Origin of the sequence: Aurantimonas sp. Leaf443, from assembly GCF_001425575.1 — a bacterium.
In the GTDB taxonomy this organism is placed as follows: domain Bacteria; phylum Pseudomonadota; class Alphaproteobacteria; order Rhizobiales; family Rhizobiaceae; genus Leaf443.
The window spans coordinates 57,084-113,186 of sequence record NZ_LMRD01000011.1 but is presented as its reverse complement, the minus strand read 5'-3'; the positions used below and the strand labels follow the sequence as shown (position 1 = coordinate 113,186).

At 69.0% G+C, this 56,103-nt stretch carries 52 protein-coding genes (1 of these 52 cut by a window edge); 16 read left to right on the top strand and 36 right to left on the bottom strand.

Translation table 11 applies throughout. The features are described 5' to 3' along the window. The 6 genes from ASG48_RS16205 to ASG48_RS16180 form a co-directional block, all read right to left on the bottom strand. Positions 1–718, bottom strand: the 5' portion of a protein-coding gene (locus ASG48_RS16205) for an extracellular solute-binding protein (RefSeq protein WP_055852216.1). 515 nt of this gene lie to the left of the window's left edge; 718 of the gene's 1,233 nt are visible here — the first part of the coding sequence; its start codon is at positions 716–718; the stop codon falls past the left edge of the window. A 67-nt stretch (positions 719–785) separates the two neighbouring features. Next, positions 786–1,553 (bottom strand): SDR family NAD(P)-dependent oxidoreductase, encoded by a 768-nt coding sequence (locus tag ASG48_RS16200; RefSeq protein WP_055852214.1) that lies wholly within the window; start codon positions 1,551–1,553, stop codon positions 786–788. A gap of 17 nt (positions 1,554–1,570) precedes the next feature. Then, positions 1,571–2,314 carry an SDR family NAD(P)-dependent oxidoreductase gene (locus tag ASG48_RS16195; RefSeq protein ID WP_055852211.1) on the bottom strand — a complete coding sequence of 248 codons (744 nt, stop codon included), beginning with the start codon at positions 2,312–2,314 and terminating at the stop codon, positions 1,571–1,573. After that, a complete protein-coding gene (locus ASG48_RS16190) occupies positions 2,314–3,156 on the bottom strand; it encodes an ABC transporter permease (RefSeq protein WP_055852208.1) in 843 nt (280 codons plus the stop codon). The genes ASG48_RS16195 and ASG48_RS16190 overlap by 1 nt, the downstream gene beginning before the upstream one ends. Before the next feature lie 10 nt (positions 3,157–3,166). After that, positions 3,167–4,093, bottom strand: a complete 927-nt coding sequence (locus ASG48_RS16185; RefSeq protein ID WP_082529539.1) for an ABC transporter permease — start codon at positions 4,091–4,093, stop codon at positions 3,167–3,169. 11 nt (positions 4,094–4,104) lie between these two features. Further along, on the bottom strand, positions 4,105–5,184 hold the full coding sequence (locus tag ASG48_RS16180) for an ABC transporter ATP-binding protein (RefSeq protein ID WP_055852205.1): 1,080 nt from the start codon (positions 5,182–5,184) through the stop codon (positions 4,105–4,107). Between the two features lie 456 nt (positions 5,185–5,640). Between ASG48_RS16180 and ASG48_RS16175 the strand changes: the two genes are divergently transcribed. Further along, entirely contained in the window at positions 5,641–6,660 is a 1,020-nt protein-coding gene (locus tag ASG48_RS16175) for a GntR family transcriptional regulator (protein WP_055852204.1), read from the top strand. A 38-nt stretch (positions 6,661–6,698) separates the two neighbouring features. Further along, positions 6,699–7,679: an asparaginase gene (locus ASG48_RS16170; protein WP_055852202.1), complete on the top strand. Its 981-nt coding sequence runs from the start codon at positions 6,699–6,701 to the stop codon at positions 7,677–7,679. 19 nt (positions 7,680–7,698) lie between these two features. On the opposite strand, the gene ASG48_RS16165 is transcribed toward ASG48_RS16170, so the two are convergent. Continuing rightward, positions 7,699–9,033: a four-carbon acid sugar kinase family protein gene (locus ASG48_RS16165; protein WP_055852201.1), complete on the bottom strand. Its 1,335-nt coding sequence runs from the start codon at positions 9,031–9,033 to the stop codon at positions 7,699–7,701. A gap of 11 nt (positions 9,034–9,044) precedes the next feature. Next, positions 9,045–10,319 (bottom strand): 3-oxo-isoapionate-4-phosphate decarboxylase OiaX, encoded by a 1,275-nt coding sequence (gene oiaX, locus ASG48_RS16160; protein ID WP_156381648.1) that lies wholly within the window; start codon positions 10,317–10,319, stop codon positions 9,045–9,047. Positions 10,320–10,449: 130 nt separating this feature from the next. On the opposite strand from oiaX, the gene ASG48_RS16155 reads away from it, so the two are divergent. Then, complete coding sequence (locus tag ASG48_RS16155) at positions 10,450–11,163, top strand: transcriptional regulator NanR (protein ID WP_055852196.1); 714 nt, start codon at positions 10,450–10,452, stop codon at positions 11,161–11,163. 38 nt (positions 11,164–11,201) lie between these two features. On the opposite strand, the gene ASG48_RS16150 is transcribed toward ASG48_RS16155, so the two are convergent. The 25 genes from ASG48_RS16150 to ASG48_RS16030 all read right to left on the bottom strand — a co-directional run bounded on the left by ASG48_RS16150 (position 11,202) and on the right by ASG48_RS16030 (position 37,841). Next, positions 11,202–13,127, bottom strand: coding sequence for a hypothetical protein (locus ASG48_RS16150; RefSeq protein WP_055852193.1), 1,926 nt, complete (start codon positions 13,125–13,127; stop codon positions 11,202–11,204). Positions 13,128–13,131: 4 nt separating this feature from the next. After that, a complete protein-coding gene (locus ASG48_RS16145; RefSeq protein ID WP_055852190.1) occupies positions 13,132–14,175 on the bottom strand; it encodes a Gfo/Idh/MocA family oxidoreductase in 1,044 nt (347 codons plus the stop codon). A gap of 104 nt (positions 14,176–14,279) precedes the next feature. Further along, positions 14,280–15,107, bottom strand: coding sequence for a phosphogluconate dehydrogenase C-terminal domain-containing protein (locus ASG48_RS16140; RefSeq protein ID WP_055852187.1), 828 nt, complete (start codon positions 15,105–15,107; stop codon positions 14,280–14,282). A gap of 63 nt (positions 15,108–15,170) precedes the next feature. After that, on the bottom strand, positions 15,171–16,238 hold the full coding sequence (locus ASG48_RS16135; RefSeq protein ID WP_055852184.1) for an ABC transporter permease: 1,068 nt from the start codon (positions 16,236–16,238) through the stop codon (positions 15,171–15,173). After that, positions 16,235–17,818, bottom strand: coding sequence for a sugar ABC transporter ATP-binding protein (locus ASG48_RS16130; protein WP_082529538.1), 1,584 nt, complete (start codon positions 17,816–17,818; stop codon positions 16,235–16,237). The genes ASG48_RS16135 and ASG48_RS16130 overlap by 4 nt, the downstream gene beginning before the upstream one ends. Beyond that, positions 17,815–18,465, bottom strand: a complete 651-nt coding sequence (locus ASG48_RS16125) for a DUF2291 domain-containing protein (protein ID WP_055852181.1) — start codon at positions 18,463–18,465, stop codon at positions 17,815–17,817. Before ASG48_RS16125 ends, ASG48_RS16130 begins: the two co-directional genes overlap by 4 nt. Positions 18,466–18,663: 198 nt before the next feature. Then, positions 18,664–19,587: a D-ribose ABC transporter substrate-binding protein gene (locus tag ASG48_RS16120; protein WP_055852351.1), complete on the bottom strand. Its 924-nt coding sequence runs from the start codon at positions 19,585–19,587 to the stop codon at positions 18,664–18,666. Positions 19,588–19,825: 238 nt separating this feature from the next. Next, on the bottom strand, positions 19,826–20,584 hold the full coding sequence (locus ASG48_RS16115) for an ATP-binding cassette domain-containing protein (RefSeq protein ID WP_055852179.1): 759 nt from the start codon (positions 20,582–20,584) through the stop codon (positions 19,826–19,828). Further along, positions 20,581–21,522, bottom strand: a complete 942-nt coding sequence (locus tag ASG48_RS16110) for an iron chelate uptake ABC transporter family permease subunit (RefSeq protein WP_055852349.1) — start codon at positions 21,520–21,522, stop codon at positions 20,581–20,583. Before ASG48_RS16110 ends, ASG48_RS16115 begins: the two co-directional genes overlap by 4 nt. 64 nt (positions 21,523–21,586) lie before the next feature. Then, positions 21,587–22,558: an iron chelate uptake ABC transporter family permease subunit gene (locus tag ASG48_RS16105; protein ID WP_055852177.1), complete on the bottom strand. Its 972-nt coding sequence runs from the start codon at positions 22,556–22,558 to the stop codon at positions 21,587–21,589. Between the two features lie 74 nt (positions 22,559–22,632). Next, positions 22,633–23,598, bottom strand: coding sequence for a siderophore ABC transporter substrate-binding protein (locus ASG48_RS16100; protein WP_082529537.1), 966 nt, complete (start codon positions 23,596–23,598; stop codon positions 22,633–22,635). A gap of 119 nt (positions 23,599–23,717) precedes the next feature. Further along, a complete protein-coding gene (locus ASG48_RS18865) occupies positions 23,718–23,843 on the bottom strand; it encodes a hypothetical protein (protein WP_244486926.1) in 126 nt (41 codons plus the stop codon). Beyond that, entirely contained in the window at positions 23,840–24,538 is a 699-nt protein-coding gene (locus tag ASG48_RS16095) for a TonB-dependent receptor (RefSeq protein ID WP_280138021.1), read from the bottom strand. Before ASG48_RS16095 ends, ASG48_RS18865 begins: the two co-directional genes overlap by 4 nt. A gap of 49 nt (positions 24,539–24,587) precedes the next feature. Next, on the bottom strand, positions 24,588–24,887 hold the full coding sequence (locus ASG48_RS16090; protein WP_055852172.1) for a DUF2218 domain-containing protein: 300 nt from the start codon (positions 24,885–24,887) through the stop codon (positions 24,588–24,590). Then, positions 24,884–25,483: a PadR family transcriptional regulator gene (locus ASG48_RS16085; RefSeq protein ID WP_055852170.1), complete on the bottom strand. Its 600-nt coding sequence runs from the start codon at positions 25,481–25,483 to the stop codon at positions 24,884–24,886. The genes ASG48_RS16090 and ASG48_RS16085 overlap by 4 nt, the downstream gene beginning before the upstream one ends. A gap of 156 nt (positions 25,484–25,639) precedes the next feature. Continuing rightward, entirely contained in the window at positions 25,640–27,133 is a 1,494-nt protein-coding gene (gene glpK, locus ASG48_RS16080; protein ID WP_055852165.1) for a glycerol kinase GlpK, read from the bottom strand. A gap of 89 nt (positions 27,134–27,222) precedes the next feature. Next, a complete protein-coding gene (locus tag ASG48_RS16075) occupies positions 27,223–29,001 on the bottom strand; it encodes an ABC transporter substrate-binding protein (RefSeq protein WP_055852163.1) in 1,779 nt (592 codons plus the stop codon). Between the two features lie 118 nt (positions 29,002–29,119). Further along, positions 29,120–29,404, bottom strand: coding sequence for a DUF2160 family membrane protein (locus tag ASG48_RS16070; protein ID WP_055852160.1), 285 nt, complete (start codon positions 29,402–29,404; stop codon positions 29,120–29,122). Positions 29,405–29,407: 3 nt separating this feature from the next. Beyond that, the gene (locus ASG48_RS16065) at positions 29,408–30,313 is read right to left on the bottom strand and encodes a carbohydrate ABC transporter permease (RefSeq protein ID WP_055852157.1); all 906 of its coding nucleotides are present in this window, start codon (positions 30,311–30,313) and stop codon (positions 29,408–29,410) included. Further along, positions 30,310–31,197, bottom strand: coding sequence for a sugar ABC transporter permease (locus tag ASG48_RS16060; RefSeq protein ID WP_055852154.1), 888 nt, complete (start codon positions 31,195–31,197; stop codon positions 30,310–30,312). Before ASG48_RS16060 ends, ASG48_RS16065 begins: the two co-directional genes overlap by 4 nt. Beyond that, the gene (locus tag ASG48_RS16055; protein ID WP_055852151.1) at positions 31,194–32,273 is read right to left on the bottom strand and encodes an ABC transporter ATP-binding protein; all 1,080 of its coding nucleotides are present in this window, start codon (positions 32,271–32,273) and stop codon (positions 31,194–31,196) included. The genes ASG48_RS16060 and ASG48_RS16055 overlap by 4 nt, the downstream gene beginning before the upstream one ends. A 9-nt stretch (positions 32,274–32,282) precedes the next feature. Then, on the bottom strand, positions 32,283–33,362 hold the full coding sequence (locus ASG48_RS16050) for an ABC transporter ATP-binding protein (RefSeq protein WP_055852148.1): 1,080 nt from the start codon (positions 33,360–33,362) through the stop codon (positions 32,283–32,285). Positions 33,363–33,433: 71 nt separating this feature from the next. After that, the gene (glpD, locus tag ASG48_RS16045; RefSeq protein ID WP_055852146.1) at positions 33,434–34,945 is read right to left on the bottom strand and encodes a glycerol-3-phosphate dehydrogenase; all 1,512 of its coding nucleotides are present in this window, start codon (positions 34,943–34,945) and stop codon (positions 33,434–33,436) included. Positions 34,946–35,022: 77 nt separating this feature from the next. Continuing rightward, complete coding sequence (locus tag ASG48_RS16040; protein ID WP_055852143.1) at positions 35,023–35,826, bottom strand: DeoR/GlpR family DNA-binding transcription regulator; 804 nt, start codon at positions 35,824–35,826, stop codon at positions 35,023–35,025. A gap of 878 nt (positions 35,827–36,704) precedes the next feature. Next, positions 36,705–37,841 carry a GNAT family N-acetyltransferase gene (locus tag ASG48_RS16030; RefSeq protein ID WP_244486925.1) on the bottom strand — a complete coding sequence of 379 codons (1,137 nt, stop codon included), beginning with the start codon at positions 37,839–37,841 and terminating at the stop codon, positions 36,705–36,707. On the opposite strand from ASG48_RS16030, the gene argE reads away from it, so the two are divergent. The 5 genes from argE (at position 37,828) to ASG48_RS16005 (ending at position 42,892) form a co-directional block, all read left to right on the top strand. Then, positions 37,828–38,949, top strand: a complete 1,122-nt coding sequence (gene argE, locus ASG48_RS16025) for an acetylornithine deacetylase (protein ID WP_055852136.1) — start codon at positions 37,828–37,830, stop codon at positions 38,947–38,949. The genes ASG48_RS16030 and argE overlap by 14 nt on opposite strands. Then, the gene (locus tag ASG48_RS16020) at positions 38,946–39,881 is read left to right on the top strand and encodes a glyoxylate/hydroxypyruvate reductase A (protein WP_055852133.1); all 936 of its coding nucleotides are present in this window, start codon (positions 38,946–38,948) and stop codon (positions 39,879–39,881) included. Before argE ends, ASG48_RS16020 begins: the two co-directional genes overlap by 4 nt. Positions 39,882–39,902: 21 nt before the next feature. Further along, positions 39,903–40,259 (top strand): cupin domain-containing protein, encoded by a 357-nt coding sequence (locus tag ASG48_RS16015; RefSeq protein WP_055852132.1) that lies wholly within the window; start codon positions 39,903–39,905, stop codon positions 40,257–40,259. Between the two features lie 111 nt (positions 40,260–40,370). Next, on the top strand, positions 40,371–41,837 hold the full coding sequence (locus ASG48_RS16010; protein ID WP_055852129.1) for an aldehyde dehydrogenase family protein: 1,467 nt from the start codon (positions 40,371–40,373) through the stop codon (positions 41,835–41,837). Positions 41,838–41,848: 11 nt separating this feature from the next. After that, a complete protein-coding gene (locus ASG48_RS16005; protein ID WP_055852345.1) occupies positions 41,849–42,892 on the top strand; it encodes a tartrate dehydrogenase in 1,044 nt (347 codons plus the stop codon). Positions 42,893–42,951: 59 nt separating this feature from the next. On the opposite strand, the gene ASG48_RS16000 is transcribed toward ASG48_RS16005, so the two are convergent. Beyond that, complete coding sequence (locus ASG48_RS16000; protein WP_055852128.1) at positions 42,952–44,229, bottom strand: FAD-binding oxidoreductase; 1,278 nt, start codon at positions 44,227–44,229, stop codon at positions 42,952–42,954. An 80-nt stretch (positions 44,230–44,309) separates the two neighbouring features. After that, a complete protein-coding gene (locus ASG48_RS15995; protein WP_055852125.1) occupies positions 44,310–44,978 on the bottom strand; it encodes a haloacid dehalogenase type II in 669 nt (222 codons plus the stop codon). Positions 44,979–45,308: 330 nt separating this feature from the next. Here ASG48_RS15995 and ASG48_RS15990 point away from each other — a divergent pair, with 330 nt between their 5' ends. From ASG48_RS15990 to ASG48_RS15960, 7 genes are all read left to right on the top strand, one after another. Then, complete coding sequence (locus tag ASG48_RS15990; protein ID WP_055852122.1) at positions 45,309–46,148, top strand: GNAT family N-acetyltransferase; 840 nt, start codon at positions 45,309–45,311, stop codon at positions 46,146–46,148. Between the two features lie 13 nt (positions 46,149–46,161). After that, the gene (locus ASG48_RS15985; RefSeq protein ID WP_055852119.1) at positions 46,162–47,538 is read left to right on the top strand and encodes an aspartate aminotransferase family protein; all 1,377 of its coding nucleotides are present in this window, start codon (positions 46,162–46,164) and stop codon (positions 47,536–47,538) included. Between the two features lie 209 nt (positions 47,539–47,747). Continuing rightward, positions 47,748–48,452 carry an HAD-IA family hydrolase gene (locus ASG48_RS15980; protein WP_055852117.1) on the top strand — a complete coding sequence of 235 codons (705 nt, stop codon included), beginning with the start codon at positions 47,748–47,750 and terminating at the stop codon, positions 48,450–48,452. Between the two features lie 55 nt (positions 48,453–48,507). Next, on the top strand, positions 48,508–50,118 hold the full coding sequence (locus tag ASG48_RS15975) for an ABC transporter substrate-binding protein (RefSeq protein ID WP_055852115.1): 1,611 nt from the start codon (positions 48,508–48,510) through the stop codon (positions 50,116–50,118). Between the two features lie 88 nt (positions 50,119–50,206). Next, positions 50,207–51,163 carry an ABC transporter permease gene (locus tag ASG48_RS15970; protein ID WP_055852114.1) on the top strand — a complete coding sequence of 319 codons (957 nt, stop codon included), beginning with the start codon at positions 50,207–50,209 and terminating at the stop codon, positions 51,161–51,163. Then, the gene (locus tag ASG48_RS15965) at positions 51,160–52,023 is read left to right on the top strand and encodes an ABC transporter permease (protein WP_055852112.1); all 864 of its coding nucleotides are present in this window, start codon (positions 51,160–51,162) and stop codon (positions 52,021–52,023) included. Before ASG48_RS15970 ends, ASG48_RS15965 begins: the two co-directional genes overlap by 4 nt. Further along, the gene (locus tag ASG48_RS15960) at positions 52,020–53,681 is read left to right on the top strand and encodes an ABC transporter ATP-binding protein (RefSeq protein WP_055852108.1); all 1,662 of its coding nucleotides are present in this window, start codon (positions 52,020–52,022) and stop codon (positions 53,679–53,681) included. Before ASG48_RS15965 ends, ASG48_RS15960 begins: the two co-directional genes overlap by 4 nt. A 4-nt stretch (positions 53,682–53,685) precedes the next feature. Here the strand turns inward: ASG48_RS15960 and ASG48_RS15955 are convergent, their stop codons facing one another. Next, positions 53,686–54,162 (bottom strand): Lrp/AsnC family transcriptional regulator, encoded by a 477-nt coding sequence (locus ASG48_RS15955; protein ID WP_055852105.1) that lies wholly within the window; start codon positions 54,160–54,162, stop codon positions 53,686–53,688. A 203-nt stretch (positions 54,163–54,365) separates the two neighbouring features. Here ASG48_RS15955 and ASG48_RS15950 point away from each other — a divergent pair, with 203 nt between their 5' ends. Then, positions 54,366–55,691 (top strand): FAD-binding oxidoreductase, encoded by a 1,326-nt coding sequence (locus ASG48_RS15950; RefSeq protein ID WP_055852102.1) that lies wholly within the window; start codon positions 54,366–54,368, stop codon positions 55,689–55,691. Positions 55,692–56,103: the final 412 nt, after the last annotated feature.

Here is a 56,103-nt window from a genome sequence, read left to right as displayed (position 1 = left end):
TCAGGAAGTTTCCGGCCTCCTCGATCTCCTCGGCGGTCGGGTTGCCGGGGTTCTTGGCCTCCAGGAGACCGAGCGAGTTCATGGCGAGGACGGCCTGGCCGATGGCGATGAGCGGGTCGGTGTTGAGGCCGGACTTGCCCTTCCACTTCGGGTCGAACAGGGCCGTCCAGCTGTTGGCCTCCTCGTCGGAGACGACGTCCGGATTGTAGCCGATGGAATCGTAGTTGTAGACGGCCGGCACCATCCAGAGGCTGGTCTGGCTCTCGTCGGTCCAGATCTGGCCGACGATCTGCGCCGAGCGGTCCCATTTCGGGTCGGGCTTGGTGAAGGTGTCGCGGATGGCGGCCCAGTTCGGCACGTCGGAGACGGCGATCGGGGCGGCGTGGTCGGTCATGGTGATGGCCGGCAGGCGTTCGCCGATCACCTCCCAGCAGTCGTAGTCCGAGGAGCCGGAGAGGATCTTGGTCTGCGCGTCCGGGAAGGTCGCGGCCGTGCCCGAGGTGGAGCCGACGCCCGACGCCGTCTTGAAGTCGGCGAGGATGCGTTCCTGCACCGTGGTCGAGAGACCCGTGGTGCGAAGACTCTGCTTGGAGAGGTCGGCCGCCTGCGCGAAGGCGCGGGTGGAGGAGAGGAACGGCGTGCCGCCGCCCAGCGCCAGGGCCATGGCGCCGGCGGTGCCCTTCAGCAGGGTGCGCCTGTCGAGGTCTTTGCGGATCATTGTCGCGAGCTCCGTTGAGAGAGGGTTGCACTGCTGCCCGCCGGAAACCGGCGCGGGATCGAAGGGATCAGTAGCGGCCGACGAGAAGGCCGCCGTCGACGGCGATGGTCTGGCCCGTGAGGTAGCGGGCCGCATCCGAGGCGAGGAAGGCGATGACGTCGGCGATGTCGGCGGGCTCGCCGAGGCGCCCCATCGGGATGAACTCGGCCGCCTTCTCGGCGCCCGCCGGCCCGAGCGAGTTCTTCTCCGAGAGAAGCTGCGCGGTGCGGATGTAGCCGGGCGCCACGCCGTTCACGCGGATGCCGTCGCGGGCGAGCTCCACGGCAAGGCCGCGCACCAGCCCGACGACGCCGGCCTTGGCGGCGGAATAGTGCACGTGCTCGTCCCAGCCATAGGCGACGCCCATGATCGAGGAGAGGCAGACGATCGCCCCCGAGCGGCGGGCGCGCATGCCCGCGAGCGCCGGGCGCACGACGCGCAGCATGCCCTTGAGATCGACGTCGAACGTGTGGTCCCAGCGCTCGTCGCTCATCTCCACGAGCGGCACCTTGTGGGCGATGCCGGCATTGGCGACGATGACGTCGAGCCGCCCGTGCCGGGCCTCGACATCGGCCACCAGCGCGTCGGCCTCCGCCGTGGAGGTGACGTCGAGGGGAAGGAACTCGGCCGAGCCGCCGGCGGCGGAAATGGCCTTCACGGTCTCCTGTCCCTCGGCCCGCAGCACGTCGGTGACGACGACATGGTCGCCTTCCGCCGCGAAGGCCTCGGCGGTGGCGCGGCCGATGCCGATGCCGGCGCCGGTGACGAGGACGATGCGGGGCTTGTCGGTCGTCATGATCGGGTCCTTCTGTGTCACAGCATCACGTCGCCGGAATTGGGCCCGAGCGTCTGGCCGACGAAGATCCGGGCGTCGGACGAGGCGAGGAAGGCGACGGTGCCCGCCACGTCCTCCGGCTCGCCGAAGGCGCCGAGCGGCAGTTCGGCGCGCTTGGCGGCCTGCCAGTCCGGCGAGAGCGCCCGCACGAGCGGCGTGTTGATCGGCCCCGGCGCGACGGCGTTGACGCGCACGCCCCGGTCCGACACCTCGCGCGCCAGCGCCTTGGTGAGCCCGATGATCGCGGCCTTGGCGGCCGAATAGTGCGTGAGCTCGACGCCGCCAATCTGGCCGAGCTGCGAGGCCATGTTGACGACGATGCCGGCGCCCCGCTCCAGCATGGAAGGCAGCACGGCGCGGGTCGTCAGGAAGGTGCCGCGCACATGGACGGCGAACATCCGGTCGAAGTCGGCGACCGCCAGATCCTCGAAACGGGCCTGATGCACGTGGCCGGCATTGTTGACGAGGAGCTCGACGGGCCCGAACGTCTCCACCGCGAGAGCGACGGCGGCCGAGACGCTCGCCTCCTGCGCGACGTCTGCCTGCGCGTGGACGGCCTTGTAGCCGGTATCGCGCAGGCGCTCGGCGGCGAGCGCGGCCTTTTCCGCGTCGAGATCGACCAGCACGACGCTCGCCCCGTCCGCGGCGAGCCGCTCGGCGACGGCAAGGCCGATGCCCGAGGCCGCGCCCGTGACGAGGGCGGTTCCTTGGAAGGCGGCCATCACGCGGCCTCCACCGGCACGCGCTTCGCCCGCTTGACCGACTGCACCATGAGGATGGCGTAGACCGCGAGGAGCGCGAAGGAGAACAGGGTCGTCAACACGCCGAAGGCGAAGACGTTGGGATGGATCTCGACCGAGAAGGTTCCGTAGATCGCCAGCGGCAGGGTGAGCTGCGAGCCGGAGGTGAAGAGCGTGCGGGCGAACTCGTCGTAGGAGAGGGTGAAGGCGAAGAGCATGGCGGAGAGGACGCCGGGGAAGATCACCGGAAAGGTCACCTTCCGGAAGGTCGTCACCGGCGAGACGCCGAGCGACCAGGCGGCCTCCTCGATCGAGCGGTCGAAGCGGTTGAAGATCGCGAGCATGACGAGGAAGGCGAAGGGATAGGTGTAGACGACGTGGAGGACGAAGGCGGTGCCCCACCAGGTGCGGTCGACGCCGATGAGGTTCGAGAACAGCGCCATGCCGAGGCCGACGAGGATGCCGGGCACCATCATGCCGAGGACGATGAGGTAGAAGACCGGGCCCGAACCCGTGAAGCGCTGGCGGAAGGCCTGCGCCGAGGCGACGCCGAGGAGAGTGGAGACGACCATCGTCATGAAGGCGAGAGTCAGGGAGCGCAGGAGGCCGTCCGCGATCGGCAGAGGCGCGATGCGCGTGGCGGGCACGAGGCCGAAGAGCTGGCGATACCAGTAGGTCGACCATTCCACGATCGGGAATTGCGGCCCGCCTTCCGGCCCCGCCTGGAAGGACAGGATGGCGAGGACCACGAAGGGCCCGTAGAGGAAGACGAGGAAGAGCGCGGTGTAGAGCGCCAGCGCGGGCTTCAGGATTCCGGTGTGCATCCTCGCCTCCTCAAAGCTCGTTGCGAAGGTTGACGACGCGCAGGAGCCCCGCGATCACCGCGCCCATCAGGAGCGTGAGGATGCAGCCGGCGACGGCGGCGAAGGCCCATTTGAGGGAGCCGACCTGGCTCACGATGATGTTGCCGAGCATGTTGGTCTTGCGGCCCGAGAGGGCGGCGGCGGTGGCGAACTCGCCCAGCACCATGACCGAGACGAAGATTGCCCCGACGACCACGCCCGGCAGCGACAGCGGCAGGATGATGGTGCGGAAGATGCGCCCGAAGCCGGCGCCGAGGTCGCGCGCCGCCTCGATGACGTTCGGATCGATGCGGCCGAGCATGAAGGTGATCGGGCCGACCATGAAGACGCAGTAGATCTGCGTCATGCCGATGATCACCGAGAGTTCGGAGAAGAGCAGCACGTCGAGCGGCTCGTCGATGATGCCGAGATTCATCAGGATGAGGTTGATCGCCCCTTGCGTGCCGAGCATCGGCCGCCAGGCGAGCACGCGGATGAGGAACGAGGTCCAGAAGGGGATGACGCAGAGGACGAGAAGCACCGTCTGCAGCGTCTTCGACTTCAGCATCAGCCCGATGAAGAGCGAGACCGGGTAGCCGACGACGAGCGTCGAGACGAGGACGATCAGCCAGATGCGCACCGTCGTCCAGAGCGCGTCGAGATAGGTGGCATTGGTGAGGAAGCGCACCCAGCTCGCGATGGTGAGCTTGGGCTCCACCGCGAAGGTCGTCTGCGTCCAGAAGGAGACGTAGACGACCATGATCATCGGCAGGACGAGGAAGAGCAGCATCCAGGCCACGCCGGGCGCCAGCAGGAGCCAGGAGGTGCGGCGGCGCTTGGCCTCGCGCAGGGCGGCGGGCGAGAGCCCGGCCTCGGCGGGGTGGGCGCCGCGGGCGGGGGCGAGCGTGTCTGTCGTCATCTCGGGCTTCCTCACGCGAAGACCAGCGCGTCGGCGCGTTTCCAGGCCAGCGTGTAGCGGGCGTCGGCTTGAAGGCTGCGCGGCTCGCCGCGGCTCAAGTGTTCCTCCACCTCCACGATCCGGCCGTCGTCGAGGGCGAAGAAGGAGAGGACGGACGCTCCGCCATATTCGCTGGCGAGGAAGCGGGCCGGCAGGCTCGCCTCGTCCGCCATGGCGTCCGCTTCCGGCCGTCGCACGTCGATCGCGTCATGGCGCACCGCGTAGACCGGCGCGTCGTGGCCGCGCCGCAGCGTCGCCGCGTCCATGGAGAGGAGGCCCGCCGTGGTGCGGAAGGCGCCGGCCTCGAGCGTGCCGGGCAGGAGGTTGAAGGCGTTCAGATAGCGCGCGACGCCGGGCGAGGCGGGCTCGGCATAGACGGCGTCGGGCGCGGCGAACTGGCCGACCGTGCCCTTGTCGAGAACGACGAGCCGGTCGCCCATGGCGAGCGCCTCGGTCTCCGAGCCGGTCACGTGCAGGAAGGTCACGCCGAGATCGCGGCGGATCTGGCGCAGCTCGTCGCGCATGCGGGCGCGCAGATGGGCGTCGAGCGCGCCGAGCGGCTCGTCGAGCAGGACGAGTTTCGGCCGCGTCACCAGCGTGCGGGCGAGCGCGACGCGCTGGCGCTGGCCGCCGGAGATCTGCGTGACGGAGCGCTGCTCGAGGCCCTTGAGGCCGACCATCTCGATCGCCTCCGCGACGCGGGCGGCGCGCTGCCGCTCGTCGCGCACGGGATCGACCGTGCGATGGGCAAGGCCGAAGGCGACGTTGTCGCGCACGTTGAGATGGGGAAACAGGGCGAAGTTCTGGAACACGAAGCCGATGCCGCGTTCGTGGGCGGGGCGCCCGTCCAGCCGCCGTCCCTCGAAGGCGATCGTGCCCGTCTCGGTCTCCTCGAAGCCGGCGATGAGCCGCAGCAGCGTCGTCTTGCCCGACCCGCTCGCGCCCAGAAGCGAGACATAGGCGTCGGCGGGAATGGCGAGGTCGATGCCCGCCAGCGCCGGCTTGCCGCCGAAGGACTTGGAGACGTTGGAAAGGGTGAGGATGGTCGCCATGAACGTTCCGGACCGTGTGCCGCGCGGCGGCGTGGACCCTGAAGTCGGGTGGTCCGCCGCTGCCAGTCCGAGGACGCTAGCAGCCGTGTTTTTTGTATTCAATAGTCCTTTACGAGCGTGCTGGAGATGCAACCAACGGCGGCGCGAGAGCGAGGATCCTGTTGGCACGAAAGTGAGCAGATGCAGCATTTGCCGCTCGGGCGGCCAGGTCGGCGCCATATCCGGGCCCGAAAGCCCTCGCGAGCTTGCCGGCGGGGCCCGCGCGCTTCGAAAAGGGCTCTTGCGACGACGGTGGTGACGTCGTGAAAGGCGCAACCGTGGCGACGTGGGCGCACAGCGATTGAGCGGCGTTGCAGCATAAGTATGCAATAGACATTTTTTCGCGCGGCGCCGGTTCCGCTGGACAAGGGAAGGGCGGCGCGGGAGATATCGAGGGCTGAAATCACGGGAATCGCCATGGAGGATCGCGCCCTCGCGGCACTGCCGCGCCGCTACGAAGTCGTCGCCGACACGTTGAGGCGCAACATCCTGGACGGACGGCTCCCCCAGGGCACCGTGCTCCTGGAGGGCCCGCTCGCGCAGCTCTTCCGCCTGTCCCGCGCGCCGGTGCAGCGTGCGCTGCAGGCGCTGGAGGCCGAGCGGATGATCGCCCGCTTCGAAGGCCGCGGCTATGTCGTGGGGGCTGACGGCGCGACGGTCGCGCCCCGGCGCGTCGATCTCGGCGAGCTCGATCTCGAGCTGCCGGTGGAGGCAGACGACGGGTTCCGCGACCGCCAGGCCTGGCGGCAGATCTACGCGACCGTCGAGGCCGACATCACCCGCTGCCTCGTCTTCGGCCGCTACCGCATCATCGAGACGGAACTCGCCGAGCATTTCCACGTCTCGCGCACCATCGTGCGCGACGTGCTCGGCCGCCTGCAGGAGCGCCGCCTCGTCGACAAGAGCGCCAGCTCCCACTGGATCGCGGGGCCGATCACCGCGCAGGCGATCAAGGACCAGTTCGAGATCCGCCGCATCCTGGAGCCGCGCGCGCTCGTCTCTGCCGCCGCCGCCCTTCCGGCCGAGCGGCTGGAACGGGCGCTGCAGGAACTGCGCCGCGCCGAGGCCGACAGTTGCGCGCCGGCGATGGGGGCCGAGCCGGCCGACCTGTCCACCTATGTCAGCCACGAGATCGTGCTCGCGACGCCCAATGCCGCGCTGCGCGACCTCGTGGCGCGAAACCTGCGCATGGTGGCGCTTTCCCAGCAGGTCCTGCGCCGCCTCGGCCTGCCGCAGGACCGCGCCGCGCTGACCGAGCAGCGCATGACCGTCGAACTCCTCGTCCACGGTGCGCTGGACGCCGCCGCCAGCATGCTCTTCACCCATCTCAACGCCGCGCAGCACCGCACGATCGGCCAGATGAAGATCGTCGCCGTCATTCCGCCGCCAACGAGCCTCGCACCCTATCTGCGGCGCACCGACGCCGCCGGCGACTGAGGCCGATCTCCTCAACCCGTTTCCGAGAGTCTTACCGCATGACCATGATCAAGCTCATCACCACCGGCGGCACGATCGCCTCGCGGCCGGGCGGCGCGAAGGCGGACGTGGTGGCCGAGATCTCCGGCGCCGAGCTGAAGGCCAGTCTCCACGGCGACCTCTCCGGCATCGAGATCGAGGTCGACGACTTCTGCAAGGTGGGCTCCTTCGCGATGGACCTGCCGCTCTCCTTCGCGCTCGCGGCACGCATCGCCGAGCATCTGGCGGACGAGCGCTGCCACGGCGTCGTGGTCACCCACGGCACGGACACGATGGAGGAGAGCGCCTATCTCGCCGATCTTCTGGTGGCGTCCGAGAAGCCCGTCGTCTTCACCGGCGCGCAGCGCTCGGCCGACGCGCCGGACACGGACGGGCCGCGCAACATCGCCAATGCCGTGCGCCTCGCCGCGGCGCCCGCCGCGCGGGGCCTCGGCGCCATGATCTGCTTCGAGGAGGATTTCCACGCCGCCCGCGACGTGACCAAGACCCACACCTCGCGCACCGACACGTTCCGCTCGGGCGAGCACGGCAAGCTCGGCGAGGTGGACGGGACGACCGTCGCCGTCCACCGCCGCCCGCTCCTGCGCCGCACCTTCGCCGCGCCGCGCATCGAGACGGAGGTCGAGCTGATCAAGCTCGCCATGGGCGCCTCGGACCGGCTGATCCGCCATGCCTTCGAGAGCGGCGCCAAAGCGATCGTCGTCGAGGGCTTCGGGCGCGGCAATCCGACGCCCGTCGTCACCCGCGCGATCGAGGAGATCGTGGCGGCGGGAGTGCCGGTGATCCTGTGCTCGCGCTGCCCGGAGGGCCGGGTGAAGCCCGTCTACGGCAATGGCGGCGGCAAGGATGCCGAGCGCGCGGGCGCGATCTTCGCCGGCGACCTCGCGGGCGTGAAGGCCCGGCTCCTGGCCGCCGTGCTCCTCGGCGACGGCGCCGACATCGCACGGTTGCGCGCCACTTTCGCCGAACTCGGCGGCTGAGGCACGGCGGCGCCTCGCGTCAGGCGATGCCGTCGCGCAGGCGCACGAAATAGTCGTCGTTGCCGACCTGGCCGCCCTTCAGCGCGATCTCCAGACCGTCGAAGGCGGGGTCGTCGCTATGGCTGAGCGAGACGGGCGAGCCCGGCGTCTCGGCCAGCGGGAAGCGCGGCGTCAGCGCGAAGACGCGAAGTTGGCGCAGCGCGTGGCTCGACGTGTCGCCCCCGGCGATCACCGCGCGCGTCAGCCCGCTCTCGCGCACCAGCGCCGCCTGCAACGCGCCGAGCCCGCGCCCGATCGCGTGGCGCGCTCCCTCCTGTCCGGCGATCTCGTCGCCGAGATCGCTCTGCGGGCCGAGCGCGGTATGGACGATCACCGAGCGGCCCGCGGCAAGGCGCGAGAGCGCCTCCCGCGTGACGGCCGCGATGGGCGCCGCGTCGCCATGGACGAAGGCGCGCGGATCGAAGGCGATCGCCTCGAAGCCGCAGGCCTCGGCATGGCGGATCTGGCGCTCCGTCGTCGGCGAACAGCTTCCCGAGACGACGGCGAGGCGCTCGACCGGCGCCAGCGCCTCGAACCGCGCGGGCGGCCCGGTGCGCCCCTCGGCCCGCCAGGCTTCGGCGAGCGCGTATTCGACGCCGGAGGAGCCCACGACGAAGCGGCAGCCGGCCTGCGCCAGACGCCGCAGCTGCCGTCCCGCCGAGCGCTGCGTGGGTTCGTTCAGGACGTCGATGAGGATCGCCGCCGCGCCCGCCTCGCGTGCGGCGTCCACCGCCGCGTCGCCGTCGCCGCTTCCAAGCGCCAAATGATCGACGAGGGCGATGGGGAGATCGGTCTGGGCCGCCAGATGACGGCGCAGGTCGGCCTCGTGCATCGGCGTCACGGGATGGCGGCTCATCACGGGATGGCGGTCGATGCGGAAGACCTCGCCGCGGAAGGCGGCGAAGAGTTCGCCGAAGACGGTGTAGCGCTTCAGCTGCGGGGCGCCCACGACGACGGGCACGGGGTTTCCGCCGAAGGCGGCGCGGCCGAGCTCGATGGCGCGGCCGATGCTGCCGAGGCCGGGCGCGGAATCGAAGGTCGAGCAGACCTTGTAATGGCAATGCTCGGCGCCCTGCGCCGCGAGCCAGGCGAAGGCGGGCGCGAGGTTGCGGTCCATCCAGTCCGGCGTCTCCGAGCGGCTGGTGCCGGCGATGCCAAGCGCCTGCAGGCCGGGAAACCGCGCCCGCTGCGCGGGCGTCGGCCGGTCGAGGAAGAGCACGGTCTCGACGCCGCGAAGCGCCAGCGCCTCCATGACGTCCGTCGAGCCGGTGAGGTCGTCGCCGTAGAAGGCGATCAGAAGCGGTTGGCGGGACATCGTCGTCTCCATCAGGGGGCGGACGGCGCGGGGCCGAACTTGGCGAGCGAGGCGGCCAGTTCGGGATGGTCGCGCGCATGGACGTCGAGCGGCACGCCGGCCTTGGCCGCGTCCCAGGCCTGACCCACCGCCTTCACGCCCGCGGCCGGGCCGCCGGGATGGCTGACGACGCCGCCGCCGCACAGATAGAGAAAGTCGGTCGAGCCCTGCGTGGCCTGCAGCGTCTCGGGCGCCTGCCCGCCCCATTGGCCCGAACAGACCACCGGCAGCGGCCTGTCCGTCGCGCGCGCCAGCGGTTTGCGCAGCGCCTCGTAGGAGCGCACGAAGGAGGCGTCGGGCTCCCAGTATTTCGCGGCGATGCCGTTGATCTGGAACTGGTCGACGCCGAGAAGCCGCCAGAGCGTCTCGTAGACCGCGAAGTCGAGCCCGAGCGCGGGATGGCGCGTGAGGATGTCCCATCCGTTGCGATGGGCATGGAGCACGAGGCCGGAGCGCTTGCGCAGGAAGAGCATGGCGCCCGGGCCGATGGAGTTGATGTTGACGACCGCCGCGTTGCCGCCCGCCGCGAGCACGATGTCGTGGTTGCGCAACATCTCGTCGGGGTCGGTCGCGGTGATGCCGAAGGCCATCATCACTTTCTTGCCCGTGCGCTGCTCGTGGTCGCGGATCACGGGCATGACGGCGTGGACGCGGTCCTTCAGGCTGGAATAGGCCGGGCCCATCAGCTTCTCGTCGTCCTTGACGAAATCGACCCCGGCCTCGGCCAGGTCGCGGATCATCGCGGCCGACTCGTGCGGGTAAAGCCCGAGCGCCGGCTTGACGATGGTGCCGATGATCGGCCGCCCGCGCCCAACGCCGGTCAGGGCGAAGGACCCGTCGATGCCGAATTGCGGGCCGGGATAGCGCTCGGAGAAGGCGGCGGGCAGGGATAGTCCGACGACGCGGATGCCGGTGAAGCCCTTGATCGCGTAGACGCCGTTGATGCAGATCGTCAGAAGTGCCGCCAGATCGACGCCGACGGCCTCCAGGGGGAAGGCGATATCGGCCTCGCCGCGCCGGTACGGGCCGGGTGCGGGCGCCGCCTCGGCGCCGAAGCCGGCCTCCTCGGTCGTGCCGAGGTCGCGCACGGCCAGAACCCTCGCGCCGACGCGGGCCTTCAGCGCCGGCGTCTCGCCGGGAAGTGCGACGAACGTGCCGGTGGACTGGTCGCTGGCGATCGTCTCGGCGAGCGCGGCGACGCTTCCGGCCGTCTCGATGCGATAGGTCACGACGATTGTGTCGCTCATCCTAAATCTCCCTCCCGGCACGGCGTCGGCTCTCCCGCCGCACGATGCCATCTCGTATGATGAGCATGCCGCGCGCCCCGGCCTGCTTCGATCCCGGCTGGGACGCACTGCCCCTGGAGACCCGAACGCCATGTCCGTTTCGTCCGAGCCGATCGTTCGCCGCAAGCTCTCCGCCGAGGTCTTCGCGCGGCTGAAGGCGATGATCACCGAAGGCGAACTGAAGCCCGGCGACGCCATGCCCTCCGAGCGCGAACTGATGGAGCGCTTCGGGGTCGGGCGCCCGGCCATCCGCGAGGCCATGCAGTCGCTGGCCGGGATCGGGCTCCTGGCGATCTCGCACGGCGAGCGGGCGCGCGTCCTGAAGATGACGCCGCGCTCGCTGTTCGGGCAGGTGGATGCGGCGGCGGCCATCATGCTGCAGACCTCGCCGACCGCGCTCGACCATCTGAAGGAGGCACGGATCTTCTTCGAGCGCGGCCTCGTCGTTCAGGCGGCGGAGCGCGCGACGGCCGAGGACGTGGCGGCGCTCGAAGCGCTCATGGCCGCGCAGCGCGCCGCGCTCGGCGACGCCGACACGTTCATCGCCGCCGACATGCGCTTTCACCAGCGCATCGCCGCGATCTCCGGCAACCCGATCCTGGAGGCCGTCGCCGAATCCATGCTGGGCTGGCTGAAGCAGTACCATACGGACCTCCTCATCTGGACCGGCAAGGAGAACCTCACGCTGGTCGAGCACGAGGAGATCGTCGCCGCGATCCGGGCGCGCGATGCGGGCGAGGCGGAAAGCGCGATGGTGCGGCACCTGGAGCGCTCGCGCGCCCTCTACGTCCATCAGGCGGGCTAGCGGCCGGGCGGCGGCATGGCGGCCTTCTCGTCCCGCGGTCACGATGAGGCCACGAGGAACCGCATGACCGCATAGGGCCCGATCAGCCCGGCGCCGGGATCGCCTTGGGGCAGGCGACCCCCGGCGGCGGCGTCGAATCCGGCAAGGTCGAGGCACCAAGCCTCGCGGGGCCGCGCATCCATGCGGAAGGCCTGCGCCTCCGCGGTGAGGTTGGCGAGCCAGACCTCCGTATCGCCATCGGCCCGCATCGCCGCGAACCCGTCGATCCGAGCGCGGCCCGACGAGGCGAGCGTGCGGCGGCGGCATCCGGAGAGGTCGGCGAGCGCCCTGGCGACATGGAAGGCCGGCACCACCGTCTCGCCCCCGGCGAGAAGTCCGCGCGGACCGGCGAAGGAGGCGCCGGTCCAGCTCGAGACCTCGCCGCCCGCCAGCCGCGCGGCGTAGCCGGTCAGCCAGGCGGCCGCGAAGAGACCGCGCTGGCGCGGGTCGTCATGCGCCATCGCGATCCGCCGGCCCTGCGGATTGTCCATGGTCCGCGACCCGTAGGGGTTCTGGCGCATGCCGATCGTCGTCGGCCCGAGATGGTAGGGCGTGTCGCCGACGAAGGCGCGCGTCGAGGCGGTGACGAAGGGCAGGGATTCCAGCGACTGCATCACGCTCGCATCGTCCGCCGCGTGGACGATCGGGCAGGTGGCGTGGGTGACGAAATCGAGATGCGCGACGGGCACGCGCTTGCGGTTCAGCTCGGTGAAGTAGCTGAACATGCCGCCGCCGAGCGCCACACCGGGAAAGACCTCGCGCGCCGCCTCGTAGATCTCCTCCAGCGGCGGACAGTCCGGCCAGGCGCTGCCCGGCGGGGTGGACTGGCGGTCGACGGACGGCCCGACCACGATCGCGGCGGGACGCAGCGCCGAGGCGCCGACGAGCGCTGCGAGCCGCGGCAGCTCGACGGCTGGAGCATCCACGCCGGGAACGACGCATTCGAGCATGGCCGGGACGCCCGGCAGGACATGCGCGAGGGCTGCGAGCGCCGCCAGTTCCCGCGCGCCATGTCCGGCCGTCGGATCGAAATGCAGGAGGAGATGACGCGGCGCCAGATCGGCAAGGCGCTCCGCTGCCGCGAGCGCTTGGCCCACCTCCTCCGGCGCGACTGCGACGCCGATGCGCGGCAGGAAGACATCCGTGACGCCTGCGAGCGAGAGGGAGACGCCCTCCGCGCCCGGCCGGACGGCCGGCGCGGGGACGCCGCCGCGGTCGCCGTCGATCGAGAGCGTCACGGCCTGCCGGTCGGTCTTTCCGGCCGGCAGGCGATAGGGCCAGGGCTCGGCGAGCGGGCGCACATAGGTCTTGTAGGAGGCGTCCGTCCAGGCGCGCTGATCCTCCATCTCGAACCGGTCGCCGGTCATCGTCACGACGGCGCGGAGGCCGGGCGCCAGTTCGTGCGCGATGGCACGCATGTCCTTGAAGGGCTGCCAGGGCTCGATCCGTTCGGGAAAGCGCGCCTGCTCGACCGTGCCGTCCGTTTGGGTGACGGTGACCGGTCGCCCTGCCAGGCCCTCGATCGGGTGGAGGATGCAGAAGCCGCAGCGATTGGTCTCGAAGGCGGCGTCGGGCGTCGCCTCGACGGTGAAGGCGAGGCGCCCGCCCGCATCCGCCTCGATGGCGGCGGCAAGGCGCAGCACCGCGCCCTCGTTCGAGCGGCAGGTGGCGCTGTAGCTCACGCGAATGCCGGAATCCAATTCCTCGACGACGAGATCGGCGATGTCGAGCGCGTAAGTGCCCCAGTCGCGGTCGCGTACGATATAGGCGATCGCGCGCAGGACCTCGACGCCGTGCCAGCGGATGGCGCGAAGGCCCGCGTCCACGAAATCCGCCTCCAACGGGCCGGCGACGAGGCGGCGGGGAACGGGCACGGGCTCGCTCGTGCCGGTCAGCTTCAGGCGGTCGGCCGCGCTTCTCGCCATCGCGTCAGGCGACCTTTGCCGGATCGACCGTCTTGCCGCTCGCCGCGCTCGCATAGGCGGCTTCCACGAGGGCGAAGGTCTTGAGATTGTCGGCGCCGGAGGTCGCCGGTTCGACCCCCGCCCGCAGCGTCGCGACGAAGTGGCGCTCGATGTTGAGGACGCTTTCCTGCACGCCGTGCCAGGGGCGTTCGGCCCAGTCGAGCAGCGTCGGGGAGACGTCGCGCGTCTCCGCGCCCGCCTTGGAGATCAGCGTCAGCTTGTAGCCCGCGTCGAGCTGCACCGAGCCCTCGCTGCCCTCGACATCGATCAGCACCTCGGGGAAGAGTTCGCGTGCGCGCCGACTCGAATAGGAACAGTCGACGATGGAGGTGACCCCGCTCTCGTGGACGAGGAGCATGGTCGCGACGTCCTCGCCCTTGATGGCGGGGTTCACCCGTGCGGTGGAGGCGGTCAGCCGCGCGACCTCTCCGAAGAGGAACCGCGCGGTATCGAGCACGTGGACGCCGAGATCCTCGATGATGAAGCGCTCGCCCTCCGCGAGATACGGCTGCCCGGAAATGACGTCGTAGCCCGAGCGGAAGGAAACGCGGCCCCAGAACGGCCTGCCGATCGCGCCGGAGGTCAGGATGTCCCGCACGGCCATGATGGGCCTCTGCCAGCGGAAGTTCTCGTGGACCATCATCGCCACGCCGGCGGCCTCGCAGGCCGCCACCATGGCGCGGCCGTCCGCGATGGTCGGCGCCATCGGCTTCTGGCAGATCACCGGCACCTTGTGGGCGGCCGCCAGTTCCACCAGCGCGCGATGGGTCGGCGCGGTCGTGGCGATGTCCACGAAGTCGAGCCTTTCGGCCGCGAACATCGCCGCCGCGTCCGTATAGGTGCGCTCGATGCCGAAGGCGGCCGCGACCCTTGCCAGCCGCGCGGCGTCACGGTCGCACAAGGCGACGATGGCGGCTCCGTCCGCCTGCCGCGAGAGATCGCGCCAGGCGTTCAGATGGTTGTTGGCGAAGAAGCCGCAGCCGATGAGGCCGCCTTCGAGGAGTGCCATTCTCGCTCGTCTTTCCTGCGATGGCCGCGGGCGCCGGTGCGTGCCGAGGCGTTGGGCTTGGCGGAGCCGCCGTCCGCCGGCGGATCGGAGCGGGTTTGCCTGCCTCAGGTGATGCGGCGGATCGAGTCCGCCAGTTCCTGCGGCTCGAACACGCGCTTCCAGTCCTGCCGCATCAGCATCGGCTTGCCGAATTCGATGGCCTTGTTGCACGCATCGGAGAAGACGCCCGGCGTCTCCTCGAAGATGACGGAGCCGAGCACGTTCATGTGGCCGAGCAGGAAATCGCGCGCCGCCTCGCGCGGCACGCCCCGGCGCACCACCTCGTCCATCGCCTCGCGCATGACGTCGAGAAGCGAGGCGCAGACCGTCTCCGACAGGCCGGGTTCCAGAAGCGCCATCTGCTCGACCGTGACGCGATGCGAACGCATGACCGGCGCCCAGATGACCTTGGCCACTTCCTCGCCGAGCGCGAAGTGCTCTTCCGGCCCCTGCATCAGCGCCGAGACGATATGCTGCTTGGCCGCGACGCCGCCGAAGAAGTCGCGCTTGGCGGCGGGATCGGTCTCGTCGTTGAAGATCGGCGGATGGCAGGGATGGGTGACGAAATAGGTGATGTCCGCGCGCTTGGGGAGGTGGCCCGCGAAGGGGGCCGCGGCATCCAGGATGACGATGATGGTGCCGGGGGCGAGGTCGTCCACGATGGCCGAGGCGACCTTGCCGATATGGGTGTCGGGCACGGCGAGCACGACGACCTCGGCACCCTTTAACGCCTCGTCCTGGGGCACGCAGTCGAAGCCGAGGCCGGACTTCAGGCGCTCGCGGCCGGCCGGGCTCAGCTCGACATGGCGCATGTCGAAACGAGATCCCTTGAGATTGGAGGAGAGCCGGTAGCCCATCTTGCCGCCGGCGCCGAACAGGGCGATCGCTGTCATGTCTGGTCTTTCTTCTGTCTGGAACGGGCTTCTGTCTGGAACGGGCTTCCGTCTCGAAGGCGGTCAGCGCCCGAGGGCGGCCTGGCGCTGCAGGGCGATGCGCTGCTGCAGGCGCTGCTGGAACTGGTCGACGACGACGGCGGCGATGATGACGAGGCCCTTGATGACGGTCTGCCAGAAGGAGGAGACCCCCATCATCACCAGACCGTCCGAGAGGATGCCGATGACGAAGGCGCCGATGATCGTGCCGCCGATCCTGCCGCGCCCGCCCGACATGGAGGTGCCGCCGAGGACGGCCGCGGCGATGGCGTTCAGCTCGAAGGTCTCGCCGGTGGCCGGATGCGAGGCGACGAGCTGCGAGGCCACGATCAGCCCGACGATCGCCGCGCAGAAGCCGGAGAACATATAGACGAACATCTTCGTGCGGTTGACCCGGATGCCCGAGAGCGCCGCCGCCTTCTCGTTGCCGCCAACGGCGTAGATGTAGCGCCCGAGCGGCGTGCGGGCGGCGAGATAGGCTGCGCCCAGCCCGACGACGATCAGCGTCCAGATCGAGACGGGAATGCTGAGAAAGGACCCGGCGCCGATCAGCGGGAACGTGTCGGTGCCCCATTCGGCCGAGCCGCGAAGGTTCGGAAAGGTCGCGCCGTCCGAGGAGAGGAGCGCCATGCCGCGCGCGACATAGAGCGTGCCGAGGGTCGCGATGAAGGGCGCGACGTTGAGGCGGGTGATGAGAAGCCCGTTCACGACGCCGACGAGCACGCCGACGAGAAGCGTGATCGCCACGATCTCCGCGGTGTTGAAGAACACGGTCTGGCCGAGGACGCCGATCTCCACCCCGTTCAGCACGAGATAGCCGGCGACCATGCCGCACAGGCCGACGATCGAGCCGACCGAGAGGTCGATGCCGCCGGTGATGATGACGAAGGTCATGCCGATGGCGAGGAAGGCGTTGAGCGCCACATGCTCGGCCATGATGATGAGGTTGGCCGTCGACAGGAAGTTCGGCGCGGCGAAGGAGAAGAACAGGACGACCGCGATCAGCGCGATGAAGGTGCGCGCCTTCAGGAGGAGAAGGACGGGCGACACGTCCCGGCGCGCCGTCGGCGCCGTTGCGGGGGCGAGGGTCATGGCCGGTTCTCCGCGGCGGTGGGACGTGTCTCGTGGAGGCCGTGGCCGAGCGCGGAGAGGGCGACGACCGCCTCCTCGCTCGCCTCGCCGCGCGGCAGGTCGCCGGTGACGCGCCCGTTCGACATGACGATGATGCGGTCGGACAATTCCATCACCTCCTCGAGGTCGGAGGTGACGAAGAGGATGCCGAGCCCTTCGGCGGCGAGCGTGCGCATGACGCGGAAGACCTCGGCCTTGGCGCCGATGTCGATGCCCCGGCTCGGCTCGTCCATCAGCAGCACCTTCGGCCCCGTCATCAGCGCCTTGCCGATGACGATCTTCTGCTGGTTGCCGCCCGAGAGCGAGGAGACCGGGCTCTCCAGCCCCGCGACCTTGACGGCGAGCCGGCGGACGAAGTCGGTGACCGAACGGCGCTCCTTGGCCAGGTCGAGATGGAAGCCCGTCGTGAAGCTCTTCAGCGAGGAGAGGCTCATGTTCTGCGCGACCGAGAGGATCTGCACGAGCCCCTCGGCCTTGCGGTCCTCGGGAATCAGCGCGACGCCGCGCTTGATGCGCCCGTGGATGCTGCGGTCGGACAGGTCCTGCCCGTCGAGGCTCACGCGGCCCGTGGCGGCCTCTTCCCGGCCCATGATGCAGGAGAGGAGCTCGGTGCGCCCGGCGCCCATCAGCCCGTAGATGCCGACGATCTCGCCGCGCCGCAGCGAGAGGGACACGTGGTCCACCGCGAAGCCGCCGGCCTTGCGCGGCAGCGTCATCTCCTCGACGCGCAGCACTTCCGCGCCGAATTCGTGGTGGATCGTCTTGGCGAAGTCCTTGGAGGAGGCGCCGATCATGGCGCGCACGATCCAGGGCACGTCCACGTCCGTCATCGCCCGCGCGCCGGTGATGCGCCCGTCGCGCAGGACGGTGATGAAATCGCCGATGCGCACCAGCTCCTCGAGCCGGTGCGAGATGTAGACGATGGCGACCCCTTGGGCTTTCAGCTCGCCGATGACGCGGAAGAGGATCTCGACCTCCGCCGCCGAGAGCGCCGAGGTCGGCTCGTCCATGATGAGAATGCGCGCGTCCTGCGCCAGAGCCTTGGCGATCTCCACGATCTGCTGCTCGCCGATGCGAAGGTCCGCGACCAGCGTGTCCGGCGAATTGGCGTGTTCGAGGCGTTCGAGCAGCGCGGCCGCCACGGCGCGCTGGGCCGGCATGTCGATGTCGATGCCGGCGCGCGTCTTCTCGCGGCCGATGAAGATATTCTCGGCGATGGTCATGTTCGGGAAGAGGTTGAGCTCCTGGAACACGATGCCGATGCCCGCCGCCCGCGCCGCCGCGGTGGAGGGCAGGGCGATCGGCTGGCCGTCGAGGACGATCTCGCCCGTCGTCGGCTGCTCGACGCCGGCGATGATCTTCATCAGCGTCGACTTGCCCGCGCCGTTCTCGCCGACGAGGACGTTGACCGCGCCGCGCCGCACGTCGAAATCGACGCCCTTCAGCGCCTGCGTGCCCGGATAGACCTTGGTCGCGCCGCGCACGGAGAGGACGATGTCGTCGGCGAGGGGGATGGCGTCGGGTCGGGCGGCCTCGCTCACGCGCCGCCTCCCAGCGTCACCGAGACGGGCGTGAGCAGCACCCTGTCGGCGCCCGACTTCAGGGTGAAGGCGCCGACCGCCTCGACGCTCCGGCCGACCAGCGCCTCGCGCGGCAGCGCCTTCAGCGCGGTCTCGTAGGCCTGGCTGTTGAACGCCTTGGCGACGTCCGCGAACTCGATCTGGTTGGCGTAGCTCGTGAAGGTGACGAAGGGCAGGGCGTCGCGCAGCGACGTGCCCTTGATGACGGGGCCGAGCTGGATCGTGACGTCGCCGGTTCCGTCGCCGTCCGTGTCGACCAAAGCCGTCGCGGCGCGCGACTTGGTGTCGGCGGAGACGATGGTGCCGGCGACGCGGGCGAGGAAATTGAAGGGCGCGCCCTCCTTCACCTCGCGGTAGCCGAACCGTTCGCCGGCGGATGCGAAATCCGCCGCCGCGGCGGTGCGGATCTCGCCAAAGGGCACGGCCTTCTCGTTGACATAGGGCACGACCTTCGCCCCGTAGAGCGCGGTGCCGGAGGCGCTGGCCGTCGGCGCGGCCGCGGCCTGACGCCGGGCTGCGAGCTCGGCCGTGTCGACGAATTTGCAGGCGGGCAGGGCGAGAGCCAGAAGCGCGAGCGCCGGGGCAAGACTTCGCGGAAGCTGAGGCATGGCCGTTTCGCTCGATGGGGTTTGGTGCGGGTCGCGCCGGTGCCGCCCGTGCGGCCGGGAGAGGCGCCCGACGCCTGGCGCGGGCGGCGCGCGTCGCCGCTTCCGCCTGCGCCGCGCGAGCGATCGTTCAGGGAGCGGGATCCGCGCCGGCGGCGCGCCGGTCGGGCGGGCGTCCGGCGCGGGTCCCGCCTCCGATCCTCAGTCTTTCAGGGCGAAGGTCTCGAGCTTGTCGGCATTCTCGGCGTTGATGAGGATGCAGTCCATGAGCTGCTTCTCCTCGGCGCCGGTCTTGCCGGTGTCGAGATACATCTTGGCCTGTTCCACCGCGAGCTGCGCCTGCCGGTAGGCGGGCTGCAGGACGGTGGCCTTGATGCCGCCGGCCTTGATCGAGTCGCGCACGTCGTTGGAGCCGTCGAAGCCCACCACGATCACGTCCTTGCGGCCCGCCGCTTCGAGCGCGGCCCAGGCGCCCATGGCCATCGTGTCGTTGCCGGAGATCACGCCCTTGATCTCGGGATTGGCCTGAAGGATCGTCTGCATCTTCTCGAAGGCCTCGGTCTGGCTCCAGTTGGCCGACTGCTTGGCGACGAGCTTCATGTCCGGATACTGGTCGATCACGTCGTGATAGCCGCCCGAGCGGATGCCGGCATTGGTGTCGGCCTCGCGACCGACGAGCTCGGCATAGGGGCCAGCCTCGCCCATCAGCTTGACGAATTCCTCGGCGCCGAGCTGGGCGCCCTGATAGTTGTTGGAGACGATCTGGGAGACGGCGATGCCGGTCTCGTTGATCTCGCGGTCGATTAGGAAGGTCGGGATGCCCGCGTCCTTGGCCTTCTGGACGGCAGCGGTGGTGGCGGCGGCGCCCGCATTGTCGAGCACGATCGCCTTGGCGCCGCGCGCGATGGCCGTGTCGAACATCTGGCTCTGCTTGTTGGCGTCGTCGTCGTGGACGAGGATCAGCGTCTCGAAGCCGAGTTCCTTGGCCTTGGCGGCCGCACCCTCGGCCTCGGCCTTGAAGAAGGGATTGTCGTGGCTCGGCGTCATGATCGCCATGAGGTCGGCGGCCGAAGCCCCGAGCGGCAGGGCGAAGGTCATGAGGGCGGCGGTCGCCGCGGACATCATCAGGGTCTTCAACACGCGGAACTTCTCCCAGTTCGCTCCGGCCGGCAAGGATCGGCGGCCGGCCCGGACGGGGCGGCAGGACGGGTCTCGCGGCGCTGACATGAGCGGGTCGCCTCCCGACGTTGGCCCGCCCGTCCATAGTCGGCGAAACGCATCGCGTCGTCAACTGGTATGATGAGGTAATGTCTGAAACCCTGCTGACGGGATGTCGTGCCCCGTCCGGCGGGAACGCGCGGTTTCAGCGCCGGAAGAGGCAGGTGCGCTGGCCCTCGACCTCGCGCACGATCACCGGCAGGCCGAAGACCTCCCCGATGACCGCCTCGCTGACGATTGCGTCCACCGGGCCCTGATGCGCGATCCGGCCGCCGCGCATGGCCACGATCCGGTCGGCATAGGCGGCGGCGAAGTTGATGTCGTGGAGGACGGCGACGATCGTCTTGCCGAGTTCGTCCGCCGCCCGCCGCAGGAGGCGCATCATCGAGACGGCGTGGCGGATGTCGAGATTGTTCAGCGGCTCGTCGAGGAGGATCGTGCCGGTGTCCTGCGCCAGCACCATGGCGACGAAGGCGCGCTGGCGCTGGCCGCCCGACAACTCGTCCAGATAGCGTTCGGCGAAGGCGCCGAGATCGAGATAGGCGATCGCCTCGTCGATCCTGGCGCGATCCTCCGGCCCGAGCCGACCCTTGGAATGGGGGAAGCGACCGAAGGCGACGAGGTCGCGCACGGTGAGGCGCACGGTGAGCCCGTTCTCCTGCCGCAGGATGGCCAGACGCCGCGCGAGGAGGTCGCTCGGGCTGCGCGTCACGTCGAGGCCGTCGATCGCCGCGCTTCCTGCGTCCATCGGCAACAGCCGGGCGAGCATGGAGAGGAGCGTCGACTTTCCCGCGCCGTTCGGCCCGATGATGGCGGTGATCCCGCCGGCGGGAATCGTCAGCGACACGCCGTCGACGACGAGCGTCTCGCCGTAGCGCTTGGTGAGAGCCTCCGCCTCGATCATGCGATGCCTTTCCGCAGGAGAAGCGCCAGGAAGACGAGGCCGCCGACGAACTCCACGACCATGCCGAGGGCGCCGTCGAAGCCGAGCAGGCGTTCCAGGATCGTCTGCCCGCCGACGATGCAGACAATGGCGACGAGCGAGGCGGCGGGCAGGAGCAAGGCGTGGCTGCGTCCGCCGACGAGGCTCGTCGCGAGCGCCGCGACGAGGAGGCCGAAGAAGGTGACCGGCCCGACCAGCGCGGTGGAGACGCTGACGAGAACGGCGACGAGCGCCAGGACGAGAAAGACCAGTCGCCGATGGTCGACGCCGAGCGCGATGGAGCGCTCTCGACCGAGCGCGAGGACGTCGAGCACCCGCCGCAGGCGCCAGACCGCGAGGCTGGCGGCCAGGACGATGGCCGCCGAGACGGCGAGGAGGCCGGGCGGCACCGCGCCGAAACTCGCATAGAGCCGGTCCTGAAGGACCACGAACTCGTTCGGGTCGATGAGGCGCTGCAGGAGGCCGGCCAGCGAGCGGAAGAGAACGCCGAGGATGATGCCGACGAGGAGCAGGCGATGAAGATCGCGCGCGCCGGCCGAGAGGAGCGTGCCGTAGAGAAGCCCCGCGAAGACGACGAGGGCGGCCACCTCGCCGACGAAGAGGACGCGCGGATCGAGCGTCGCGGCGAAGGCGGCCCCGGCCAGGAACACGAGGACGGTCTGGATCAGGGCGTAGAGCGCGTCGAAGCCCATGATCGACGGCGTCAGGATGCGGTTTCCCGCGATCGTCTGGAAGACGACGGTGGAGACCGCCACCGCATGGGCGACGATCACCATCGCCGCCAGCCGGCCGCCCCGCAGTGTCAGGACGAAGGACCAGTCGCCGCGCGCGCCGAGCGTCAGGAAGAGGAGGCAGGCGGCGAGCGCGACCAGTACGAGGACCGGGATGGCGAGCGGCAGGGCGGGTCTTGAGCGCGCTTCGGCGCCCGCGAGCGCCGGCGAGGCGGTGCCGCGCGAGGACAGGTCAGCCAAAGGCGGGCCTCCGGCCGAAGACGATGGAGAGGAAGACGAGCGCACCGACGACGCCCATGATCGTGCCGACCGGGATTTCGTAGGGCATGCGCACGAGCCGGCCGACAATGTCGCAGGCGAGGACCAGTCCGGCGCCCGCCAAGGCGACATACGGGATCGTACGCCGGCCGTTGTCGCCGGCGACCAGGGAGACGAGGTTCGGAACGACGAGTCCGACGAAGGGAATACTGCCGACCGTGACGATCGTCACCGCCGCCACCAGCGAGACGACGATCAGGCCGAGCATCACGATCCGCTCGTAGGCGATGCCGAGATTGGTCGCCATGTCGCGCCCCATCCCGGCGAGCGTGAACCGGTCCGCCGCCACGATGGCCGCTGCCGTCAGCGCGAGCGCGATCCAGAGAAGCTCGTAGCGGCCGCGCAGGACGACCGAGAAGTCGCCGCTCGTCCAGGCGCCGATCGACTGCACGAGGTCGGTCCGGAAGGCGACGAAGCTCGCCATCGCCCCGATAATGCCCGACAGGATGAGGCCGATCAGCGGAACGAGATAGCCCGACCGCGCTTCGAGCCGCTGGACGATCGCCATGAACAGCGCCGTGCCGGCAAGCGCGAAGGCGCCGGCGACGAGCATCTTCGCGAAGACGGACAGGCCCGGCGCGAGGATCGTGACGCACAGCATTCCGAGGCTCGCCGCTTCCGTCGTTCCGACCGTGGAGGGTTCGACGAAGCGGTTGGAGGAGAGCATCTGCATGATGAGTCCGGCCACCGCGAGGCTGGCCCCGGCAAGGATCGCCGCGAGCGTCCGCGGCAGGCGGCTCGCGAGGAGGAGGCGCCATTCGCCGCCGCTCCCGTCACCCGCCAGGATGCCGGAAAGCGACAGGTCGCCGGCGCCGACAAGGAGGCTGGCGAGCGCGAGGCAGGCGAGCGCAAGGCCCGAAAGCGTCAGGATGGCGCGGTGCGTCATGGAGGGATGAGACTGCCTGGAAACGAGGTCGCGGCGCGGTGGGCGCGGCGCGAGACGGATGGTCGGCCTTCGGATCAGGAGCGCCTGGCGAGGGCCGTCGCGAGTTCGTCGACATTCTTCTGCATCGCCTGGAGCCCCGAGGACGAGAGATACCAGTTGGCCGGGTCGAGATAGACGACCTGGTCCGCCTTCCAGGCTCTGGTGTTCTCGACCAGCTCGTTCTTCAGCATCGCGGCCGCCGAACCGCGCCCGATCGCGGCGTCGCGGTCGATCACGAAGAGCCAGTCGGGATCGGTCTTGGCGATATATTCGAAGGAGACCGCCTCGCCGTGGTTCGCCGTGTCGAGGCCGGTATCGGCCGGCGCGATGCCGAATTCGCTATGGAGCACGCCGAACCGCGAGCCCGGCCCGAAGGCGCTCATGCGGTTGCCCGTGGTGAGCACGATCAGCCCCGTGCCCACCGTGGCGCTCTCGGCCTTCAGCGCGGCGATGGAGGATCTCAGCGCGTCGATGCGCGTCCTCGCTTCCGCCTCCTTGCCGAAGATCGTCGCCAAGGCTTCGACGCGGGCCACGGCGCCGCCCACGAAATCCGTCGCGGGCACGGTCATGTCGATCGTCGGCGCGATGGCGCTCAGCGTCTCGGTCTTCTCCTGCGACCTGCCGCCGGCAATGATGAGATCGGGAATGAGGGCCGCCACGGCCTCGAGGTCCGGCTCGAAGAGCGTTCCGACCTTGGCGTAGCGCTCGCCGGCATATTTCTCGAGAAAGGTCGGGATGGGGCCCTGGGGAACGCCGGCGATCTCGACGCCCAGCGCGTCCAGCGTGTCGATGGAGGGCAGGTCGAAGACGACGACCGTGCGGGGCCGGGCCGGCACGCTGACCTCGCCGCGGGCGGTGGCGACCGTCACGGTGTCCTGGGCGGCGGCGGGAAGGGGCAGCGCCGGAAGGAGGCCGGACAGAAGCCCGGCGACGACGAGGCGTCGCGAGGCGCGGGGCGCGAGGCGCGCGCGGGCACCGACGAGGAGGCGAGAGAACGGCATGGCAGATCCTTGGACGGAACGGAGCGACCGGGGGAAACCCGGCGACCGCCGAATAGTGGATGATTACAGTCAAGATAAGAGTGGTGGAAGGGGCGAGCGCAAATCCGCGGCGCGGCGCTTCAGAACGAGGCGGTCACGCCGGCCGAGAAGCGGCGGCCTTCGACGACGGTGTTGAACTCGTCCGGCAGCACCTCCTCGTCGAAGAGGTTGTAGACCGCCGCGTTGACCTTCAGCGCCTCGTTCACCGCGTAGCTCGCGCCGAGATCGGCGGTGAAATGGGCGTCGTAGCGCCGGGCGACGACCGTATAGGTGTAGCTGGCATTGATGGTGATCGTCGCCGTCGGGTCGAACCCCGCGGTGAGCTCGACGCCGCGCAGTCGCGCCTCGTCGACGTTCGAATAGGTGAAGAGCGTGTCGTTCGGGTCCTGCGACCAGCGGGCGGAACCGCCGTCGGCACTGTAGGCGCGGTCGCGCCGGCCCGCAAACCGTCATAGCTGTCGAAGAGCGTGGCGAGCTCGTCGTTCACGCTGGTCTCGGGCACGAGATCGGTGTTGGCGCGGATGACGCCGCAGGGCCTGCGCCCCGGGCGAAGCCGGTTCGCAGGCCCGTAGAAGCAGCCGCCGCCGCCGGTCGCATCGGTGTAGATCTCCACGATCTGGCGAGTTTCCGGCGCCTTGTAGCCGGTGGAGACGCCGCCCTTCACCGTCCAGCTCTCCGCCGGGCGCCAGACCCCGTAGAGGCGGGGCGAGACGTTTTCCTTGTAGACCTCGTGATAGTTCATCCGCACGCCGCCGGTGAGGGCGAAGGTGTCGGTCATCTGCCACTCGTCCTCCGCGAAGAGCGAGACGTCCTCGATCGTGTGGTCCTGGACGTCGGCGATCACCGTGCCCCATTCGTACCGGCCCTCGTAGGCCGCCTTGTCGTGCTGGCGCTCGTAGATCCGGCGCTGGTCGTCGCCGCCGGGATCGATCGTCGCGCCTTTCCGGCGATCAGGCCGCCTGCCAGTCGATCGCGAGCTCCTCGCGAAAGGCGAAGCGCACGAGATGGCGCGCGACCACGTCCTCGAGTTGCGCCAGCGCCGCCGCGTCCGGCGAGGAGACGGCCAGCTCCAGTGTCCCGCCGCGAGCCGTCAGGCGGCAGTCGCCGAGGCTGAAGGCGAGGCTTCCCTGCGCCTCGTCGAAGGTCGCGGGGATCTTGTGCGCGAAGTGCTTGCAGAGCTGCTGCAGGTACTTGGAGGCATGGGCGGTCGGCACATGCGCCACAGCGCGCAGGGTCTGGGTCTCGGTCATCGGCTGCGCTCCACGGTCTGGGCGGCCGCGTCGAGCGCGGCGGCGATGGTCTCGGCGGTCTGCGGGTCGAGCGGGCCCTGCCGCAGCCGCAGCCGCATGGCGAGTTTGAGGTTCTCCATGGCGCGCAGGATCGGCGCCGGCAGGTCGGGCCGGCCGCCGCGCGGGCCCGGTCCCTCCGCCGCGCCGCGCGCGATGAGCTCGTCGGCGGCGCTGCGGTTGGCGGCGAGGAAGGCGCCGCCCTCCTCGGTCACGCGGTAGAGCTTGCGGTTGCCCGCCTCGGCCTCGACCGAGGCGTAGCCCATGTCCTCCAGCCAGGAGAGCGTCGGATAGATGACGCCCGGGCTCGGCGTGTAGCTGCCGGCGAAGCGCTCCTCGATGACCTTGATGAGCTCGTAGCCATGGCGCGGCGCCTCGGCGAGCATGGCGAGGAGCAGAAGGCGCAGCTCGCCATAGTCGAAGACGCGTCCGCCGTGACGTCCGCCGCCATGTCGCCCGCCGCGATGCGGGCGGGCGTGCGGATGGTCGGGACGGTGCCGAGCGTCCGTTTCGGGAAGGGTGGGGTCGCGGTCGAAGCCGCCGTGATGTCCGTGTTTCATGAAGCCGATATAGAACGCGATATATCGTCAATCAAGATATATCGGGACTCATATCGGGTCGGCTGGGCGCCGGGTTCGATGCCCCGCGGGAGGGGCGTCTCCAAACACGAACGGCGCCCCGCGGCGCCGTTCGAACCTGTCGGACTGCAACGAGACTCAGGCGCCGGCGGTCAGCGTCCGCCGCACGGCCTTGCCCCAGCCGGTCAGCTTGCGGCCGCGCGTCACAGCGTCCATCGAGGGCTCGAAGCGGCGCTCCAGGCGCCAGCGGGCGGCAAAGCCCTCCATGTCGGGCCAGGCGCCGCATTTCTGCCCGGCGACCCAGGCCGCCCCGAGCGCGGTGGTCTCCAGGACGACCGGCCGGTCCACCGGCGCGTTCAGGAGATCGGCGAGGCGCTGCATCGTCCAGTCCGAAGCGACCATGCCGCCGTCGACGCGCAGGATCGTGTCGTCGGCGCCCGACCAGTCCTTGCGCATGGCGTCGAGGAGGTCGGCGGTCTGGAAGCAGACGGCCTCGAGCGCCGCCCGGGCGATCTCGTTCGGCCCGGTGCTGCGGGTCAGCCCGTAGATCGCCCCGCGCGCCTCCGCGTCCCACCAGGGGGCGCCGAGGCCGGTGAAGGCGGGCACGAGATAGACGTCCTGCATCTCGTCCGCGCCCTCGGCCATCGGCCCGGTGCGGTCGGCCCGGTCGACGAGGCCGAGCCCGTCGCGCAGCCATTGCACGGCCGCCCCCGCGATGAAGATCGAGCCTTCCAGGGCGAAGGCGGTGCGCCCGCCGAGCCGATAGGCGATTGTCGTCAGAAGACGGTTGGAGGAGGGCACGCGCGTCGTGCCGGTGTTGAGAACGGCGAAGCAGCCGGTGCCGTAGGTGGATTTCATCATGCCCGGCCTGAAGCAGGCCTGCCCGAGCGTCGCCGCGTGCTGGTCGCCGGCCATGCCGCAGATGCGGATCGCGGCGCCGAACAGGGCGGGATCGCTCGTGCCGAACTCGGCGTCGCAGTCCTTCACTTCCGGCAGGAGCGCGCGGGGGATGTCGAGGAGCGACAGGAGTTCGTCGTCCCAATCGTTCGCCTCGATGTCGAAGATCATGGTGCGCGACGCGTTGGTCGCGTCCGTCGCGTGCACCTTGCCGCCGGTGAGGCGCCAGAGGAGGAAGGAATCGACCGTGCCGAAGGCGAGCTTGCCCGCCTCGGCCGCCTGTCGCGCGCCGGAGACATTGTCGAGGATCCAGGCGATCTTGGTGCCGGAGAAGTAAGGATCGACGATGAGGCCGGTCTTCTGCGTGATCGTCGGCTCGAGGCCGCGCTCCACGAGGCCGCGGCAGACCTCGGCGGTGCGCCGGTCCTGCCAGACGATGGCGTTGTAGATGGGCTTGTCGCTCTCCCGGTCCCAGATCAGCGTCGTCTCGCGCTGGTTGGTGATGCCGATGGCGGCGATGTCGCCCGCCGAGAGCGAGGCGTCTGCCAGCGCCGAGCGGATCGTGGCCACGACGCTCGACCAGATGTCCTCCGGATCGTGCTCGACCCAGCCCGAGCGCGGGAAATGCTGCTCGAATTCCTGCTGCCCGACGCCGACGATGCGGAAGCTCTCGTCGAAGACGATCGCGCGCGAGGAGGTCGTTCCCTGATCGATCGCAAGGACATAGCCGGACATGGAAAGGCGCCTTCTTCGAGACTCTGGTGCGGATATGGGAAAGGCCGGGACGGGCCCGGCCTTTCCTGAGGCGTTGCGGAAGGGCGAGCCTACTTCGCCGGTGCCGAGACCGGGGTGGCCGAACCGGCCGCGCCGGAGGCGCTGGCGTCGGCCCAGCTCTTCACCAGCTCGTCGTAGTTGACGGTGATGGGCTTTTCCTTCTCGTTCTCGACCTTGGGCTGGGGCGCGAGCGTGCCGTTGGCCTTGGCCTGCTCGACCCAGTATTCCATGTCGCGCTCTTCGTTGAGCTTGGGGCCCTTGTCGCCCTGCACGCCCGCGCGCTCGAGACGCTGCATCACCTTTTCCTGCTCGGCGCAGAGCGAGTCCATGGCTTCCTGCGGCGTCTTGTTGCCGGCGGCGGCATCGCCGATCGCCTGCCACCAGAGCTGGGCGAGCTTCGGGTAGTCCGGCACGTTCGTGCCCGTCGGCGACCACTGCTTGCGGGCCGGCGAACGGTAGAACTCGACGAGACCGCCGAGATCCTTGGCGCGCTCGGTGAAGCTCTTGTCGCGGATGGTGGACTCGCGGGTGAAAGTCAGGCCGTAATGGCTCTTCTTCACGTCGACCGTCTTGGAGCCGACGAACTGCGCGTAGAGCCAGGCGGCCTGGGCGCGGTCGACCGGGGTCGACTGCATCAGGGTCCAGGAGCCCACGTCCTGGTAGCCGAGCTTCATGCCGTCCTTCCAGTAGACGCCGTGCGGCGAGGGGGCCATGCGCCATTTCGGCGTGCCGTCCTCGTTCACGACCGGCAGGCCCGGCTTCACGGCATCGGCGGTGAAGGCCGTGTACCAGAAGATCTGCTGCGCGATCTCGCCCTGGGCCGGCACGGGGCCGCTCTCGGAGAAGGTCATGCCCTGGGCGGCCGGCGGCGCGTAGGCCTTCATCCAGTCGAGATATTTCTGGATGGAGTAGACGGCGGCCGGGCCGTTGGTGTCGCCGCCGCGCGCGACGCAGGAGCCGACCGGCTGGGACTGCTCGTTGACGCGGATGCCCCATTCGTCGACCGGCAGGCCGTTCGGCAGGCCCTTGTCGCCGTTGCCGGCCATGGAGAGCCAGGCGTCGGTGAAGCGCCAGCCGAGGGACGGGTCCTTCTTGCCGTAGTCCATGTGGCCGAAGACCTTCTTCCCGTCGATTTCGCGACCGGTGAAGAACTCGGCGATGTCCTCGTAGGCGGACCAGTTCACGGGAACGCCGAGATCATAGCCGTACTTCGCCTTGAAGTCGGCCTTGTTCTTTTCGTCGTTGAACCAGTCGTACCGGAACCAGTAGAGGTTGGCGAACTGCTGGTCGGGCAGCTGGTAGAGCTTCTTGTCCGGCGCCGTGGTGAAGTCGGTGCCGATATAGTCGGCGAGATCGAGCGTGGGCGAGGTCACGGCCTTGCCGTCGCCTTCCATCCAGTCCGTCAGGTTGCGCACCTGGTTGTAGCGCCAGTGCGTGCCGATGAGGTCGCTGTCGTTGACATAGGCGTCGTAGATGTTCTCGCCCGACTGCATCTGCGTCTGGAGCTTCTCGACGACGTCGCCCTCGCCGATCAGGTCGTGGGTGACCTTTATGCCGGTGATGGCGGTGAAGGCGGGCGCCAGCACCTTCGACTCGTATTCATGCGTGGTGATCGTCTCGGAGACGACCTTGATCTCCATGCCGGCATAGGGCTTGGCGGCATCGATATACCACTGCATCTCCTTTTCCTGGTCGGCGCGGGACAGCGTCGAGAGATCCTTGATCTCCGCATCCAGGAACTTGGTCGCCGCCGCCATGTCGGCCATGGCCGGACCGGTGGCGAGCGCGATCGCGAGCGCGGCGCTCGAAATCATCCAATGACGTTTCATGATGTCTCCTCCCAGAGATGTCACAGCCGGTCGCCAAGCACAGCGCGTTCCGCGTCGACCGGCCGAGGTCGCGCACGCCGTATCCCGCCCCGGGGAAGGGGCGAAAGGTCGAGCCGCCTCACACGAGGCGGAAAACGAGACCCGCATAGAAGGCGCAGCCGATCAGCGCGTACCAGAGCGGGAGTTCGGTGAGGCCCAGCCAGCCGAGGCAGATGAAGGCCGAGCCGAGGAGCGAAAGGAACAGGCGGTCGCCGCGCGTCGTCTCGAAGCGCAGGATGCCGTAGCGCGGGTTGCCACCGGGCGAGGCGTATTCCCACGCGCCCATCAGCGCCAGCAGCGCGAAGATGGAGAGGAAGAAGATCGCGGTCGGCCAGGTCCAGGCCATCCAGGACAGGTCGGGCATAGGTCACACTCTCCCCAGGGCGAAGCCCTTGGCGATGTAGTTGCGCACGAACCAGATCACGATCGCGCCGGGAATGATGGTGAGGACGCCGGCGGCGGCCAGGACGCCCCAGTCCATGCCCGAGGCCGAGACGGTGCGCGTCATGATGGCGGAGATGGGCTTGGCGTCCGTCACCGTCAGCGTGCGCGCGATCAGGAGCTCGACCCAGGAGAACATGAAGCAGAAGAAGGCCGCCACCCCGATGCCGCTCGCGATCAGCGGCATGAAGATCTTGAAGAAGAACTTCGGGAAGGAATAGCCGTCGATATAGGCCGTCTCGTCGATCTCCTTGGGCACGCCCGACATGAAGCCCTCGAGGATCCACACCGCCAGCGGCACGTTGAAGAGGCAATGCGCGAGCGCCACCGCGATATGCGTGTCGATGAGGCCGAAGGCGGAATAGAGCTGGAAGAAGGGCAGGGCGAAGACGGCCGGCGGCGCCATGCGGTTGGTCAGGAGCCAGAAGAACAGATGCTTGTCGCCGAGGAAGCGATAGCGCGAGAAGGCGTAGGCGGCCGGCAGGGCGACGGCGACCGAGATCACCATGTTCATGACGACATAGATGATCGAGTTGATATAGCCGTTGTACCAGGACGGATCGGTGAAGATCACGGCATAGTTGCGCAAGGTCGGCTCGGTCGGCCACAGCGTGAAGGCGTTGGTGATCTCGACATTGGTCTTGAAGCTCATGTTGACGAGCCAGTAGATCGGCAACAGGAGGAACAGGATGTAGACGATCGGGATCAGCGCCTTGGGGCGGAACGAGCCCGACCGGCGACGGGAGCGCGCCTTCAGCGCGACTTCCGAATGGGCGGCGCCCGGAATGCCGTCGGCGGCGACGCGCGAGGTGGCGATCGTGGGCGCGCTCATTCCACCGGCTCCTTCATGGCGCGGTCGCGGCCGGCGTTTTCCATCACGGTGTAGAAGATCCAGGAAAGGAGGAGGATGATCAGGAAGTAGACGAGGCTCATCGCCGCCGCCGGACCGAGGTCGAACTGTCCGACCGCCATCTTCACGAGGTCGATCGAAAGGAAGGTGGTGGAGTTGCCGGGGCCGCCGCCGGTGACGACGAAGGGCTCGGTGTAGATCATGAAACTGTCCATGAAGCGCAGGAGCACGGCGATCAGCAGGACACGGCCCATCTTCGGCAGCTGGATGTAGCGGAACACGGCCCAGCGCGAGGCGCCGTCGATCTTGGCGGCCTGGTAATAGGCGTCGGGGATCGAGACGAGGCCGGCATAGCAGAGCAGCACGACGAGGCTGGTCCAGTGCCAGACGTCCATGACGATGAGCGTCGCCCAGGCGTCGAACGTGTTCTGCACGTAGTTGTATTCGATGCCGAGCGCCGCGATCGTGTGGCCGAGAAGGCCGATGTCTGTGCGCCCGAAGACCTGCCAGATCGTGCCGACGACATTCCAGGGAATGAGCAGCGGCAGCGCCATCAGCACGAGGCAGATCGGCACCCAGATGCCCTTCTTGGGCATGGCGAGCGCCACGAGAATGCCGAGCGGCACCTCGATCGCCAGGATGATGGCCGAGAAGAGGAGGTTGCGCCCGAGCGCCTGGTGGAAGCGCTCCGAGGTCAGCGTCTCCACGAACCAGTCGGTGCCGGCCCAGAAGAACTGGTTGTTCCCGAACGTGTCCTGGACCGAGTAGTTCACCACCGTCATCAGCGGGATCACCGCGGAGAAGGCGACGAGCAGCAGCACCGGCAGGACGAAGAGCCAGGCCTTGTTGTCGAACGTCTTATTCATGACGGCCTCCGCTCGACGAGCCATGAATCGGCATAGAGATTGAGGGCGTGGGGTTCGAACACCGCGTCCACCTCGCTCGGCAGGCCCGTGCCTTCCCCGAGCACGGAGACGAGCTTCTGCCCGAAGAGCGAGGCGCGCACGATGCGCTCGGAGCCGACGTCCTCGACGCGGTCGATGGTGATGGGCAGGCCCTGGCCGCGCGGCACGAGGCGCACGAATTCCGGCCGGATGCCGAGTTCGGTGCGGGCCGCCGCCAGCGGCGTCTCGCCGCCGGGCATCGCGATGCGGGCCTCGCCCACCACGGCCTGCCCGCCCTCCATCCGGCACTGCAGCACGTTCATGCCGGGCGAGCCGATGAAATAGCCGACGAATGTGTGGCGCGGCCGCTCGAAGAGCTCTTCGGGCGTGCCGATCTGCACGACCTCGCCGTCATACATGACGACGACCTTGTCGGCGAAGGTCAGCGCCTCGGTCTGGTCGTGCGTGACGTAGACCATGGTCATCTTGAACTGGCGATGCAGCTCCTTCAGCTGCGAGCGCAGCTGCCATTTCATGTGCGGGTCGATGACGGTGAGCGGCTCGTCGAAGAGGATGGCGTTGACGTCCGGCCGAACGAGACCCCGCCCGAGCGAGATCTTCTGCTTCTCGTCGGCCGTCAGCCCCTGCGCCTTGCGGTCGGCCTTGGCCTCCAGCCCGATGCGGCGCAGCATGTCGGAGACGCGGCGGTCGATCTCGGACTTCGGCACCTTGCGGTTCTTCAGGGGGAAGGCGAGATTCTCGCGCACCGTCATCGTGTCGTAGATGACCGGAAACTGGAACACCTGCGCGATGTTGCGCAGCTCCGGCGAGAGCTCCGTCACGTCGCGCTCGTCGAAGCGCACATGGCCCTCGGACGGGGTGAGGAGCCCCGAGATGATGTTGAGGAGCGTCGTCTTCCCGCAGCCCGAAGGGCCCAGAAGCGCATAGGCCCCGCCGTCCTCGAAGGCGTGGTCGATCTCGCGCAGCGCGTAGTTGCCGGCCCTGGCGAGTTCGGGCGTGTAGGCGTGTCGGATATGGTCGAGCCGGATTCGGGCCATCGTCGTTTCCTAAGCCGCCATCGCGAGGGCGGGCGAGACCGCGCGCCCCGTCGGCTCGAAGAGAAGCATGTCGGCGGGGTCGAACTGCAGCTCGACCGCATCGCCCGGCGAGACGCGGTGGATGCCGCGCACCAGCGCCACGATGCGCGTGTCGTCCCAGTCGGCATGGACGAAGCTTTCCGAGCCCGTGACCTCGGAGATCACGACCCGGCCCTTCAGCCGCACGCCGCTCGCGCCCTGCGCGCCGAGCGAGAGATGATGGGGGCGCAGGCCGACCTTGTAGGCGCCGTCCGCGAGCCCCACGAATTTCGCCGGCACCGGTACCTGAAGGCCCGACGCCGAGAGGCGATCGCCGCGCTTGGTCAGGTCGAGGACGTTCAGCGGCGGATCGGAGAAGGTGCGCGCCGTCACGAGATCGGCCGGACGGCGATAGATGTCGGGCGTGCGGCCGAACTGCGTGACGCGGCCTTCGCTGAGCGTCGCCGTGTTGCCGCCCAGGAGCAGCGCCTCGGTCGGCTCGGTCGTGGCGTAGACGAACACCGCGCCCGTCTCGGCGAAGAGCCGCGGCAGTTCCTCGCGCAACTCCTCGCGCAGCTTGTAGTCGAGATTGGCGAGGGGCTCGTCGAGGAGCACGAGCTCGGCGTTCTTCACGAGCGCCCGGGCGAGCGCCGTGCGCTGCTGCTGGCCGCCCGAGAGGTTGAGCGGCGTGCGCTGGAGATAGGGCGCGAGCTTCATCAGCCCGGCGGCCTTCTGCACCGCCGCGTCGATCTCGGACGCGCTCTTGCCCTGCAGGCGCAGCGGCGAGGCGATGTTCTCGTAGACCGTCATGGCCGGGTAGTTGATGAACTGCTGGTAGACCATGGCGATGTTGCGCTTGGCCACGGGCACGCCGGTGACGTCGCGCCCGTCCATCACGATGCGCCCCGTCGTCGGCCGGTCGAGGCCGGCCATCAGGCGCATCAGGCTCGTCTTGCCCGAAAGCGTCGGACCGAGCAGCACGTTCAGCGAACCGCGCTCGAGCTTCAACGACACATTCGCGATGTGCGTCTCCGCTCCGACGGTCCTGCCGACGTCGATCAGTTCCAGCACCGCACCCTCCCGAGGTTGCCAGCATGTCTTCAAAGGTTCGGACGCGGCCGACGAGGCCCGGCGCCCGCGTCTCACTCCGCCGCGAGGCGGTCCTGTCCGGCATGGTCGCGCATGTAGGTCTCCAGCCGCTCCGTCTCGGCCGCCGTGAAGCGCAGGCCGAGCTTGGAGCGCCGCCACAAAACGTCCTCGGCGGTCATCGCCCACTCGCGCGCGATCAGCCAGTCGACCTCCGCGCGCCCGAGCCCGTGGCCGAAATCCTCGCCGGGCCCTTCGGGCGACAGGAAGGTCAGCGCGTCGAGCCCGTAGGCGCGCACGATACGGCGAAGGCTGCGCTTGTCGAGGCCGGGCGCGGCGGCCTCGACCCTGCGCTCGAGTTCGGCGACGCCGTCCGTCGGGAAACCGCCGCCGGGCAGGGGCTTGTCGCCCGTCCAGCCCTTGCCGCGCGTGCCGATTCGCTCGCCGATGCGCTCCAGCACCTCTTCCGCGAGGCGCCGGTAGGTGGTGATCTTGCCGCCGAAGGCGTTCAGCACCGCGGCCTCGCCCCGGGCCTTGTCGCCTTCCACCTTCAGCACGTAGTCGCGCGTCGCCTCCTGCGCCTTGGAGGCGCCGTCGTCGTAGAGCGGGCGCACGCCCGAGAAGGTCCAGACGATGTCGGAGCGCTGCAGCGGCCGCTCGAAATACTCGCTCGCCGCGGAGAGGAGGTAGTCCGTCTCCGCCTCGGTGATCTTCGCCTCGCCCGGCTCGCCCTTGAAGTCGTGGTCAGTGGTGCCGACGAGGGTGAAGTCGTCCTCGTAGGGGATGGCGAAGATGATGCGGTTGTCGGCGTTCTGGAAGATGTAGGCCCGGTCGTGGTCGTAGAGCTTCTTCGTGACGATGTGCGAGCCCTGCACGAGCCGGATGTGCCGCGCCTCGTTGCGTCCCATCGCCGACTGGATGACGCGGTCCACCCACGGGCCCGCGACGTTGACGAGGAAATCGGCCGAGACGGTGCTGGTGCGCCCGGTGCCGCGCTCTCGCAGCGTGATCGTCCAGCGCCTACCCTCGCGCCGCGCCTCCGTCACCTCGGTGCGCACGCGGATGTCGGCGCCGTGCGCGGCCGCGTCGCGGGCGTTGAGGACGACGAGGCGGGCATCGTCCACCCGCGCGTCCGAATATTCGAAGCCCCGGGTGAAGACCTTCTTCAGGGGCGCGCCGAGCGGGCCCTTCGAAAGGTCCACGGTCTTCGTCGCGGCCAGATCCTTCCGGCCGCCGAGATGGTCGTACATGAAGAGGCCGAGGCGCAGGAGCCAGGCCGGCCGAAGATCCCTGGCGTGCGGCAGCACGAAGCGCAGCGGGCGGATGATGTGCGGCGCGATGCGCCAGAGCACCTCGCGCTCCATCAGCGCCTCGCGCACCAGCCGGAACTCGTAATGCTCCAGATAGCGCAGGCCGCCATGGATGAGCTTGGTCGACCAGGACGAGGTCCCGCTCGCAAGGTCGTTCATCTCGGCAAGGCCGACGCTATAGCCGCGCCCCGCGGCGTCGCGGGCGATGCCGCAGCCGTTGATGCCGCCACCGATGACGAAAATATCGAAGTGCTTCATGGTCCACCCTTTCGCATCGCAGCAAATTCGCCGCGATTACGAAACCCAACGCATGGTCGGCGAAACAAAAGCGAAAGTCAATCGACCGCCTCGGGCAAGGCAGCCGTTTCGGACCGGGCCGGTTGCAGGGCCTCGACGAGGGCCACCCTGTGCTCGGCGCAGACGGCGTGGATGGAGGGCACGGGACAATGGTCGGTGACGAACGTGTTCACCTGCGACAGGTGGCCGATTCGCACGGGGGCGCTGCGCTCGAATTTCGTGGCGTCCGAGGCCAGGATGACATGGCGCGCGTTCGAGATGATCGCCTGCGCGACCCGCACCTCGCGATAGTCGTAGTCGAGGAGCGAGCCGTCCGGATCGATGGCCGAGACGCCGATCACGGCGAAGTCGACCCGGAACTGCCGGATGAAGTCGACCGCCGCCTCGCCGACGATGCCGCCGTCCGAACGCCGCACGACGCCGCCGGCGATCACCACCTCGATGTCGGGATAGGGGCGCATGGCGGTCGCCACGTTGATATTGTTGGTGATCACCATCAGCCCGGTATGGCGCAGGAGCGACGTCGCCACGGCTTCGGTCGTCGTGCCGATATTGACGAAGAGCGAGGCGTTGTTGGGAATGAGGTCGGCGACCGCGCGCCCGATCGCGGCCTTCTCGCCCGCCGCGATGCCGCGCCGCGCGTCGTAGCCGACATTCTCGACGCCCGACGAGATCACCGCCCCGCCGTGGACGCGCGACAGGAGCCGCTGGTCGCACAGGTCGTTCAGATCCTTGCGGATGGTCTGGACGCTGACCTCGTAGCGCTGCGCCAGGTCCTCGACCTGCACGCGCCCGTGGCGCTTGGCGATGTTGAGGATCTGCGACTGCCGGTCCGAGAGCATGGCCCACCTCCTGCGATCCGGTTCTAAAACGAAAACGGAGCGCCGAAAAGCGAAGCTTCGACCAGGAATATCCGTTGCGGCTATAACGCCGACCATCTCCGATCCAGCGTCTGGCCAGCCATGGGGATTCCCGGCGTCCTAGACGTTCGGCGGTCCGGAAACGAGCCTGACCAGATCGATCTGCCGGTTGACGACGGTCTTGCGGAGAACAGGGCGCTGTCAGCGCCTGATCCAATCGACGGCTGCCACGAGGCAAAGGATGCGAGGGAAGCCGGTGGCACTTCGCCGAGCCATCCGGCATGAGGGCGATCTTCAGCTTGCCTAAAACGAAACGCATGTTGCCATGGCCCGCTTCGATGCAAATATGCGATAAAATACAGTAGTTTCTCTATTTTCTTCTCATGAGAGCTACAGTCAAAATACTTATAAATCCCGTTATGATCGGAAAGGCGATAACCATCATGAAATAGATTATCGCCTTGAAATCATAGCCCTCTACGATCAAGAGGACGCCATAGATCATGACTCCATACAGCATTATATTGATGAGTATAAGAAATCGTCCAATCAGATCGCGCATCGTTCGGTCCTTGCGTCGATAAATAGTGCGTAATTTGTATAGACATCCTCTCGGTTCGTCTGCGCTCTAAAGCGCGAGGCCGGTTCGACGATTGAGCTGATGGCCGAGGGGTGTAACCCGCCGCTCGACCATGCAGGCGTTTCGGCCGCGACTCCCGGCGAGCCGCGCTGCCGCGACACGTACCGCCTCGCGCCGGACGGGCGCCGGCGATGGCGCGGGACCAGTCTGCGCTCCATCGCCGGCAGGAGCGGCGAGGATCGGGCGGGCCCGTTGCGAAGGCCGTGAGGCAGGGCGAGGCTTACCCGAGCGGTTGCGCGGCGAGGGCGTAGATGCCCGGCTGCCCGGGCCGGACGGCGGCCAGCGGGGCGCCGCGGGTCATGGTCTTCACCGTGTCGTAGAGTTCAAGGCCCGACGATTGAAGGAACGTCCGGAAACGTCCCTCCGGCTGGCGCGTGTCGAGACGCGCGAAGCGACCGCCGAGATCGCCGAGAAGCGATGCCGAAAGCAGGATGGCATCGTCCTCGCTGTGAGCGACGACCGGCCCGATCACGGTGCCGCGCCCGAAGGGACGCCGCATCGCATAGGCTTCGAGGTGCCCGTTCCGGCGGATGCCGACGATCCGCGACAGCGGGGCGAGGCGCGTCAGGACGACCGAGCGGTCGGCACCGAACGCCGCCTTGTCCAGCGCGACGATCCGCGGAAGGTCGTCGGGGGCCAGAACCTCCACGGCGCTCGCGTCGAGCTTCGGTGCCCCGGACCCTTCGCGGACGATCCCCTGCATCTGGCAGACGACGGCCTGCACTTCGAAGCCGAGGGACAGGTAGAGGGCATGGGCCGCGCGGGTCGAATTGAGCATCAGGGACCGCGCGCCGCATTCGCGCAGGATATGCTCCATCATGAAACGCCCGCCGCCATGGGTCTGGACGCGGGGAGAGGTGATGACCATTCCGATCGTGGCGACGGTCTCGCCATGGTCGAACCACATGGCCGAAGCGAAGACGCGGCCGATGTCGTCGAAGGCGGCCAGGCCGCGCCCGAGCGATCTGAACAGCGACCAGTCGCTGCGCCGATGCGGCCAGCCGACGCTGATGGAGAGGGCGTGCAGCCCGTCGAGATCGGCTTCGGCGATGTCCTGCGTCGCGAGATCGAACGATTGCAATCGCATCGTGTCCGACATGGCCACACCCGTCTTCCACTCGGCAGCGGGTCGAACGATTCGGGCGGACCGCTGCTGGAGTCCGGCACGATGCCAGGATTGCCCCGACTGTCCTGATCGAGTCCAGAATGGTCGCTCCCGCGCGGAAGCTTCCGCTGCTTTGGGGGGCGATTTCGACAGGATCGGCCAAAGCTTCCCCCAAAGCGGCAGGGAAATCTTCGGGGCGGTCCATAGGATCGGGCCATCCTGACCGGAGGCCCGAACGATGGTGGAAGACATTCTGGGATGGCTCGTCGCCTGTCCCTCCGTCGTCGGCACGCCGAACGGCCCGATCACGCAGCGTATCGCCGACCATTGCCGCGCGCATGGCGCCACGGTCCGCATCCTGCCGGGACCGGAGGGCGACCGGGCCAACCTCTTCGCCACGCTCGGCCCGGCCGAGGCGCCCGGCTACGTCCTGTCCGGCCATACCGACGTGGTGCCGGCCGACGAGAGCGGCTGGAGCGCCGACCCGTTCGTCCTGCGCCGCGACGGCGACCGGCTCTACGGCCGCGGCACGACGGACATGAAGGGGTTTCTCGCCTGCGCTCTGGCGGCGCTGCCGGCGCTCGCGGCGATGGATCTGAAATGGCCGATCCATCTCGCCTTCTCCTACGACGAGGAGGCGGGATGCCGGGGCGTGCCGCATATGATCGCCGCGCTTCCCGGTCTCTGCCGCCGCCCGCTCGGCGTCGTCGTCGGCGAGCCGAGCGGACTTCAGGGCGTCCTGGCCCATAAGGGCAAGGCGGCGGCGCGGCTCGAGGTCACCGGCGTCTCCGGCCATTCCTCGAGGCCCGATCTCGGGCGCAACGCCGTCCACGCGATGACGGGGGTGCTGGCGGAGGCGCTCGCGCAGGGCCGGGCGCTGGAGGCCGGTCCGTCCGATGCCCGTTTCGAGCCTGCCACGTCCTCGCTCCAGATCGGCCTCGTGAAGGGCGGTCGTGCGCTCAACGTCATTCCCGACCATTGCAGCGCCGAGATCGAGGTCCGCGCGATCTCCGGCGTCTCGCCCCGCGCGCTGCTGGAGCCGGTGCGCCGGCGGCTGGACGCATTGGCGGCGGACGGTTTCGGCACCGCCTGGCAGGAACTGTCCGCCTATCCCGCCCTGGCGCTCGACGCCGATAGCGCCCTGGCCGGTCTCGTCGCCGATCTCACGGGGCGCGCGTCTCGTCCGGCCGTCAGCTACGGCACGGAGGCGGGCCTGTTCCAGGAGGCCGGGCTCGAGGCCATCATCTGCGGACCGGGCGACATCGCCCGCGCCCATCGTCCGGACGAATACATCACGCGCGGCGAGCTCGACGCCTGTCTCGCCATGATCCTGTCCCTCGGCGAAAGGCTCCGCGCATGAGCGGTCGGCCGGTCTTCCTCTTCAACTCCGATGCCGCGCGCGGCGCCGTGTTCCGCGAGGCCTTCGCGCGGCACCTGCCGGAGGTCGCCTTCGCCGACGACATGGAGACGGCGGACCCGGACGCCGTGCGCTACCTGATGACCTGGACGGTGCCGGGGCGCCTCGACAGGTTCCGCCGGCTGGAGGTCGTTTTTTCCATCGGAGCGGGCGTCGACCAGTTCGACACGACCGCTCTGCCGCCCGGTGTCGCCGTCGTCCGCATGGTCGAGGACGGCATCGCGCGCATGATGCAGGAATATGTCGCGCTCGCCGTGCTGGCGCTGCATCGCGACTGGCCCGCCTATGCCGAGCAGCAGGGGCGGGAGGTCTGGCGCGCCCGGCCGCCGCGCCAGGCGGGCGAAAGGCGCGTCGGGTTCCTCGGGCTCGGGGTCCTGGCGCAGGCGGCCATGGAGCGGCTTGCGCCCTTCGGCTTTCCGCTCGCGGGATGGAGCCGGTCGCCGCGCGCGCTCGCCGGCGTCGACTGCTTCCATGGCGCCGATCAGCTTCCGGCCTTTCTCGCCCGCACGGACATCCTCGTCTGCCTCCTGCCGCTGACGAACGAGACCCGCGGCTTCCTGGACGCGGCGCTCTTCGGCCGGCTTCCGCAAGGGGCGGCGCTCGTCCATGTCGGACGGGGTCCGCAGCTCGACGCGCATGCGCTCCTGTCGTCGCTGGATGCCGGCCACCTGTCGGCGGCGGTGCTCGACGTCACCGATCCCGAGCCGCTGCCGCCCGGCCACCCGCTCTGGCGCCACCCGAAGGTGGTGATCACGCCGCATGTGGCGAGCGTCACCCAGCCCGGCACGGCCGTAAGAGCCGTGATCGACAACATCCGCCGCCACCGGTCCGGCCAGCCGATGATCGGCCTCGTCGACCGCGCGCGCGGCTACTGACCGTCAGCCAAGGAGACAGGCATGTCGCTTCTCGTCACTCTCGATACCGATCCCTCCTTCGCGCCGAAGGAGGCGCTGCCGCTGCCCGAGCGGCTGATCTCGGGTGCGCCCGCCTTCAAGACCTGGGCCCTCGACGAGGCGCGCGAGGGCATGGTCAAGACCGGCATCTGGGAGGCGACGCCCGGCGAGACGCATTCGATCAAGGGCACGACCTTCGAGTTCTGCCATATCCTGTCCGGCCTCATCGAGATCGAGGAGGCGGGCGGCGAGACGAAGACCTACCGGGCCGGCGACAGTTTCGTGATGAAGCCCGGCTTCGTGGGCGTGTGGCGCACGATCGAGACCGTGCGCAAGATCTACGTCTGCGTCTACGAGTAGGCGTCCGCGCCTGCCTCCCGACCCCCTTGCCGCGCGACAGGCCCCGATGACGGGGCCGCGCACCCGCATCGCGACGGCCCCCATCCGCCCGAGTCTCCCCGAGGTTGCCCCATGGACCTGAGCTTCGATCCGAACGCGCTCGACCTGTCCTACCACCATTTCATCGGCGGGCGCCGGATCGCTCCCGAGGGGCGGGGCCTGCCGATGCGCCGCCCGTCCGACGACCAGGCCAATGGCGAGTGCCCGGTGGCCGGCGCCGCGCTGGTGGACGAGGCGGTCGAGGTCGCGCAACAGGCGCTGAGATCGAGCGGCTGGGGCGAGGTGCGCCCGCGCGAGCGCGTCCGGGCGCTGCAGCGCTGGGCCGACCTGATGGAGGAGGAGGCGCCCCATCTCGCGCGGCTCGAGTCCGTCGCCTCGACGCGCCCGATCGCCCAGATCGTAGAGGGCGACATCGCCGTCACCGCCGAGCAGATCCGTTTCTTCGCCGAGTTCGCCGACAAGGAGGGCAGCGACGTCGTGCCGACCGCCGGCACCTCTCTCGGCATGACCCTCAGCGAGCCCTACGGCGTCGTCGGCGCGATCACGCCCTGGAACTTCCCGATCTCCATGGCCGGCTGGAAGCTGGGCCCCGCCCTGGCCGCCGGCAATGCCGTGGTGTTGAAGCCGTCCGAGATGACGCCCTTCTCGACGCTGTTCATGGCCGAACTCGCCCTTCGCGCCGGCATCCCCGCCGGGCTCGTCAACGTCGTTCTCGGCGACGGGCCGACGACGGGCGCGGCCATCACCGGCCATCCCGGGATCGCCAAGGTCTCCTTCACGGGCTCCACGGCGGCGGGCGCGGCGATCATGGAGAATATCGCGCGCACCGGCGTCAAGCCGATGACTCTGGAGCTCGGCGGCAAGAGCCCGCAGCTCGTCTTCGCCGATGCCGATCTCGAACTCGCCGCCTCCGCCGTCGCGCGCGGCATCCTGTCGAATGCGGGCCAGGCCTGCGTCGCCGGCTCGCGGCTGATCGTGGCGGAAGAGGTGGCCGAGGCGCTGGCCGAGGCGATCGCGCGGCACATGGCCGATATCCGGCCCGGCCCGACCTGGAGCGGCCTGACGCAATATTCGCCGATCATCTCGCGCCGCCAGATCGAGCGGATCGACGATATCGTCCGCCGCAGCGTGGCCGCGGGCGCGCAATGCCGGACGGGCGGCGCGGCCCTGGATCGCGAGGGCTATTTCTACGCGCCGACGCTTCTGTCGGGCGTCGATCAGGCATCGCCCGCCGTGCGCGAGGAGATCTTCGGCCCGGTGCTGACGATGCAGACCTTCCGCGAGGAGGAGGAGGCCATGGCGCTCGCCGACCATCCGACCTATGGCCTTGCGGCCGGTCTCTTCACGCGCGACCTGTCGCGCGCGCTGCGCCTGTCGCGTGCGCTCCAGGCCGGAACGGTCTGGGTCAACCGCTACAACCGCTCGCGCGACCACATCCTGCCGACCGGCGGCTACAAGAGTTCGGGCATCGGCAAGGATCTCGGGCGCGAGGCCTACCGCGCCAACCGCAAGTCCAAGAGCGTGCTGATCGATCTGTGATGGGACACACCATGAAGACCTACTCCATCGCGCTGATTCCGGGTGACGGCATCGGCATTCCCGTCATCGACGCCGCCTGGTCCGTCCTGGACCGCGCCGCCGCCCGTCACGGCTTCGCGCTCGGCGCCACCCGCTTTCCCTGGTCCTGCGCCTTTCATCGCGAGACGGGCGCGATGATGCCGGCGGACGGGATCGAGACGCTGCGCGGCTTCAACGCGATCTTTCTCGGCGCGGTCGGCTGGCCGGCCGAGGTGCCCGATTCCGTCTCGCTGCACGGCCTCCTCCTGCCGATCCGCAAGGCCTTCGCGCAATATGCCAATATCCGCCCGCACCGCCTCCTGCCCGGCGTCGAGGGGCCCTTGCGCAAGGAGGGCTTCGACATTCTCTGCATCCGCGAGAACACCGAGGGCGAGTATTCGGGCGCCGGCGGCCGGGTGCATGTCGGCACGCCCGACGAGGTGGCGGTGGAGACGTCGATCTTCACGAGGACCGGGGTCGAGCGCATCCTGCGCTTCGGCTTCGCCCAGGCGCGCAAGCGTCGCGGCAAGCTCGCCTCGGTGACGAAATCCAACGCCCAGAAGCACACGATGGTCTTCTGGGACGAGATGACACGCACGATCGCGGCCGACTTCCCGGACGTGGAGGTGACGCCCTACCATATCGACGCGATGGCGGCGCGCATGGTGATGGCGCCCGAGACGCTGGACGTCGTCGTCGCCTCCAACCTCTTCGGCGACATCCTGACCGACCTCGGCGCGGCCATCCAGGGCGGCCTCGGCTTCGCGGCCTCGGCCAATATCAATCCCGACCGGACGGCGCCCTCCATGTTCGAGCCGGTGCACGGCTCGGCGCCCGATATCGCCCATCTCGGCATCGCCAACCCGATCGCGACGATCTGGTCCGGCGCGATGATGCTGGACCATCTCGGCGAGGGCGCGGCGGCGGCCGACGTGATGCGCGCCGTGGAGGCGGCGACCGCGGCGGGCGTCGGCACGAGCCCCGGCCGGGACAGGACCGATGCGATCACCGAGGCCGTGCTGAACGCCCTCGGCTGAGGACCCGTGCGAAAAGGCGGCCCCGAGCCGCCTTTTGCGTCCCGATTTGGGCGCCGTCCTCAGCGGATCCGGTCGAGCATCCGGTAGTAGAGCCCCACCATGGGCAGGAACCAGGGCTTGCCGGAATAGCCGGCGATGGTCGGCCAATCGAGCCCGTCCACGGGATTGCGGTTCTCCCGGCCGAGGATCGCGTCGGCGAGGATGAGGCCCATCTGCACCGACATCTGCGCGCCGTGGCCGGAATAGCCCATGGCGAACCAGACCCCTTCCGCGAAGCCCGCCCGGGGGAAACGGTCCTGCGTCATGTCGACGAGACCGCCCCAGCAATAGTCGATCTCGATCTTGGCCAGATGCGGGAAGATCTGCGCGAGGCTCGCCCGCAGGATCGCGCCGCTGCGCGCGTCGGACGTCTGGTCGGACTTCGCCGAGAAGCGCGCCCGCCCGCCGAAGATCAGCCGTCCGTCCGGCGCGAGGCGGAAATAGTTGCCGATGTTGAGAGAGGTCACGCAGGTGCGGTCGCCCGGCAGCGTGCGCGCGATTTCCGCCTCGGTGAGCGGGCGCGTGGCGAGGATGAAGCTGCCGACGGGCACGATGCGCCGGCGGAAATGGGCGAAGCCTTCGCTCGTGTAGGCGCCCGTCGCCAGCAGCACCGCGTCGGCGGCGATCGTGCCGCGCGACGTGACGATGCGGCTCCGCCCATCCTCCGCGACGCGCTCCGAGACCACGGCGTTCTCGTGGATCGTGGCGCCGTGCCGCACGGCGGCCTCCGCGAGGCCCGTGACCAGCCGGCCCATATGGGCCATGCCGCTCTTCTTCGACAGCATCGCGCCGTGAAAGGCGTCGGAGCCGATCTCGTCGCGCAGCTCCTCGCGGGTGAGGAAGGCGGTGTCCGGGTCCACCTCGGCATGGACCAGCTCGAAATTGCTGCGCAGGGCCGCGACATGCCCGGGCTTGGAGGCGAGCTTGAGCTTGCCCGACCGGCGGAAGGCGCAATCGATGCTCTCCTCGCGCACGATCCGCTCGATCGAGTCCACGGCGTCGTCATAGGTCCGGTAGAGACGCTTGGCGCGCTCGGCCCCCAGATGCGCCTTGGCGCTGGCATAGCCGTGGGCGATGCCGTTGTTGAGATGTCCGCCGTTGCGCCCCGACGCGCCGACGCCGACCGTTCCGCTCTCCAGGACGACGACCCGCGCGCCCGCCTTGGCCAGTTGCAGCGCGGCCGAGAGACCGGTGAAGCCCGCCCCGATCACGGCGACGTCGTAGCGGCCCTCGACGGGGCCCTCCGCTCCCTTGTCGAAGCGCGGGGCGGTGTCGTGCCAGTAGGATTTGAACTGCATGGATGCGCTTCCCGCCTTGGTGCCCGGAGGAGAGGTCCGGCGGCGAAAGGGCCGCCGGACGGAGTGCTTCGCGGTCGGGCTCAGAGGCCGAGGACGCCGGGCAGGCCGCCAATATCCCGGATTTCCGTATAGCCGTAATAGGGGTTGGCCGGCTCGTGGCCGCGATTGACCCAGACCTTGTTCTCGATCCCGAGATCGTGCGCCGTCATCAGGTCGTAGCGGAAGGACGAGGAGACGTGGAGAATGTCCTCGGGACGGGCGTCCAGCTGGCCGAGCATGTATTCGAAGCCCTGCATGCGGGGCTTGTAGGACTTGGCCTGTTCGGCGGTGAACACGGCGTGGAACGGCGCGCCCAGCTTCTCGACATTCGACATGATCTGCGAATCCATGGCGTTCGAGAGGATGACGAGCGGAAATTCCTTCGCGACGCTGGCGAGCCCGGCCGGCACGTCGGGATGGGGACCCCAGCTCGGCACCGTCTCGTAGATCCGGCGCGCGTCCGCGGGGTCGAAGGCGACGCCGTTGCGCTTGCAGGTCCGCTCCACCGCGTTGTGGACGACCTCCCCATAGGGTTTCCAGTCGCCGAGGATCTCGTCGAGGCGGTAGGCGGCGAAATCCCTGATGAAGGCCTGCATCCGCTGCTCGTCGAGCTGCTCGCCGTAGATCGCTCGCGCCGCCTCGGCCATCTGGAAATGGGTCAGGGTGCCGTAGCAGTCGAAGGTGATGAATTTCGGCCGGAACTGGCTCATGGATCGATCCTCGGGAGATGGCGGCGGCATTCCGTGCCGCGCGTCCCGATCATAGGGACCAGCGTTTCGGACGATCGACCGCATTGGCGGGGTCGCGAAGCAGAATGTTGCGTATCGTCCGAGCCGCGCGGCAGAGAGTTTTTCGCCGGCGGGGCGGCGGGCTCCGGCCGGACGGGCTTTGCCGGACCTTCCGGGGGCGCGGCATAAGATGCGGAAGGCGGCGGTGCCTTAAGCGAAAAACCCTCGGCCGGCGCCTCGAAGACGAAAGCCGCTGCCGGCCGTCCCGGTCTATTCCTCATCCAGAACGGGAACGGGAGGCGAGCGGGCCGCATGATGGCACGGGACATCACGCTGGAAACGATGGACGAGCGGCATCTGGACGAGGCCGTGCGCCTGTCCGGGGAAGCCGGCTGGCCGCATCGCCACGACGACTGGCGCCTGGTCCTGGCCGCCAGCGACGGCCTCGTCGCGCTGGACGGCGAGGCCGTCGTCGGCACCGTCGTGACGACCCGTTTCGACGCGTCGACCGCGGCGATCAACATGGTGATCGTGGATGCGGCCATGCGCGGGCGCGGGATCGGCCGCCGTCTGATGGAGGCGGCCCTCGCGCGCGCCGGCGACGGCGGCTGCCGGCTGACGGCGACGCAGGACGGGCTGCCCCTCTACGAGAAGCTCGGCTTCGTCGCGACCGGCGAGATCGTCCAGCACCAGGGCGAGCGCGGAAGCGTCGCCGCGCCGGACGGCGTCGAATGGGCGCAAGAGGGCGACCTTTCTCGGATCGCCGATCTGGACGCGAAGGCGCAGGGCTTCCGCCGCGACCGCGTCCTTGCCGCGCTCGGGCGTGTCGCGCGCTACGCGGTCCTTCGCGAGGGCGGGGCGGTCGAGGCCGCGGCGGCCCGCCGCCCGTTCGGCCGCGGCACCGTGATCGGTCCGATCCTCGCGCGCTCGCCGCAGGAGGCTCTGCGGCTTCTCGACTTCCTCCTCGCGCAGGAGGCGCAGGGCGCCTTCACGCGGGTCGATACCGACCGGTCCACCGGGCTCGGCCCGCACCTCGCCGAGCGCGGGCTCGTCCATGTCGGCGGCGGCATCGCGATGCGGCGGGGGCCCGCGGCCTCCGGCCCCGCAACCCCCTATCGCACCTTCGCCCTGATCAATCAGGCCCTCGGCTGAACCGGAGTCCGCCATGCTCATGAACTCGCTCGTCGAACTCGACCGGGCCCATCTGGTCCATCCCGTCGCCTCCTATCGCGGCCACGAGAAGGCCGGCGTCCGGGTCCTGGCATCGGGCCGGGGCGCCACCGTCACCGACGCCTCCGGCCACGAGCTGGTGGACGGTTTCGCGGGCCTGTGGTGCGTGAATGCCGGTTACGGGCAGGACAAGATCGTGGAGGCCGCGACGCGCCAGATGCGCACGCTTCCCTACGCGACGGGCTATTTCGGCCTCGGCTCCGAGCCGGCGATCCGCCTTGCCTCGGAACTCGCCGACCGGGCCCCGGGCGATCTCAACCACGTCTACTTCACCCTCGGCGGGTCCGACGCGGTGGATTCCACCGTCCGCTTCATCCGCTACTACCATCATGCGCTCGGGAAGCCGGAGAAGGACCAGTTCATCTCCGTCATGCAGGGCTATCACGGCTCCTCGACGGTCGGCGCCGGCCTCACGGCCCTGCCGGCCTTCCATGCCGGCTTCGGCCTGCCGTTCGACTGGCAGCACAAGATCGCCTCCCACTATGCCTATCGCAACCCGGTCGGCTCCGATCCCCAGGCCATCGTCGAGGCCTCGGTCGCGGCGCTGCGGGCGAAGGTGGAGGAGCTCGGGCCCGAGCGCGTCGCGGCCTTCTACGTCGAGCCGATCCAGGGGTCGGGCGGCGTCCTCGTGCCGCCGGACGGCTGGCTGAAGGCGATGCGCGAGACCTGCCGCGAGCTCGACATCCTCTTCGTGGCCGACGAGGTCATCACCGGCTTCGGACGGACCGGCCCGCTCTTCGCCTGCTCGGACGATGACGTCGTGCCGGATCTGATGACGGTGGCCAAGGGCCTGACCTCGGGCTACTGCCCGATGGGCGCCGTCTTCCTCTCCGATCGCGTCTACGACACGATCGCCGACGGGGCGGGCATGGCCGCGGTCGGCCACGGCTACACCTATTCGGCCCATCCGGTGAGCGCGGCGGTCGGCCTTGCCTGCCTCGATCTCTACGAGAACGGCCTTCTGGAAAACGGACGCCGCGCGGGCCGACGCCTGATGGAGGGGCTCGGCGCCCTGCGCGACCATCCGCTGGTCGGCGAGGTGCGCGGCCGCGGCATGCTCGCCGCGGTGGAACTCGTCACCGACAAGGCGAACAAGACCCCGCTGCCCGCGGCGGCCGAGCCGGCGCGCCGCATCTTCGATCGCGCCTGGGACAACGGGCTCGTGGTCCGCGCCTTTCCGACCGGGATCCTCGGCTACGCTCCGCCGCTCTGCTGCACCGACGAGGATATCGACCGCATCCTCGAGCGCACGCGCCTCACGCTCGACCAGACGCTGGAGGACCCGGACGTGCGGGCCGCCATGCGAGGCTGACGGTTTTTTGCGCATGTCGGCTGCCTGCATAAATTCTGCCGCGCCGCCGTATTCGCAATTTTCTGCCGTCCACCGAAGGCAATTCGGCGCAATTCGCGACGGCCGGACGGCACACTGAGGACACAGACGAAAGACCTCGCGGCCGGGCTCCGGCGCCCGGTCGAACGCCCGGCCGGCACGCGCCGGGCCGGGCTTGGAGAAGGTGGACCATGGCAAAAGACCTCCGATCGTTCCGCTATCTGACGTTCGACGTCGTGGGGACGCTGATCGACTTCGAAGGCGGCCTCGTCTCCTCGCTCCAGGCGATCGGAGCGAAATCCGGCGTGCGCGTCGACGGCGAGGAGGCGCTCGGCCTCTATCGCAAGGCGCGCTACACGAAGGAGGCCGACCGCTTTCCCGACGATCTCGTCCGCGTCTATTCCGTCATCGCGCCGGCGCTCGGCCTGCCGGAGGGACGCGAGCATGGAGAGGCGCTGCGGGACGGCGTGAAGAGATGGGCCGCCTTTCCCGACAGCGCCGAGGCCTTGGCGCGCCTTGGCCGGCGCTATCGGCTGATCGCGATGACGAACGCCCAGCGCTGGGCCTTCGAAGGCTTCTCCAGGACGCTCGGCGAGCCCTTCCATGCGGGCTTCACGGTGGACGATACCGGCGTCGAGAAGCCCGACCCCGCCTTCTTCGAGACGGTCTTCGCCTTCGTCGAAGGGGAGGGCCATTCGAAGGACGACATCCTCCATGTCGCCCAGAGCCAGTATCACGACATCGGCGTGTCGCGCCGTCTCGGGCTGGCCAATTGCTGGATCGAGCGGCGCCACGGGCTGGAGGGCTACGGCGGCACCATCGAGCCGAGCGCCTTCACCCGGCCCGACCACCATTTCACCACGATGGCGGCCCTCGCCGACGCGGTCGAAGCCTGACCCTTTTTCCGCTCGCCCTCAACCGACCATTCGTCGTCAATCCAGGGGAAATGCCATGTCCGACAAGATCGCCAACTGGACGTCTCGCGACGATGCCATGGTCGAAAGCGCGATCCGGCGCGGGGCCAACCGCCGCGAGCTCCTGCAGATGATGCTGATGGGCGGCGTCGCGCTGGCGGCCGGCACCACCCTTCTCGGCCGCGCCACGGCGGCGCTGGCCGCCGAACCGGTGCGCGGCGGCCATCTCAAGATCGCCGGCTGGACCTCGTCCACCGCCGACACGCTGGACCCGGCCAAGGCGTCGAACTCGACCGACTACACGCGCTGCTGCAGCGTCTACAACCGCCTGACCTATATCGACGGTTCGGGACAGGCGACGATGGAGCTCGCCGAAAGCATCGAGAGCTCCGACGCCAAGGTCTGGACCGTGAAGCTGCGCCAGGGCGTCACCTTCCACGACGGCAAGAGCCTGACCGCCAAGGACGTCGTCTTCTCGCTGAAGCGCCATCTCGACCCGGCCGTCGGCTCGAAGGTCAACGCGATCGCCAAGCAGATCGCCGAGGTGAAGGCCGTGGACGACACGACCGCCGAGATCACACTCGGCGCGCCGAACGCCGACCTGCCGACGATTCTCGCCCTCCACCATTTCATGATCGTGGCCGACGGCACGACCGACTTCGCCAAGGGGAACGGCACCGGGCCCTTCAAGATCCGCGAGTTCCAGCCGGGGACGCGGTCGGTCGTGGAGCGCAACGAGCATTACTGGAAGGCGAACGGCCCCTATCTCGACTCCTTCGAGTTCTTCGCCATCATGGACGAGACGGCGCGCCGCAACGCGCTCCTCTCCGGCGACATCCATCTCGCCGCCAATCTCAACCCGCGCTCCATGCGCGCCCTCGAGAACGATCCGGCGGCCCAGCTCTTCGTCACCAAGCTCGGGACCTATACCGACCTCAACATCCGCCTGGACACCGCGCCGGGCGACAAGGCGGGCGTCGCCGAGGGATTCAAGTATCTCATCAACCGCGAGACCATCCAGAAATCGGTCCTGCGCGGCCTCGCCGAGATCGCCAACGACCATCCGATCCCGTCCTGGAACCCCTATTTCAACGCCGAGCTGAAGCAGCGCGAATTCGATCCGGAGCGCGCCAAGTCGCTCTTTCAGAAGGCGGGCGTCCTCGGCCAGGAGATCCACGTCACCGCGTCCGAGGCGGCGAGCAGCTCGCTCGACTACGCGGCCGTCCTCCAGCAGGCGGCGGGCCAGATCGGCCTGAACATGGTCATCGACCGCGTTCCCTCCGACGGCTACTGGTCGAACCACTGGATCAAGGACCCGATCCATTTCGGCAATCTCAACGCCCGCCCGACGCCCGACATCCTCTTCTCGCTGCTCTACCAGTCCGAGGCGGCCTGGAACGAGAGCGGCTACAAGTCCGAGAGGTTCGACTCCATGCTCATGGAGGCGCGCGGTCTTCTCGACCAGGCCAAGCGAAAGGAGATCTACGGCGAGATGCAGGCCATGATCCACAACGACGCGGGCACGGTGATCCCCGTCTTCCAGTCGAATGTCGACGGCGTCTCCCCGAAGCTGAAGGGCCTGGTGCCGAACCCGCTCGGCGGCCAGATGGGCTTCGGCGCGGCCGAATACGTCTGGTTCGAGGCCTGATCGGGCATCGCCATGCCCCGGCGACGGCGCATCACGCGCCGCCGTCGCCGGGTGCCTCCTTCCTCTCCTCGCGCCGGATGGGTCGTCCATGAACTCTCTCATCCTCCGGCTGATCGCGGGCCGCATCGCGGTGGCGCTGGCGACGCTGCTCATCGTCGCGGTGACGATCTTCTGCGCGACGGCGCTCCTGCCCGGCGATGTCGCGGAGATCCTCCTCGGCCAGGCCGCGACGCCCGAGGCCGTGGCCGGCCTGCGCACCGCCATGAATCTCGACCAGCCCGCCGTCCTGCGGTTCTTCGCCTGGCTCGGAAATCTGGCGACCGGCGATCTCGGCGTCTCCTACGTCAACAACATTCCCATCGCCGACCTCATCGGCGCACGGCTCGTCAATTCCCTGAAGCTGGCCGGCATCACGGCCGCCCTCTCGGTTCCCGTCGCCCTCGCGCTCGGCATCACGGCCGCGATCCTGCGCGGCACCGTCTACGACCGCATCATCTCGTTCCTGACGATCGGCATCATCTCGGTGCCAGAGTTCATGGTCGCCACGCTCGCCGTGCTCGTCTTCGCGGTCACGCTCGGCTGGCTGCCGGCTTTGTCCATGACCGGTGACGTGACGAGCTTCTCCGGCCTCCTCAAGGCCTTCGCCATGCCGGTGATCACGCTGAGCTTCGTGATCTCGGCGCAGATGATCCGGATGACGCGGGCGGCCGTGATCGAGACGCTGAACACGCCCTATGTGGAGATGGCGCTTCTGAAGGGCGCCTCGCGCCGCCGCATGGTGCTGCACCACGCCCTGCCGAACGCACTCGGCCCGATCGTCAACGCCGTGGCGCTGTCGCTCTCCTATCTCCTGGGCGGCGTCATCATCGTGGAGACGATCTTCAACTATCCCGGCATCGCCAAGCTGATGCTGGACGCCGTGTCGACCCGCGACCTGCCGCTGATCCAGAGCTGCGCGATGATCTTCTGCATCGCCTATCTCCTCCTCATCACGATCGCCGACCTCGTGGCCATCGTCTCCAACCCGAGGCTCCGCAGGTCATGACCGTCCCGATCACCGGCGCGCGAAAGTCGCGCCGCAGCCGCCTCGGCTACCGCGTCAACGCCGTCGGCGTCGTCGCCTTCCTCGTGATCCTCGCCTGGGCGGTGGTGGCGATCCTCGCGCCGTGGATCGCGCCCCATCCGGTGGGCGAGATCGTGGATTTCGACTTCTTCGGGCCGATCTCCGAGCAATATCGGCTCGGCACCGACTATCTCGGCCGGGACGTCCTCTCGCGCATCATCCACGGCGCGCGCTACACCGTCGGCATCTCGCTCGCGGCCGTGACCATCGCCTGCGTCTGCGGCGTCACGCTCGGCATGACGGCGGCGGTCGTGGGCGGCTGGTTCGACAGCGCGCTCAGCCGCTTCCTCGACGCGCTCACCTCCATCCCCAACAAGATCCTCGCCCTCGTCCTCGTGGCGGCGGTCGGCTCGTCGATCCCGATCCTCATCGCGACGCTCGCCTTCATCTACATTCCCGGCTGCTACCGCTTCGCGCGCTCCCTGTCGGTCAACATCAACGCGATGGACTACGTGACCGTGGCGCGGGCGCGCGGCGAGACGCTCGGCTATCTCATCCGCGCCGAGATCCTGCCCGGCATCATCGGCCCGGTCCTCGCCGATATCGGCCTGCGCTTCGTCTTCATCGTTCTCCTCCTGTCCAGCCTGTCCTTCCTCGGGCTCGGCGTGCAGCCGCCCAATGCCGACTGGGGCGCGCTGGTGAAGGAGAATATCGGTGGCCTCTCCTTCGCGGCCCCGGCCGTGATCTTTCCCTCGATCGCCATCGCGAGCCTCACGATCAGCGTGAATCTCCTGATCGACAACCTGCCCCGCAAGATCCGCGACCGGAGCGAAGACGCATGACGGCCCTCGTCCAAGTCCGCGACCTGAAGATCGAGGCGCGCACCGACGCGGGCCGCACGGTGGAGATCATCCGGGGCGTGTCCTTCGACGTCGCGGACGGGGAGATCGTCGCCCTGATCGGGGAGAGCGGATCGGGCAAGACGACCATCGCGCTGAACTTCATGGGCTACACGCGGCCCGGCTGCCGCGTGACCGGCGGCAGGGTCCTGTTCGACGGGCAGGATATGGTCACTCTCGGCGAACGGCAGCGGGCCGAACGGCGCGGCTCGTCCGTCTCCTACGTGCCGCAGAGCGCGGCGGCGGCCTTCAACCCCGCCCACCGGATCATGGATCAGGTCGTCGAGGTCACCCGCATCCACGCCTCGATGCCGATCGCGGAGGCGAGGCGCAAGGCCGTGGATCTGTTCCGCGCGCTGGCCCTGCCCGATCCCGAGACGATCGGCGACCGCTTCCCGCACCAGGTGTCCGGCGGCCAGCTCCAGCGCCTTTCCGCGGCCATGGCGCTGCTCGGCGATCCCAAGCTCGTCATCTTCGACGAGCCCACCACCGCGCTCGACGTCACGACGCAGGTCGAGGTGCTGCGCGCCTTCAAGTCGGTGATGAAGAAGGGCCGGGTCGCGGGCGTCTACGTCTCGCACGACCTCGCCGTCGTCGCCCAGATCGCCGACCGCATCGTCGTCCTGCGCCATGGCGAAATCCAGGAGGAGGGGACGGTGGAGGACATTCTGGAGCGTCCCGGCCATCCCTATACGCGGGAGCTCCTCGCCGCCTTCCGCCCCGCCGCGACGGTGCGCGCGCCCGAAGTCGAGGCGCGGCCATCCGCGCCGCTGCTCGTCGTCCGGGACGTCGTCGCCGGCTACGGCGAACTGGCCGCCGACGGCACACCCAAGCTGCGGGTCCTCGATAAGGTGAGCCTCGAGCTCCGGCGCGGCCGCAATCTCGGCATCATCGGCGAGTCTGGCTGCGGAAAGTCCACGCTCGCCCGCGTCATCGCCGGCATCCTGCCGGCGGCATCCGGCGAGGTCGTCTTCGACGGCAAGCCCCTGGCCCGCGACCTGCGCCATCGCAGCCGCGAGGAACTGCGCGACCTGCAGATCGTGTTCCAGTTCGCCGACACCTCGCTGAACCCGTCGAAACCGATCGGCGAGATCCTCGCGCGCCCTCTGGTCTTCTACCACGGCATGGGCGGGCGCGAGCGCGAGGCGCGCATCGGCGAATTGCTCGACATGGTCCATCTGCCGGGAAATCTGCGCCATCGGCGGCCCGGCGAACTGTCGGGCGGCCAGAAGCAGCGCGTCAACCTCGCCCGTGCGCTCGCGGCGGACGCCAAGCTGATCCTGTGCGACGAGATCACCTCCGCGCTCGACACGGTGGTGGCGGCCGCGATCATCGAGCTCCTGAAGGAGCTGCAGCGCGAGCTCTCCCTGTCCTATCTCTTCATCAGCCACGACCTGACGACCGTGCGCGCGATCTGCGACGAGGTGGTGGTCATGTACAAGGGCGAGAAGATCGAGCAGCTGACGCCGGCGCTCGGCGACGGACAGCCGAGCCACCCCTATTCGCGCCTTCTCTTCTCCTCCGTGCCTCAGCTGCGGATCGGCTGGCTCGATGGTCTGGAGCAGGATCCCGAACTGCTGCGCGCCTTCGCGCAGCGCTGATGCGTCAGGTCGGGAACATCCTGTCCAGCGAGAGATGATTGCGGACCAGAGGCGACTTGAGGACGACGAAGCTGAAGTATTTCTCGATCCCGATATCCATGTCGAGAAGCCGTTCCATCGTCGTCTGATACTCCACGACGCCCGGCATCATGAACTTGATGAGATAGTCGTAGCCGCCCGAGATGAGGTGGCATTCCATGACGCTGTCGATCTTCTCGATCCCCGCCAGGAACCGCGCGAAGTCGATGCGCCGATGGTTCTTGAGCGTGATCTCGGTGAAGACGGTCAGCGTCTTGCCGAGCTTGGCGATGTCGATCTGCGCCGAATAGTTGATGATATAGCCCTCGCTCTGCAGCTTCTTGACCCGCATGAGGCAGGGGCTCGGCGACAGATGGACGAGTTCGGCCAGCTCGACATTCGTGATGCGGCCGTTCTTCTGCAGCTCGGAGAGTATTCTCAGGTCGATCCGATCGAGCTTCATGGCATTCCGTCTCGCTCCCGGCGGTTGCGATTCCTTAGCGCAGGTCCGCCCGCCGGTCACCACCGAGCCTCTCCGGCGGGGGCTCGCAACATTTCCCTGTCGGGCGGCGCATCAACGACAGGATATGCGGGCGCGACCGCGCCATGCGCAGACCAATCCGTCCCGGCCTTGGCTATCCTGCCGGCGGATCGCAAGGAGATATCATGCGTGCGCCACTGATGCGGATCGAAACGAGCCCGGCCCTTCCCCGGGAGGCCGACGTGGTCGTGGTCGGCGGCGGGGTCGCGGGCGCCTTCTCGGCCTATTATCTCGCCCGCAGGGGTCTCAAGGTCGCCCTGGTGGAGAAGGGGCTGGTGGGCGCCGAGCAGTCCAGCCGCAACTGGGGCTGGTGCCGGCAGCAGAACCGCGACGCGCGCGAGCTTCCCATCTCGACCCGGAGCCTCGATCTCTGGGACCGGCTGGCCGCCGAAACGGGAGAGGATGTCGGCTTCCGCCGCTGCGGCCTGTTCTATCTCTCGCAGAGCGAGGCCGAACTGGAAGGCTGGGCGAAGTGGCGCGATTTCGCCCGCACGGTGGGCGTGACGACGCATATGCTGACCGCCGGGGAGGCGAGCGAGCGCGGCCACGCCACCGGCCGCTCCTGGAAGGGGGGCGTGTTCTCGCCCAGCGACGGCACGGCGGACCCCTCGCGCGCCGTGCCCGTCGTCGCGCGGGCGATCATCGCCCAGGGCGGCACGGTGCATCAGGGCTGCGCCGCGCGCGGGCTCGAACTGTCGGGCGGCCGGGTGAGCGCCGTCGTGACGGAAAAGGGCACGATCCGCACCAGGGTCGTCGTCATGGCGGGCGGCGCCTGGGCCTCGTCCTTCTGCCGCCAGCTGAACGTCCGCTTTCCGCAGGCGGCGGTGCGCTCCTCGATCCTGGCGGTCTCGGCCGGCGCCAACGACCTGCCGGATGCCCTTCACACGGCCGACGTCTCGGTGACGCGCCGCGGCAATGGCGGCTACACGCTCGCCATCAGCGGGCGCGCGCGCGTCGATCCGACGCCGCAGCAGATCCGCTTCGCGCGCGAGTTCGTGCCGATGTTCGTACGGCGCTGGAAGAGCCTGGCGCCGGGCGGCCTCGAGGGCTGGCGCTCGGGCCACGAGACGCTGCGACGCTGGCGGCTGGACGAGGTGACGCCGATGGAACGCATGCGGATCCTCGATCCCAAGCCCGACGCCGCCCAGATCCGGACGACGCACGAGCGCGCCCTGGACCTCCTGCCGGGCCTTCGGAACACGACGATCACCCACAGCTGGGCCGGCTATATCGATTCGACCCCCGACGGCGTGCCGGCGATCGGCGAGATCGCGGCCGTGCCGGGCTTCGTCCTGGCGGCCGGCTTCAGCGGGCACGGTTTCGGCATCGGGCCGGGGGCGGGGCATCTCGTGGCCGACCTCGTCACGGGGGCGGCGCCCATCGTCGACCCCGAACCCTACGATCCGGCCCGCCTCGACAGATCCGCCTGGGGCCAGGTCGCCGACTTCTGACCCGCCGTCTTGCGCGGCCCTCCTGGGCGCGACGATCCTCCGGTGCTCGATCCTTCCGACTCCAATGTTGGGGGGGGCGAAGGTCGCGTTGCGTCATATCGACTGGCTCGACCGCCCGGAACCCGTCCCAAGGACCCCCTGCAGCAGGGAGTCGGCAGGGGGAAGGATATGAGTCCAGGTCCTGCCGCTGAGGCTGCTCACCTGTACAGTTGCGGGCGGCAGCTTCTCACGGTGCTCTCGCCTTGCAGTTCCGTCGTTTGTAGGTCGCGATGCTCCGGTATTGCGGGGGCCCGGGCCTTGTCGGAAGCCAGGCTTTAGCCCGCGCCGGCCCCCGGTGATCGAGGCAGGCGTCGAGGTTGGGGCGCAAGCGAAAGTCATGCAGACGGTGCGCTCGTCCGCCGCCGGCCTCCCG

What these genes read in the sequence shown, in the direction of transcription:
- ASG48_RS16185 (WP_082529539.1), bottom strand. Translation starts at nt 4,093, where the DNA reads ATGACGACAGACACGCTCGCCCCCGCCCGCGGCGCCCACCCCGCCGAG.
- ASG48_RS16125 (WP_055852181.1), bottom strand. Translation starts at nt 18,465, where the DNA reads ATGCCTCAGCTTCCGCGAAGTCTTGCCCCGGCGCTCGCGCTTCTGGCT.
- ASG48_RS16195 (WP_055852211.1), bottom strand. Translation starts at nt 2,314, where the DNA reads ATGGCCGCCTTCCAAGGAACCGCCCTCGTCACGGGCGCGGCCTCGGGC.
- ASG48_RS15955 (WP_055852105.1), bottom strand. Translation starts at nt 54,162, where the DNA reads ATGAAGCTCGATCGGATCGACCTGAGAATACTCTCCGAGCTGCAGAAG.
- ASG48_RS15980 (WP_055852117.1), top strand. Translation starts at nt 47,748, where the DNA reads ATGGCAAAAGACCTCCGATCGTTCCGCTATCTGACGTTCGACGTCGTG.
- ASG48_RS16140 (WP_055852187.1), bottom strand. Translation starts at nt 15,107, where the DNA reads ATGACAGCGATCGCCCTGTTCGGCGCCGGCGGCAAGATGGGCTACCGG.
- ASG48_RS15990 (WP_055852122.1), top strand. Translation starts at nt 45,309, where the DNA reads ATGATGGCACGGGACATCACGCTGGAAACGATGGACGAGCGGCATCTG.
- ASG48_RS16120 (WP_055852351.1), bottom strand. Translation starts at nt 19,587, where the DNA reads ATGATGTCCGCGGCGACCGCCGCCCTCATGACCTTCGCCCTGCCGCTC.
- ASG48_RS16065 (WP_055852157.1), bottom strand. Translation starts at nt 30,313, where the DNA reads ATGAGCGCGCCCACGATCGCCACCTCGCGCGTCGCCGCCGACGGCATT.
- ASG48_RS16115 (WP_055852179.1), bottom strand. Translation starts at nt 20,584, where the DNA reads ATGATCGAGGCGGAGGCTCTCACCAAGCGCTACGGCGAGACGCTCGTC.
- ASG48_RS16190 (WP_055852208.1), bottom strand. Translation starts at nt 3,156, where the DNA reads ATGCACACCGGAATCCTGAAGCCCGCGCTGGCGCTCTACACCGCGCTC.
- ASG48_RS16055 (WP_055852151.1), bottom strand. Translation starts at nt 32,273, where the DNA reads ATGGCCCGAATCCGGCTCGACCATATCCGACACGCCTACACGCCCGAA.
- ASG48_RS15970 (WP_055852114.1), top strand. Translation starts at nt 50,207, where the DNA reads ATGAACTCTCTCATCCTCCGGCTGATCGCGGGCCGCATCGCGGTGGCG.
- glpK (WP_055852165.1), bottom strand. Translation starts at nt 27,133, where the DNA reads ATGTCCGGCTATGTCCTTGCGATCGATCAGGGAACGACCTCCTCGCGC.
- ASG48_RS15960 (WP_055852108.1), top strand. Translation starts at nt 52,020, where the DNA reads ATGACGGCCCTCGTCCAAGTCCGCGACCTGAAGATCGAGGCGCGCACC.
- ASG48_RS16200 (WP_055852214.1), bottom strand. Translation starts at nt 1,553, where the DNA reads ATGACGACCGACAAGCCCCGCATCGTCCTCGTCACCGGCGCCGGCATC.
- argE (WP_055852136.1), top strand. Translation starts at nt 37,828, where the DNA reads ATGGTGGAAGACATTCTGGGATGGCTCGTCGCCTGTCCCTCCGTCGTC.
- ASG48_RS16150 (WP_055852193.1), bottom strand. Translation starts at nt 13,127, where the DNA reads ATGGCGAGAAGCGCGGCCGACCGCCTGAAGCTGACCGGCACGAGCGAG.
- ASG48_RS16000 (WP_055852128.1), bottom strand. Translation starts at nt 44,229, where the DNA reads ATGCAGTTCAAATCCTACTGGCACGACACCGCCCCGCGCTTCGACAAG.
- ASG48_RS16075 (WP_055852163.1), bottom strand. Translation starts at nt 29,001, where the DNA reads ATGAAACGTCATTGGATGATTTCGAGCGCCGCGCTCGCGATCGCGCTC.
- ASG48_RS15995 (WP_055852125.1), bottom strand. Translation starts at nt 44,978, where the DNA reads ATGAGCCAGTTCCGGCCGAAATTCATCACCTTCGACTGCTACGGCACC.
- ASG48_RS15950 (WP_055852102.1), top strand. Translation starts at nt 54,366, where the DNA reads ATGCGTGCGCCACTGATGCGGATCGAAACGAGCCCGGCCCTTCCCCGG.
- ASG48_RS16165 (WP_055852201.1), bottom strand. Translation starts at nt 9,033, where the DNA reads ATGTCCCGCCAACCGCTTCTGATCGCCTTCTACGGCGACGACCTCACC.
- ASG48_RS16180 (WP_055852205.1), bottom strand. Translation starts at nt 5,184, where the DNA reads ATGGCGACCATCCTCACCCTTTCCAACGTCTCCAAGTCCTTCGGCGGC.
- ASG48_RS16175 (WP_055852204.1), top strand. Translation starts at nt 5,641, where the DNA reads ATGGAGGATCGCGCCCTCGCGGCACTGCCGCGCCGCTACGAAGTCGTC.
- ASG48_RS16135 (WP_055852184.1), bottom strand. Translation starts at nt 16,238, where the DNA reads ATGACCCTCGCCCCCGCAACGGCGCCGACGGCGCGCCGGGACGTGTCG.
- ASG48_RS16020 (WP_055852133.1), top strand. Translation starts at nt 38,946, where the DNA reads ATGAGCGGTCGGCCGGTCTTCCTCTTCAACTCCGATGCCGCGCGCGGC.
- ASG48_RS15975 (WP_055852115.1), top strand. Translation starts at nt 48,508, where the DNA reads ATGTCCGACAAGATCGCCAACTGGACGTCTCGCGACGATGCCATGGTC.
- ASG48_RS16070 (WP_055852160.1), bottom strand. Translation starts at nt 29,404, where the DNA reads ATGCCCGACCTGTCCTGGATGGCCTGGACCTGGCCGACCGCGATCTTC.
- ASG48_RS16170 (WP_055852202.1), top strand. Translation starts at nt 6,699, where the DNA reads ATGACCATGATCAAGCTCATCACCACCGGCGGCACGATCGCCTCGCGG.
- ASG48_RS16105 (WP_055852177.1), bottom strand. Translation starts at nt 22,558, where the DNA reads ATGACGCACCGCGCCATCCTGACGCTTTCGGGCCTTGCGCTCGCCTGC.
- ASG48_RS16145 (WP_055852190.1), bottom strand. Translation starts at nt 14,175, where the DNA reads ATGGCACTCCTCGAAGGCGGCCTCATCGGCTGCGGCTTCTTCGCCAAC.
- oiaX (WP_156381648.1), bottom strand. Translation starts at nt 10,319, where the DNA reads ATGAGCGACACAATCGTCGTGACCTATCGCATCGAGACGGCCGGAAGC.
- ASG48_RS16060 (WP_055852154.1), bottom strand. Translation starts at nt 31,197, where the DNA reads ATGAATAAGACGTTCGACAACAAGGCCTGGCTCTTCGTCCTGCCGGTG.
- ASG48_RS16155 (WP_055852196.1), top strand. Translation starts at nt 10,450, where the DNA reads ATGTCCGTTTCGTCCGAGCCGATCGTTCGCCGCAAGCTCTCCGCCGAG.
- ASG48_RS15985 (WP_055852119.1), top strand. Translation starts at nt 46,162, where the DNA reads ATGCTCATGAACTCGCTCGTCGAACTCGACCGGGCCCATCTGGTCCAT.
- ASG48_RS16030 (WP_244486925.1), bottom strand. Translation starts at nt 37,841, where the DNA reads ATGTCTTCCACCATCGTTCGGGCCTCCGGTCAGGATGGCCCGATCCTA.
- ASG48_RS16090 (WP_055852172.1), bottom strand. Translation starts at nt 24,887, where the DNA reads ATGACCGAGACCCAGACCCTGCGCGCTGTGGCGCATGTGCCGACCGCC.
- ASG48_RS16100 (WP_082529537.1), bottom strand. Translation starts at nt 23,598, where the DNA reads ATGCCGTTCTCTCGCCTCCTCGTCGGTGCCCGCGCGCGCCTCGCGCCC.
- ASG48_RS15965 (WP_055852112.1), top strand. Translation starts at nt 51,160, where the DNA reads ATGACCGTCCCGATCACCGGCGCGCGAAAGTCGCGCCGCAGCCGCCTC.
- glpD (WP_055852146.1), bottom strand. Translation starts at nt 34,945, where the DNA reads ATGAAGCACTTCGATATTTTCGTCATCGGTGGCGGCATCAACGGCTGC.
- ASG48_RS16040 (WP_055852143.1), bottom strand. Translation starts at nt 35,826, where the DNA reads ATGCTCTCGGACCGGCAGTCGCAGATCCTCAACATCGCCAAGCGCCAC.
- ASG48_RS16085 (WP_055852170.1), bottom strand. Translation starts at nt 25,483, where the DNA reads ATGAAACACGGACATCACGGCGGCTTCGACCGCGACCCCACCCTTCCC.
- ASG48_RS16015 (WP_055852132.1), top strand. Translation starts at nt 39,903, where the DNA reads ATGTCGCTTCTCGTCACTCTCGATACCGATCCCTCCTTCGCGCCGAAG.
- ASG48_RS16010 (WP_055852129.1), top strand. Translation starts at nt 40,371, where the DNA reads ATGGACCTGAGCTTCGATCCGAACGCGCTCGACCTGTCCTACCACCAT.
- ASG48_RS16005 (WP_055852345.1), top strand. Translation starts at nt 41,849, where the DNA reads ATGAAGACCTACTCCATCGCGCTGATTCCGGGTGACGGCATCGGCATT.